Raw genomic sequence first — 57671 nt, forward strand, 5'->3', positions numbered from 1 at the left:
AGGCGGCAAGTCGAGCGTCGCGACCAAAACACACTCAGAAGAACAAAAATCAAACAGCAAAGGTCAACAGGCCCTAGCACATACGGTTGCTAATTTTATTGTTTTTAGGAACATCACGTGACATGATTGGATAATCTTGGTGGCTTTTTAGCCGCTAACAATGTTTAGGGATAAGGCATAAACCATGGTTACACCAATCATCATTATTCTGTTACTTTGCAGCCCGTTATTACTCGGTATTATCTATTCAAAGGTAAGAGGCGTACAGGTAGAGACAACAACGCTTGCTTGTTGGGGTCTCGGTATCGCATTTATGTTCTTTTTTATTGGCCATATCGTAAAAGCACAGGGAATGGTAGAAATGTTACCTAGTTGGGTGCCGTATAGGCTTCCTTTAGTGTACTTCACTGGTGTCATCGAACTCGTAGTAGCGATTCTGTTATTTATACCTAAATATCAATTGCCTACAGCGAAAGCGGCTATTGCCATTTTTATCCTGTTTTTTCCTGCAAATGTGTATGCCGCGCTCAACAGCGTTGGCCTGGGAGGACATCAGTGGGGGCCAGTTTACTTGCTAATTAGAGCACCACTGCAAATCATATTGATTGCTTGGGCATATTTTATGTGTGTAAAACCGCTATCAATGCCAGTGGCTGAAATTAAATAAAGCTCGGCTTAAATAGAACATATAAACAAAAAGAGGAGTGAAATTTCCTCATTTCTCTCTGTGTTTTGCGACTATTGGTCTTTTACTTTTTCATTCCCTAGGCAAGGTTTTCCAGCTAAATGATCAGCCAAAATTTGTGCTATTTTGTCTGTTAGCCAGCTCGGACCTTCGTCAGTCATGTCGTTGTGTTTTGCATTCGCTATCGTGACAACACAACCCTGATATTTTTGCTTTTCTGCACGACTTGGCAATACTCCTTTGTCCGCTGGAAAGTCACTTGCTCGTATCGACAATACCTTTACATCAAGGCTTCTCGGTAATGGCACTCTGCGATGATCTAGCGTGATGATTTGGTTTACAAATATAGCGCCGTGATTGATTAACCATGCTGAAATGTCACCGCCATTAGAATGGCCAATTAAAAGGGCATGCTCAAAATCAAAGGTGGTGAACTTTGGCTTAAAGTAATCGTGAATAAACACTAGCGTATCAGCGCCCCGTTGCCAGTTTTCTGCGCGTGTTTCATATAAGTTCCCTTCGACGGAAAGAGGAGGATCAGTTGCAAGCTCATGGCCTACAGTAATAACCAAATATCCTGCTTGGTTTAGCGTCTTGACTAAGAATTGATATTCGGTATGTGAGACTCCATAGCCAGCGCTTAGCAGTGCAACGGGACAACGCGCTGTAGTTGAGCAGTTACCGGTATTGGATGGTTGATGAATTTCTACAGGAATTGTTCTATCACGAGCGGGATCAATCACGGTTTCAGCGGCTAAGGTGAATGGCAGACATAGCAATAATAAAAATGAACGTAACATATTTATCCTAAAAAATAGTGGCGCCCAGCAAAAGCCAAAAGCGCCACAACTGGTTGGAGTCTTTTACAGATTATTCAAAAATTGGTTAACTGAAGCCAGCTCTCTTTGCTTTTGCATAATGCAGGTATTTGTTGCCAATTCCAGTTGTTTAAGTGATTTACTTAAGCCTTCTATCTCGGTTTGCATTGGCCCAAAAAACTGCTGCGCTTGTTTTAGCGCATCTGCGTCACAGTACGAAAATAGGTAAAAAGGTAGCTGTGGCTTGGCAAAAGGAGGGAAGCGTTCCTTTAAGCGCTCAAAGTGCTGATAAAACCACTTTTGATAAAGCGCTTTTCGCTCATCGCCTTTACCATTCCCGCTTAATATGTAATTAAAGTCTGAGGCTGTTACATGCTCGCTTAGGGCATAATCTAGTACTTGTTGTTGCAATTCTTGAGGACCAAAATAACCCATGGCAAGCAATAGATTAGTACGTTGAGTTGGGTTATTAGTAGTTTCAAATACCTTTTTGTACGACTTCAACAGCTCAGCATCACCGTAGTAAGCGGCAATTTGAAGGAAACTTCTCGCCAAGTAGGGGTCAACTTTATCAGGTGACGTTAAATATAAACTCGCTTGTTTTTTGGCATGCGTAATAATGGTTTGATGCTTTGTCTCGAAAGCCAGTGCTCTAACCAATGCTGCACGTATTTCAGATGTGGCAGCTGGTTCATTTGCATTTGCCTCAAGTCCATATCGAGAAAACGTAGGCTCAACATAAGTCGTAAAAAGCTTTTTCCAAAGTAGCTTATTTGAATCGTCTTCATACTGTTTATGTTGTGATAGTAATTGAGTAAGAGCGGCCTTTGCTACCTTGGGATGAGTATCGTTAATAAACTCACTGAGCGTTAACATCAACGCGTTGGCGTTTATTTTTCCAGACTCCATCAGCGCGTCAACATTGCTTAGTAAGTCTAATCTCTCCCGCTCGTTTAGCTTGTTTGGGGCATGTGATATTAGGCTTGCGAGTTGAGACTCAGAAAGATCCCAGCGGTAATAACCTGTCGCATTGTCGTTTGGTAAGATCCACTCTGGCTCAAAGTCTAATTTAATCTGTTGTTTCTTGGAGTCTAGAAGTATTGTCTTAGTGGCCGTTTTGTCACCTTTACCATAGCGCAGTGTGATGGGGATATGCCAAGTTTGTGCTGCCGCTTCTTGTCCTTTTATTACAAAGCGTTGTTGGGATACGGTGGCATTCTGACCATCTAACTTAATCGTCAAAAGTGGAAATGAAGCTTGTGATACAAATGAGTCTAGCACTGTCGCAACATCTTTATTAGACACTTTACCCAGCTCATTCCACAGATCTTTGGCTTCTGCATTCTTATAAGCAAATTTACGGATATAATTGCGCATGCCTTGCTTGAATACCGCTTCCCCAAGCCACTGCTCAACCATGTAAAGTACCGCGCTACCTTTGCTGTACGCAAGTCCCAAACCGTCTGTTACGTCAGACTCTGTAATAACCGGTTTGCGGATCGGTGAGGTGGTTGCCTGAGCGTCATAGGGCATGGCCCTGTGTTGAGATAAGGATAAATTTGTCTCTAGCTCAGGAAACAACTGTAATGTGATCTTTGCGGCCATCCAAGTGGCAAATGCTTCGTTTAACCACAGATCATTCCACCATTTCATCGTAACTAGATTACCATACCATTGGTGTGCAAGTTCATGAGCAATAACGTTTACATGCGAAGTTTGGGCTTGTCTTGTCGACGTTGCTGGATCGATAAGTAATATGTCTTCTCGGTAAGTCACAAGGCCTGCATTCTCCATTGCACCAAACGGAAATTCAGGGACTGCGACTTGGTCTAGTTTTTTATAGACATAGGGTAAGTCAAAATAGTCTTCAAGTGCTTTGAGTATCTTTGGCGTGTTTTTGATGGAATAAGCGGCAAGATTTGATTTCTTTTGTGGGGTAATAATGTTCCCTGGAACCGACATCCCCTTAACATCAAGTACTTCGAATGGACCAACGGACAAGGCAACTAAATAAGAAGGAAGGGGCGGCGTCTTGTCGAAATAGTGGGTGGTCATGCCATTTGACTTTTTGATCTCTAAAACAGGCGTGTTAGCGAATACTTTTTGATCGTCAGGGGCGGTAATAGTGAGTTGGAATGGAATTTTATACTCAGGTTCATCGAACGTTGGTATTGCTCTTCTTGCATCACTCATCTGAAACTGAGTAAATAAGTAAGGCACGCCATTGTCTATGGTTTTATAGAGACCGACACTGTTGCGATTGTAAGGGGCGGTATAGTCAATAGTAAGCGTGTAGCGACCCGGTTGCAGTGTTTTTTCGCAACTTAGTCTCACTTTACCGGTTTCGAGCATTTTATCTCTGAGCTCACACGACGCTTTTCCGACTAACTCAGCAGTGTTGATTGCATAGTCTAATCCGTTGAGCTCAATAAACTGAGTGGCTTTGAGCACCTCAAGTTTTATAGTCGTGTGTCCTGAAAAACGCTCCTTAGATGGATCTAAGTTAAATGTGACTGCTTGTTCTATCGGTTTAGCTACGGTGGCTAAACGATGAAGTTCAGCATTAGATTGGGCATCAACAGAAGCGCTAGTAGCTAGTAAAATAGCACTGCATATCAGAGATTTAGATAGCATAAAAATCCTTTGTCCATATTTGTTATTGTTGGTTTATATTGCTAATCAATGTGCTGTATGTTGTCACTAGGTGTGAACAAAACATAATGAGCGCAATGTTCCATTTACTTTAACAAAACTTGTTGCAAAAAGAGTGTGGATAAAGGTTTACTATCCGATCAATATTTAAAATGTTAATTAATATCAATGATTTGTAGCGGTGGGCTAGTCGACTTTTTGTGTAACAAAAATTGTAACAGGCTCCACCGTACTTAATTAACCTGAGGTTTGGATAAGGAATGTTCCAACTCATTGTTGCTAAAGCACAACTTAGTTTTTTCCTTGTCTAGCCAGAGAGTTTTAGGGAAAACAAGGCGAATTTACGCACCAATAGCTGGCTATTGGAAGTGAATTCAACGCAGTTAGCGCTAAAACTGGCTGCTAGAAAGGCATTAATTATCCGCAGCTCAGGTTAATTATGTTCCCACATATTGAAACTACTTATGTTTCACTGTGTGTTCTAACTTCAGATAGGCTCCGATTATATTTAACCAGTGTAATAACCGTGACTTTGGCTTTGGTTTGCAATAATTCATTGTTGCTCCTGTCGTCGTAGTGAGTAACCTGAGTTCAGGTTAAGTAATTTATGACTGTATCTTGGGTCAAAATATGGCAGGATACCAACGATAGTTAATTACAATTAATATAAGTTGAGCTTATGGATAAGAGGTTGAGGCACTTAAGTGCACTACGCTGTTTTGAGAGTGCAGCTCGGCTCCAAAGTTACACTCAAGCTGCACTCGAATTGAACATTACGCAAGCGGCAGTAAGTCAACAAATGCGGCAACTGGAAAATGCACTTGCAGTTAAGCTTTTTGTAAGAAAAGGCCGCAATATGCACTTAACTGAAGCCGGCGAAGTGTTGTTAATGTCTACTCAAAGTGCGTTTAAGCGCATTATTGGGGGATTAAATCAAATTCAAACGCAAGAATTGGCTGGTAGCTTGACCATAACGTCAACCCAGTCTTTTTGCTCTTTATGGCTAATGCCTAACTTATCTTCGTTTTACGAGTCTCATGACGACATCCAAATTCGTGTGCTTGGCTCTAATCGCTTTGAAGATATTCGTTTAAATCATATTGATATCGCGATCCGGTTTTCTACTAAGAAAGAGTTAGCGTGTCCCGCCGGACTTGAGCAGTTATATCTTGGGGAAGATAGTAACTACCCTGTTTGTTCACCAAGCTACAAAGAAGCGCTGCAAATTAAGTCTCCGAGTGATTTAGCAAGATGCAACCTTATTCACCACGACGATGACAAAGTAAGCTGGGAGCAGTGGTTTGAGTCTCAGAGGATATGCGGTTCAAGTATTTGTGCCAAAGGCCCACACACTCGAGTCTCTTCTAATGACATGGCACTGAGTGCGGCGCTTAAAGGCCAAGGTGTTGCAATCGTCTCCAAAGAGCTATTTTTAGACTTTCAACAAGCTGGACTTATTGTGCAGCTTTTTGATATCCCTCACCCTGTGGTATGGCAACGCTATGTGTTATTCGATCCCTATTCACCAAAAAGAGCTCGGATCCAAGTATTTATTGATTGGCTAATTAACCACTTGCCATAAGGTCTAGTTATGGCTCATTAATTGAGCTTCTTTCGTATTATTTCATGAATGCGGAAGTAAATGTGAACTTGAAATAAATATTAAACTAAAATTTAACATTGCCGAATTAGACTCCGTTCCCGCAAGGAAAACTAGCAAGGATGCCAACATTCAAATACCGAGGAAACGATGAAAACTTATACTCTCACGTCAGCCGTGTTGATGCTCATGAGCAGCGTCGCCAATGCAGAACCTGAAGTTCACTACGAGTCTTGTAAATCCACTTTTAACTATCTAGCCGCACAGTATCAAGGGACGACGGATAAAAATAATTCAGGTTCGCAGTGGTGCTATTTAAAACAAAGCACTGAAGGCGCAACATGGGGTCACGTCAGAACAGAAACCATTCCAGAATTCAAAACGGTAACTGGAAAAGCGTGTAAAACGCCATCGGAGTATCAGGGTGAAAAATTTTATGGCTGTACAACCCGAAATCACACCGCACCTTGGTGCTATGTTGAAGAAGGCGGCTGGGAAGAATGCCAGCCAGAAGCGCCGCCAGCGCTTTTAGCTCACACTCAACCCCTACAAAGTAAGCGATTAGATAGAGTTGCACTTGGCTCATGTTTCAAAACCAAAGGAGATATGCCCGAAGCGCTCGCTAAACTAATTGGTCAACAACCGGACCTATTTCTTTGGTTAGGGGACAATATCTACGCAGATACCACCGATATGGCAGTGATGCGCCAGAAGTACGATGATAAAAAGAACAATAGTGAATATCGCAAGTTTTTAGAGGCTAAGATCCCAGTGATGGCGACTTGGGATGACCACGATTTTGGTTGGAACAATGAAGGCAAACATTATCCACAGAGAGTAAACGCACAGAAAGAATACTTACGCCACTTTGATGTTGATAAGGCTGACCCAAGACTAAACGGTCAAGCTGGTATTTACGAAGCCAAAATGCTGGGTGGCTCGGGCGAAACCACACATGTGATCACATTGGATGCCCGTTACTTCCGCTCTCCAACCTTTTCAAGTTACGGTGCGTGTGAAGGTGAAAGTAGCACCATATTGGGAGAGGCGCAGTGGCAATGGCTTGAGCAAGAGTTACAAAAACCATCAGAAATCAAGCTCATTGCAAGCGGCATTCAAGTACTGCCTCCGCTGCATCAAGGCAGAAGTAAAACTAACTACTGTGCTTATGGAGACGGCAAAACATTTAATGCTGCCATCGCGTCATTAGAAGAAACAAATATGTCTGGTACTAGTTATGAGTCTTGGGCTGAAATGCCAGCGCAAAGAGAGCGTTTGCTTAGGTTGGTACAGAAATCAGTGAATGAAGGAAAGACTAAAGCCGTTGTGTTTTTGTCTGGCGATCAACATTGGGGAGAGCTTTTGCAAAAGACTATTCCCGCAAGTAGCACATATGGTCAAGCAGTTAACGTCTACGAAGTGACGGCATCAGGGTTTGGTCAAAACTGGCCTTATCATATCGAAAACCCATTAAGGTTACCGATTTACGCAGATGACAAAGGGGATGGCAATTTTGCCAAAGCATGTCAGTTACCGTTCAAATATGCAGGTGTAACCTACCAAGGTTGTATCACGCGAGACAACGATAAGCCTTGGTGTTATACCCAAGTGGATGATAACCAAAAAGGCATCGAAGGTGAGTGGGGCAACTGTGCGCCAGCAGGTGCCAGTATTCCAACCGGACGAGTTGGTGCAATAAGCAAAGACATCGCAAAGTTAACAACATCTAACCGCCATTTGATTAATAAATCGGGAAGTAACTACGGCTTGATAGATATAGATTGGCAAAATCGTGAACTGAAAATGTCTATTGAAACGGCAAACGAGGAAGCGGTTTCAACTATTATCAAGTTTTGATGTTTCGTTATTAGCTGAGCTTAGTGCTCAGCTAATAAGATAGTAACTCTTTGTAAACTATCGAAATAAAATGTATATTGCGTGCAATCTAGGAAGAAAGCAGGTAAACTGCACTTCGGATAGTACCTCAGGCAAATTAAAAGGACATTAATTTGAAATTTGTTATTTCACTTTTACCCGCACTTTTTTTGACTAAATTAGTTTTTTATCTTACTGATTTTGAATATTTTTTATTCGAAGATCCCTTTGACTTCGGTAAATTGCTTATCGATATCAGCGTTTTTGGATTCTTTTATTTTATCGCTATTTTAGCTTACGAGTACTTCTTTGGTGAAAAGTTAGAGCTCAAGCGCCAAGTCTCAAGCAAAAGAACGAAAGGTTCAACGTAAGTCTATTGAGAGCTCGAAGGTTTTTTATAAGGCTCTAGTAAGCGAAACACCAAAAACCCAACCGCGCTTAATACAATTGCGATTTCATATCGTTGGTATGCGCTTGAGATCCCTATTGCCCCGGTTAACCAAATACCTGCAGCGGTTGCTGTGCCATGTGTGGAATTATCATTTTTCACAATAGAGCCGCCACCAATAAAGCCAATTCCAGTAATAACACCGTACATTACTCTTGCTTGCGCCTCATGTGATTCAAAAAGTCCATACTTGTTAAAATAAAAGCACAACAGGAAATAGCGACTAATGGGAACGTTCTAAGCCCCGCGCTATCGGAACTACTTTCTCTATTAATAGCCAAAGGTAGAGTGGGTAACCTGGTCTCGGAATAACAACTTGTTCTCTAGCAGTTGTTTTTCCTTACTACTGCGTTAAATTTGTTTGCAATAGGCTGGCTATTGACGCACAAATTTGCCTTGGATTAAGAAAAAAACACCAAGCTAGAGTGGGAAGATGTTTTTTGAACTTATCGCTTTTAATAAGTTAACTAACTTCTTATCCCAAGCTCAGGTTAACTAAAAACGCAAAAATAATTTGGTAAAAGTGATACCAAATGAGTGCTAAATCAAGATTAATCCAATCTGGCATTTTTTATCTCCTATACTGTTATTGGGTTAACGCAAAAGGCATTCCTTTGAATTGGCATAACCCATGCAGAATGAAAGCGTCTATAACTTTTAGGAGAGAACAATGGATTTATTGAGGATCATCATTGCAATTCTGCTTCCACCACTTGGTGTATTCTTACAAGTCGGTCTTGGCGGGGCTTTTTGGTTAAATATTTTGCTTACATTGTTGGGTTATATACCAGGAATTGTGCATGCAGTGTGGGTGATTGCCCGTCGGTAAAAAGCGGACAATAAGTAACAATAACACGGTAATCTTTGCAGGGGATTATCCTGCAAAGATCTCTAACATGATTGGCATTACTGAAAGTACAAGTAATGTAGCCATCACAAAATTAAACCACCTACGACTTTGCTCATTTCTTAACACGTGCTTAAGTGACGAACCAAACACTAACCAGACCCCAACACAAGGAAATGACACCAACAGAAAGACAATGGTGATCATCAAATTTTGACTCATAAAGTCTGCGCCAGCGGAGGTATAAGTTGAGATAGCACCTATTGCCACAATCCATGCTTTTGCGTTTACCCACTGAAATAGCGCGCCTTTTAAAAACGAAAAAGGTTGAGGGTTTGAGTCTGCATCAGTTGTGGGTGAAGACATCGCGACAAGGTAAGCAAGATATAGAAGATAAATGACGCCAATGCACTTTAAAATAAAGTGCAAACTAGGAAATAGCTCAAATAGCCGCGCAAAACCTAAGCCGACCAGCAAAAGCATAACCGAAAAGCCAACACAAATACCGCTTAACAGCGGAATGCTCCTCTTTAAGCCAAAATTAACACCAGACGTCATTACCATAATATTGTTTGGCCCAGGCGTTACGGAAGATGCAATAGCAAATAAAGTGATAGCAACCAAATAGTCCATTAAGTAGTCCTTTTTATATAGCCGGAGTGTTACATCAAGGCATTTGTTATTTAACCTGAGGTTTGGATAAGGAATGTTCCAACTCATTGTTGCTAAAGCACAACTTAGTTTTTTCCTTGTCTAGCCAGCAAGTTTTAGGGAAAACACCGCTTCCGCGTCCTGCTCCCGCTAAGGTACCTACATCCTGTAGGCAAGGCGAATTTACGCACCAATAGCTGGCTATTGGAAGTGAATTCAACGCAGTTAGCGCTAAAACTGGCTGCTAGAAAGGCATTAATTATCCGCAGCTCAGGTTATTTAGAGTGTGTCTTTTGTCTGGTAATGCCAATTGGATTTCATACTTCACTATTGGGTTTGTGTGTAAAATAGTCAATAGGTTATTAGTCGAGGTGTTGTTTTTGGTTTTGTTATAAGATAACATATTTAAAGTTATGGTATAACATAAATAAAAATAGGATCTCTCTCATGGTATTAAAAGGTAAACTTTTGGCAGTTGCCATTTCTGCAATTCTTCTTTCTGCATGTGGTGGTACTGAACACACAATCGTAAAAGTAGACCCGCCAGCCCAAGATAATGGCAACGATGACGATGGTCATGATGATCACGATCATGGAGATACTATAGCAGACGCAAATGGTCGTCTGTTAGTTACTAGCGCTGAAAGTAACGTTGTGAATGTGTACTCAACGGCGGATAAATCACTTATCGACTCGATTGGCGTTACCCACTATCCAAAATATGTATATAGCTCTGAAAATCACCGCTTTGCTGTCTTGGTGCAACGTGACCAAGGTTTAGTAGAATTTATTGATGGCGGTTTATATGAAGAGGAGCATGGCGATCATCACCATACTCACGAAGAGTCGCCTGCACTTGCTTCGTTCCATTTAGAATCAGTGAAGCCAACACACGTTACAGTGGGCGAGTCTGGTATTGCTGTGTTCTCAGATGGCGACAAAGACAGCCAACAAAATGCCAGTGCCGCGATGTTTAGTGAAGCGCATATTAGCGGCGAGCAAAGCGAAGTCGCTGCATTACATTACGACACATACATGCACGGTGCAGCGCAAGCTCGAGGCGAATTTCTAATTAGCACGATCAGAGACCCTCAAACTGAAACTTCTCTACCCTCGCAAATTGGTTTGTATCATGCGCATGGTGACCATTTTCATCAAGAGCAGGTATTTAACGTAAGCTGTCCAGCACTTCACGGCAGCGCACAAAATGAAGAAGCAGTGGCATTTGGCTGTGGTGATGGTGTTGCGCTTATCACTCAGCAAGGTGACAGCTTTAGTGCAGTAAAACTAGCTAACCCAGATTACTTTGCTGACGGGCAGCGAATTGGCACCCTTAAAGGCCACCATGATGCAGAGCAATTTATCGCATCAGCAGGTAATGATGTGCTGATGGTTGACCCTGAGCATGGCCATATCGAGAAGCTTGAATGGCAAGTAAGTGATAACTATCGCATTGCTAGTTTTGGATTTAGCTTTGCGGGTGAGCATGTTGTGGTGATGGATACCTCAGGTAAACTCAGCATTTTTGCCGGTCATGAGCATGATGGCGAGCACCATTTTGAAGCCGCAGGTGAAGTACAAGTAAGTGATGCTGATTTAACTACGATGCCAGAAGGTCATGGCTTCCAAATTACATTTTCTCATTCAGAGCAAGCAGTATATGTGAGCGACCCAATTGCAAAACAAATTAAAAAGTTTGATTTAGAAGAAGCCAAACTGGTAGACACATTTGAGCTAGATTACGTACCAGAAAAACTAGTATGGCTTGGTATTGCAGCAGAGGAGTCTCACGACCATTAATACTTAACCTCTTGTAGTCCCTGACAATTTTTAACACTGTAGATAGTGGCTTTGCCACCTTAGTTAAGCTAAGGTGGCTTTTTTTAAGGAAAAAATATGATAATTAGACCAGCCACCATCAACGACTTAACTAACCTGAGGTTTGGATAAGGAATGTTCCAACTCATTGTTGCTAAAGCACAACTTAGTTTTTTCCTTGTCTAGCCAGAGAGTTTTAGGGAAAACAAGGCGAATTTACGCACCAATAGCTGGCTATTGGAAGTGAATTCAACGCAGTTAGCGCTAAAACTGGCTGCTAGAAAGGCATTAATTATCCGCAGCTCAGGTTAACTACACTTCTAGACCTAGAACAGCAAGTGATTGAAGCAGAGCGTCCGTATAACCCAACAATCAAATCACAAGATGCCAAATACTACGATCTTAAGAAATTACTCACTTGTTCAAATTCGTTAGTGATTGTTGGAGAAGTGTCAGAGCAAATAGTGGCAACAGGGTATGTGCAGATAAGGGCGTCTAAACAGCAGCTACAGCACACGCAGCATGGCTATCTTGGTTTTATGTATGTAGCACCTGAGCATCGTGGTAAAGGTTTGAATCAAGCGATCATGGAGCACTTAATCGCTTGGTGTAAAACCCAAAACGTCAACGATTTTTACCTTGATGTATACAGTAGTAATGCCGCTGCAATTCGTGCTTATGAAAAAGCGGGATTTACACCTTGCCTGCTGGAAATGAAGCTACACCTCTAGATTAACCAAAAATCATAGCCAACCTTTGTGTTTAAAGAATAAATAAGGCGCAAAACCAGAGAGCAGCATAATAGCAATGGCAAAAGGATAGCCCCATGCCCAATTTAGCTCTGGCATATTATTAAAATTCATCCCATACACACTGGCAACCACAGTGGGTGGCAAAAATACAACAGAGGCAATGGAGAAGGTTTTAATAATTTGGTTCTGTTCGATATTGATAAAACCCTGCGTAGAATCCATCAAAAAATTCACTTTATCGAAGAGAAAGGCGCAGTGCGACATTAGGGTTTCGATATCGCGTGTAACCTCCCGTAGCGTTTCTCGCTCCTCAGATTGCACCCCCACATGACGCATTAAAAACGAGATATTGCGCTGCGTATCCATCAAACACAAGCGCACTTTACCGTTAGCATCTTCTAGTCTTGAAATACGACTAACGGCTTCTTCTAGATCTGAGTCTTCTTCCTCAAGCACATAGGCACTGAGCTTTTCAAGCTGGTGGTGCATATCCTCAAGCATATCCGCATGGTTTTCGACTTTTTGGTCGAACAAAGTCACTAACAGCTGTTTTGGGTTATCGCACGCTACCTGCCCTTTACGCGCACGCAGTCGCAGCAACCTAAAATCCGCAAGCTCGTCATCACGAATGGTTAATAAGCAGTTTTTTTGTAATAAGCAGGCCACGGTCACCGTATTAAAACGCCCGTCATTGGGAGACATAAATAAAGCGTGTACATGCAGACCTTCGCTGTCGATAAAACAGCGCGAAGAGGCTTCAATTTCCTCTACATCATCCGCACCAGGAAGGGTAATATTTAGCGTGTTTGCCAGAGCAACTCGCTCCTCCTCAGTGGGATTAATAGTATCTATCCAATGGGCGTTTTTGATTGCTATTTCAATCGGGGTGTCGGCGCTTGGTTCCATTTCGGAAATTACACCGTGTTCAATCGAAAAAAACCTCAGCATCTCATTACTCTACACGACGACTCTTTGGCAAAGTATAAGAGTGAATGTATTAATCAACAATGACAATCCAAGGATTATCCGCAGATTATTCAGCTTGATAGGTGTAGATATTACGCGCCGCAACCGAGTTATTCATAATTGTTGTGTAATTAGCAACCAATTTAAAGCCATGGTGCTGAAATAAATGATTCACTGCTAAGGCATCTACTCGACAACGAGTGTGGATAGGTTGGCGAGTAGCGGCTAAGGTGTCTTGCAGTAATTGCTTGCCAATTCCTTTGCCGCGAATATTCGCATCAACCATAAAGTTCGAAATGTATAGGCCTGACGTAAGATCAAAGCGCGCCTTATCTTTAAAATGGGCGATTGGCACTAGCGACAAACTGCCTATAAGTTGCTTTGTTGAGTCATCAAAAATAACGCGTACTTCGCCTTCTTCGATTTCCTTTTCCATAAGCAAGCGAATAGCTGCTTGGTCTATTTCTTCATTGCGTGGCGGCGCTGAAAAGGTCGCGATGTATAGCTCAGTAAGCTGCTCAACAATATCAGGGTTTGGGGTAGAGATTATTTCAATCATGCAGATACGCTCCGTGTTTTTGGATCAGATTGGTAACTTTCAAGTAAGTGCTCAATATTACGTTTAAACAACTCGCTGGCATGTTCTGTTAGTACCGTATGTTTCGCTATCGCATGGCCTAGATACAAGTTGTATAGCTCGTACGCCGCGCACTGCGCATCAAGCTCAGGATGAAAAATACCACTTTCTATCCCTTGCACAATTTTATGCTTAATATAGCTAAATAATCGGTTATGTTGCTCGGTAACTTTGGTATGAATAGGACTGTCTGTATGGCAATTAAATTCAACCAACGCTTTGATAAACGGGCAAGTTGAATGTGGCTCATTAAATAATTCGCGAGTCCAGTCTGCCCAAATTGAAAAGAGCATTTTGAGTTGCACTAGGGGGTCTTGGTGTCGTGCCGGTGCGACGACATGCAGCATAAATTGATCTTCACAGTAATCGAGGATCGCCAACTGCATATCTTCTTTACTGTCAAAATGCGAGATAAGCCCGCTGCGAGACAAGCCACAAAGCTTTGCCATAGAACCAATCGTGACTTCTATTAAGCCATATTGGCTACTAAAGCGCATACCTTGCTCTAAAATGGTTTGTCTCGTTCTCTCGCCTTTATTCATCACTTATGCAGTTATTCTTTGAGTAATACGTTGAATAACGCCAGTATCGCCTAAAATGCGGCGATGTCCAAGGCCTGAGGTTTGGATTAAACGCTCAGGGGTGGCAGCGATTAGCGACTCTACGTGTTCAAATGGCGCAAATCGGTCCTCGGTATCGTGAATAAATGTCGGCTTAAACTTAAGTACACCGTCGTGGAATTTATCTCGGATCAGATGCCAATGCGTGCCATACCTTGTGGTGATAGCGCCTAACACTTGGTGCAGCATTTTTTCAGAAATGCCCGCTCGCGCAACGCGCTCAAACATCAGCTCAAAAAACTGCACGGGAGTTGCAACATTAATAACCACGCGATTTTCTAGGCGATAATCCGGTAAGTTCATCAGCGCCACAGCACCCATAGAATGCCCTACCAAAGCCACAATATCATGGCGGTCGGCTTCTAGCTTCTCAATCAGGGTATCCAGTGCTTCAACAAAAGCCAGCAAATGGGCTTGCTTGCCATGAGATTGTCCATGACCAACATGATCAATCGCCACAACGCAAAATCCTGCCGCAACGAGTTCAGGGATCAAATTATCAAAGCAACTACTGTTATCGGCCCAACCATGACTTAATACAACGGTCTTCGGGCCAAGGCCAAATACGTTTACATGAACGCGACCAAGCGAGGTAAGAATATTGAACTCACCATTGGGTTTTTTATTTTTAAACTGATATTGACGCTTACCATGCGGGCTCATCAGTAGTACCTGACCTAACCTCGAAGTAATAGGTGGCGCAAGCGTGCACATAAGCCCTGTGACACCCCGACTTATCTTGGTGATAAGCGACCCGTCTTTGTCGTTAAAGTAGCTGAATTTCATCCTGACCTCTAAAAAAGAACACTTGTACTTTTATTAAAATAGAACAACTGTACTTTTTTGTAAAGCATAACAATCACCTTTTAATATTGCAGCTGGTTTACCGAGCGATACATCCCCGCGTAGGAGCTGGTTTACTCTGCGATACACCTCCATGTAGGAGCTGGTTCACCCAGCGATACACCCCGCGTAGGAGCTGTTTACCCAGCGATACACCTCCGCGTAGGAGCTGGTTTACCCAGCGATCTTTATAAAGCACCAATCGCTGCACAAAGCACCTTATACGGACTCCACACCACCGCGTAGGAGCTGGTTTACCCAGCGATCTTTTTAAAACGCCGGCTGCGGATTACTCACGGCTATGAGGGGCATCCCCTCAATAAGGTTTGTCTTTAAAGAGCGGTTAAGCGTGAAAAACGATGAAAATATTTCAAATTACGTAAAGTTGGTGAAGTATTGAGTGTTTTATTGTTTTTTCATTGCAATTTATCGAGAGAAGCTTGTCTTTATATTTAACTAAATGTAATGTTTGGGTTAATTTCAAGGGAGCTAACGTAAAACAATGGTGGACAGATGCAAACGCCAGAGGAATATGAGGTAAGCCAGCGGATAGGCAGGTTAATACTTGGGTTAAAGCGTACCAGAGGTATGACCCGAGAAGATGTCTGTAAACGTTTAGGTATAGGCTCGCGCACGTTAGACAATTACTTAAACGGAGTGAGCTCATTTAAACTTGGGACATTGTTAAAGTTTGCGGATCTTTGCAAGGTAAAGCTGGCTGATATTTTGGATGATACCGAGGCGCTGAAGCGTTTGTATCCTGAGAATATTAAAGACAAAGGCAATATCTTTTTACTATTTATGAGTTCTATTGTCAGCGTTTTAGTATTTGAAGTTATCTTCATTGCACTACTGATCTTGTTATTTTTTTATGCGCGTAATGACAAGAATAGCCAAAGCATTGTTGCAATTTTTATATTTGCTTTTTCGTTAGAAATCGCCGTTGTTTACTGGCTTAAATTTGTATTGATCCCAGCTATTGAAAGCTATTACATTGAAAATATCTATGCTTTGCGACTCAACTTTTACTGAGTTTACTGCTGGCGTTCATGATCAAATACAGAATGTTTTTAGGTGCGTGGTTTACCAAAGGGAATTCAGCCAGCATTTTTGAGAAGAACCAAGTAGATGCACCGCTTTATGCACTCGCATGTATTTTAGCTATGATTGATTTTGCCGCATTGATGGAAAACTTTATCCGTAACCTAGAGCATTTAGGTATAGATGAAGAAGTTGCCAAACCATTTTGGGAGCTGACCTTTATGTTTGATTACTTTGCTTATATTAAGGCCGTGCCTTATCTGCTCTGTATGTTTGTTTTATACGCGGGAATAACAGCGCGCCGTAAGCAGGTTTTAAATAAAGCAAATGCTGCACCTACACAATAATGTGAAGATTTTCCCATAAAAATAGTGTTTTTAATTATTGATTTTAATGGTCTGCAAAATAACAAATAAGCAGGTTTAGCGAGGGTTACTTAAATCAATTGATACCAAAAATTCAAATTTAGTGATAAGTTTGTTTCTATTTTGGGTTGTTTTGCGAGTGTGCACCTAAAAATAGTACTGTCATCTACTTGTCTTTATATTTAACTAGATGTAAACTTTTGGTTAACTTGGTTGGGGTGATTGAGAGATATGGTGGGGCGATGCAGACGCCAGAAGAATACGAGGTAAGCCAACGTATCGGCCGACTGATACGGGGGCTAAAGCGCAAAAAAGGGATGACCCGAGAAGAGGTTAGCCGGCGTTTAGGTGTGGGTGACAGGACCCTTGATAACTATTTAAATGGCTCTAGCTCCTTTAAGCTTGGGACATTGCTTCGGTTTGCTGAAATCTGTAAAGTAAAGTTATCAGATATTTTAGAAGATACAGATAAGCTCTCTGGCCTGTATGGAGAAAAAAGTGAGGAAAAGAACAATGAAGGCTGCACAGAAAAAGCCAATAAAAATAGTCCTTAGTCGCTCTTTGTGCAAGCAAATTTATGGTTCTGGAGCATCAAAAGGTGGCGGGACGAAAGATCAACAAGTACAAGCGGAAGCAAATAACTCAAGTGGTTAGGATGATATAATATGAGAAGTCTATTTAGTTTATCGTTATTAACAAGTATGGTAGCTGTGGTGCTCGCTTATGTTGCTAAAGCTACTGTTATTGAGCCAATCGTTTGCGTATCCCTCTTTATATTAGTTTTTTCTTCCCGAAAAGACGAAAATAGTCTGCTGTTAACGCTTATTTTTGCATTCGTTTTTGTGCTAGAAGTTCTTGTCGCATTTGGGTTGAAGTATATGGTTTTTCCGGCTGTAGAAAGTTATTACTATGAAAATATCTACGCTTTTTCAATTCAACTCATTTTGAGTTTGCTCTTGTTGTTTTTGCTTAGGCATAGAATGACGATTTCAGTGATACTTACGCGAGGAAAATCAGCCTCAGTCTTCGAGAAAAATTACGCTGAGGGTCCGCTATACTTTTTAGTGATTATTTCGGCTCTAGTTGACTTTTTAGCTTTAATGGAAAACTTTATTCGTAATTTAGAACGTTTAGGAGTCAATGAGGAAACCGCGAAATTATTCTGGGAGTTTACATTCTTCTATGATTATTTTGAATACCTTAAAGCTGTCCCTATGTTATTGTGCGTACTTCTTTTATACGTAGGTTTGATCGTTAGGACAAAGAGGCAGCCAATCCAAAATTAGCTAAATCTTATGTAAACGCAGTAGCTTTCTAATACTGCGTTTCAATTTTATATTGCAAACACCTGCCACAGTTAGAAAGCATGAGCATTTTATTCTCCTAGTTATGTTTCAACCTCAATACCTATGCTGCTCTCATCTATTTAGAACATCTACTTGTCTTTATATTAAACAAAATGTAATGTTTGGGTTAATTTTGTGGTTTGGTTAAAGGGAAATGTGAGGCGATGCAAACGCCAGAAGAGTACGAAGTAAGTCAGCGCATAGGGTTGCTAATAAAAGGTCTAAAGCATAAACGCGGGATGTCTCGAGAAGATATATGTCGCCACCTCGGGATTGGCATGCGAACGCTAGACAACTACCTCAATGGTGTTAGCTCTTTTAAGCTTGGTACGTTAATGAAGTTTGCTGACCTCTGCAGAGTTAAACTCGCTGATATTTTGGATGATACCGAAGCGCTCTCACGACTGTACCCAGACAATATGAAGGACAAAGGGAGTATTCTTACACTGCTTTTTGGTTCTCTTGCAACGGCAATGCTTTTTGAATCAATCACTTTGTTTTTGTTAATTATATTGCTTTGCTATTCATACAAAGATAAAAACAATCAATGCATGGTCGCAATTTTTGTAGTGATCTATGCATTAAGTAATGCATTTGGTTACTGGCTTAAATACGTTGTTTTTCCCGTTGCTGCTAATAGCTTCATTCAAAATGTATACGCTTTTTCAATAAACTTGGCACTAAGTTTATTTTTGCTCTTTTTAATTAAATATAGAATGAAATTTGCGGTGCTTATCACGCGAGGAAGATCTTCCGAAGTATTTGAGAAGAGTCTTGTTGAAGCACCACTTTACTTCCTTGCCCTGATCCTAGCTGTTGTTGATTTTTGTGCGCTAATAGAGAACTTTATTCGCAATTTAGATCGATTAGGTATGGATGAAGAGAAGGTAAAAATATTCTGGGAGTTGACCTTCTTCTATGATTATTATGAATACCTTAAAGCCCCGCTGATGTTGCTTAGTATAGCACTCCTCTATGCAGGAATACTCGCGCGGAAAAGAAATACGCAGCAGCCCCAAAGCGCGTAGTAATAAGTCGATTAGTAAATTACGGGATAGGGAGGTGGCGGGCTGATGCAAACGCCAGAAGAGTACGAAGTAAGCCAGCGCATAGGGTTGCTAATAAAAGGTCTAAAGCATAAACGCGGGATGTCTCGAGAAGATATATGCCGCCACCTCGGGATTGGCATGCGAACGCTAGACAACTACCTTAATGGCGTTAGCTCCTTCAAGCTTGGTACGTTAATGAAGTTTGCCGATCTCTGCAGAGTTAAACTCGCTGATATTTTAGATGATACCGAAGCGCTCTCACGACTGTATCCAGACAATATGAAGGACAAAGGGAGTATTCTAGCCTTGCTAATGACTACGGTAGTAAGTGCTACAGTTTTTGAGCCGATCACCTGTATTTTACTTTTTGTCTTAGTTTATTTATGTAAAGAAGATCAAAATAGCTTATCGCTAACCTTGATTTTTGCTGTTGTGCTTTCACTAGATGCAGTAATGGTATTTTACTTAAAAAATATTGTTTTTCCGGTGGTTGAAAGCTATTACATCGAGAATATTTATGCCTACGGTGGTCAGTTAATCTCAAGCCTACTGCTGTTATTTCTGCTCAAGTATCGAATGTCACTTTCAGTTTTTTTCACACGTGGTAAATCAGCCTCGGTATTCGAGAAAAATTACGCGGAAGGGCCATTGTATTTCTTAGCTTTAACGTTAGTGCTTATAGACTTCTTTGCATTGATGGAAAACTTTCTTCGTAATTTAGAGCGCCTAGGTATGGATGAGGAAGCTGCTAAAATATTCTGGGAAGTTACGTTCTTTTTTGACCACTTTGCGTATCTAAAAGCTTTTCCGACACTATTGTGCATCACTCTGTTGTATATTGGATTGCTCGCACGTAAGAAGAGCCACCAGCAGCTATCACACTTTTAATAACAATAATTAATTATTAGATTCAGGAAATGGTAGGTCGATGCAAACGCCAGAAGAGTACGAAGTAAGCCAGCGTATAGGGCAGCTAATAATAGGCCTTAAGCATAAACGCGGGATGTCGCGAGAAGATATATGCCGCCACCTCGGGATTGGCATGCGAACGCTAGACAACTACCTTAATGGCGTTAGCTCCTTCAAGCTTGGTACGTTAATGAAGTTTGCTGACCTCTGCAGAGTTAAACTCGCTGATATTTTGGATGATACTGAAGCGCTCTCACGACTGTATCCAGACAATATTAAGGACAAAGGCAGTATTCTTACGCTAATATTGGGATCGGCTTTTGGCGTCATTATTTTTGAATCTACTTTATTTATCTTATTGTTAGTTTTGTTCTTTTACGCTTACAAAGACAAAAATAGTCAGCTGTTGACGCTTTGCTTTGTAGTAGTATTTTTGTGTTCAACGGTAGCTGTTTATGCGCTGGTAAATGTTATTTTCCCAATTCTTGATAGTGGATATCATAAGAATATCTGTGCGTTCACCATTCAATTTTCGCTCAGCCTTTTATTACTCTTTTTACTAAAACATCGGATGGCTTTTGCGGTGTTGCTAACCCGAGGAAAAAGTGCCTCAGTGTTTGAAAAAAACTATGCGGAGGGGCCATTACATTTCTTAGTTTTGACCTTAGCGTTAATAGATTTTTTAGCCTTAATGGAGAACTTTCTGCGCAATCTGGAGCATTTAGGTATAAACGAAGAAACCGCAAAGATGTTCTGGGAAGTAACCTTCTTTTATGACTATTTTGCTTACTTGAAATCAGTGCCTATGTTGCTGTGTGTCGCGGTACTTTATATCGGGTTTATAGCTAGAAGAAATGCTCCGCTACAAGTTGGGTATCTTGAGTCAGCACCAAAATAGGGCTGTTAACATATCGTGCTGTATGTGGATTAGCACTCGCTACAATTCAGGCATTAAACGTATGGGGTAAGCTATCTCGTCGCGAGTGTTAGGATGGTGTTTAGTGGATTTAAATTACCGTAATAGCCATCTATATTTGCTTGAACCCATTCATCTTTTGATATGTCTGGCCAATTGACAGAAAAGCCTAAGAAAAATAGTAGCTCCTCAAAGAAAAAACGTTGAGTTCTACCATTGCCCTCTCTAAAGGGATGAATAATATTTAATTCACAGTAGATATCCGCAAGCTGGGCTAAGATTTCTGGTTTAGCTGCGTTTATATCTAATGTTTCAATTTGCTGGAACTGCTTTTGTACTTCAACATTGATTCGTGAACAAGTACAAAACCGAGTTTCCCCTTTGGAAATGTCAACTGTTCTAATCTCACCAGCCCAATCAAATACATCTTGAAATAAATACCAGTGGAGATGTCGTAAATGATTTAAACTAAATTGGTGGAGGGATTTGATTGTAGAAGAGTATTTACTATATCTAAAGGCGGTAAACGCTAGCTCAGCTTCCGCTAACTCATTTGCATCTGTAATATTAAGCTTATTAACTAGTACGTCAGATTTTGGATAACAATAACTATCCTGAGCAACGCCGTATTTATCTCGCATATTTTGCTTTTAAATCAGCAATTGATTTGCTCACGCTCTCTTTTTTAAAGCTTAGACCTTCGTATTTAGCGCTTATTTCAAAGTTGCTCATTTTAGGTATAAATGTTTGAACATTTTTTGCTTTTTTCACCGAAGTAACAGCCATAAATACACCTCTTGTCTGACTTCTTAAGTATAACTTAGCACTATAGTTATGCCAATAGTTCAAAACAGCCCGCTTCTTTTACTTACACCATAGCTTGGCGTATATGAAGCACCATTCGACTTTGATAGTTTGATATGATATTTGACAATTTTATGATGACTCAGGCCCCTTGCAAAACTAGCTTCGTGTGTGGGTCACTTTGTCTATGTGCCTGAAAAACTCAGAGGACAACATGTGTAATAAAAGTCTTAGTGCTCGAATTCCTGCCTATAAAATGGTATTTGCAAGTGGCGAACTGCAGAGAACCTATAAGGATCTCGTCTCTATCGTTCAAAGTCTCAGAGCTGAATTCAGTAAGCAGTATAAAGGCCAGTTTACAGTCGCAAACGTGTTACACGGATATATTGACTTTACATACTTTTATCTACAAAACGATTACCTTAAAAAACATAAACTCAAATTGGCAGTGGTGTTGAACCATCAAGAGGTGCAATTCGAACTTTGGCTCCTTGGGCAAACAAAGGATGTTCAAATTGAATATTGGACAAAGTTACAGGGTATCAAATGGGTGAATCAAGAGGTTATGCCTGAGTGGTCAATCTTTGAAATTCTAATGCTTGCTGACCCTGATTTCGACAATGTAAAAGTGCTATCAGAGCGGATCCATGGTGTGTTTGCTGAACTGTCTGAGGAGATCTTTGCTACATTGAAGGCTTATCAGTAGCACACATAACATTCTGAGTTTTCGCAGGTTATCTGCGCCGTAAAGCTTAAGTTGCTAATTTCTTTTCAAACTTTAACTCTATTTCTAGCGAAAAAAAGAGTGCTAGTAGTAGCACTCTTGTCAATGCAAAACTCAACAGCAATAACCTTTAGTTGCTAGTCCATGCTTGGGGCACTGGAGTACACCAACTCAATTAGGTTATTCATCGTTCTTGATTTTTGCATATAAGCTTTTTCCATATGGGCAAGCTCTTGTAGTTCAAATAAGGTCGTTTCTACGAGTGCCAGCCATTTTTCTGTGGTGTCTGGTACCGCTTCACTTTGCTTTGTTGCTTTTTTTAGTGCGTCGTAATAAATAGTTAAGTCACGATATTGGCTTTGATAGTCCATTGTTGTTCCAACCCGTCTCTTTTAATTTACAGCAAAGTAACAGGAATTCTCAGCAGAAATCTGCGGAAAATAATTTTTTTACAACTTTTTAATTCGAAAGATAATTAATATTAGCAAAGGCGGAGATCACATCCTTTGCAAAGGCAATGCGAGGGTGTTTTAACGCGCCCTTTTTCCACACCAAATAGATATTGTTTTCAGGGCCTACGGGGCCAAGTTGGATCAGTTCACCTGCTTTTATGAGATCTCGGCAGAGATAATCGGGGAGGACGGAGTAACCTATTCCAGAGCGAATGATGTTAGCAATTGCTCTAATGTCTGGACAAATGGCGATCACATTAGAGTTGCAGCTCGCATTAAATACACGGTCAAAGTATTGTCTTACCAAAGGTAAGTCTTGATCGTACGTGACGACGTTATAGCTTGAGAGTAAGTCGGCGGTAATATCGCTGTCTTGAATTTCTCGGCCCTCTAAACGGTTCATCACTAGCCACAATTGCTCTTTGTCTAGAACTAAATAGTCAAAGCTTGTGGGATCTGGCGCAGAGGCGGCAATGGCGATGTCAGCGGTGTCGTTTATTAGTGCGTCGAAAATGTTAATTTTATTGCCAATATGAAGTACCACGTTAATGTTGCCCGCTTGCAATAAGTTGGCGATTTGTGGACCGGAGACAAAGCTTAAATACTCCGCGGGGCCAGCAATATTTAGTGTGCCAAACACCGCATTGGAGCGTGCCCGAATTGAGGTGATCTTCTGCTCTAAAATATCGATATGACCAGACACCTGCAGCGCTAAGTCATGTGCTGTTGGCGTTGGCTTCACCCCTCGTGCTTGGCGTTCAAACAGGGCTTTTCCTACTACCGCTTCCATGGTTTGAATATGTGCCGTGACAGCTGGCTGCGACATCCCCAAGTTGGCCGCTGCTTTGGTGATATTTTTGCAGCGGTATACTTCCACAAAGGTTTTTAGTTGGGTGAGATGAGACATAAAACACTCTAGCCATAAATATTCTGATTGCTCCTACCAATTTATCCGAATTCTCCTGTATCCGCAAATCGCCTAAACTCATCGATATTGAACTGGTATGAGGAGCCGGGATGAAAAAGGGTATAGTGAATACGTTGGTGTGGGTGTCATCGTTATTGGGTGCAGCACTTACGCTTAGCGCTCATGCAAGTGAAGGTGAGGTATTAGTGTTACTTTCGAGCGAAACCTCGATGGAACTTGCCAGTGGTGAGACAATAGAAACAGGTTATTATCTCAATGAGTTTGGGATCCCAGCAAAGGCGTTGGTGGATGCTGGATATAAACTGGTCTTAGCAACACCAAAAGGCAATGCCCCTGCTGTAGATCAAAAGTCAGTGACGGTTGACTATTTTGGCGGTGATGAGACTAAATTACAAAGCATCAAAAAATTTATTGCTAACCTGCCAGATATTAATGATACCGCAAGTTTTAGCGAGATCCTTGCTACGGGGTTAGACGAATTTGATGCGGTATTTATTCCAGGCGGACACGCACCATTAATTGATTTGGCGAACAATCCGCAGGTGGGTGAAATTTTGCGCCATTTTAACCGCGAGAATAAACCTACAGCCGCGATTTGCCACGGCCCAATTACGTTGCTGTCGGCGCAAAGTGAACCAAAAGCGTATTATCAGAGTTTAACAACACAATCACCTGTTCAAGCGAAAAACTGGATTTATGACGGATATCAAATGACGATATTTTCGAACCCAGAAGAACAAGTATTTGAAAGTACTTTAAATGGTGAAAAACTCAACTTTTACCCAGCAGCAGCGATGTCTCAGGCTGGAGGAAAGATGCAGTTTGCAAATGCATGGCAGCCAAAAGTGGTTGTTGATAGAGAGCTAATTACGGGGCAAAACCCGTTTTCAGACAAATTACTAGCAGAAAAGCTGCTAGAAATGTTAGCGAAAGAATCGAATATTAAACAGTAAGGAATTGAGCATGCTTAATTTTGTATTTAAAAATCAAACCGAAATTCTTTTTGGTAAAGGTCAAATGAGTGAAATCACCTCACGATTACCTGAGGCTGCAAAGGTGCTGCTACTGTACGGCGGCGGCTCGATTAAAAACAATGGTGTATACGACCAAGCGATGAGCGCATTGACAGGTGTTGAGGTTGTGGAATTTGGTGGCGTGGAGCCAAACCCAACATACGAAACGCTAATGCAAGCGGTCGCGACAGCAAAGCAAAACGATGTGAACTTTATTCTTGCGGTTGGCGGCGGCAGTGTTATTGACGGCGCAAAGTTTGTGGCGGCAGCTGTGAATTTTGACGGTGAGCCTTGGGACATTTTGGTAAAAGGCGCAAGCTTTAGCAATCCATTGCCGATTGGTGCTGTGCTTACTTTACCTGCGACTGGCTCTGAGAGTAACGGTAACTCAGTGGTTACTAAAAAGGCAACCTCGCAAAAGCGTGCGTTTTCGTCACCAACAGTGCAGCCGCAGTTTGCGGTACTTGACCCAGAATACACCTATTCACTACCGCCTCGCCAAGTGAGTAATGGGGTGGTGGATGCGTTTGTTCACGTGATTGAGCAGTATTTAACGTATCCAGTAAATGCGCCACTGCAAGACAGATTCGCAGAAGGTATTTTACAAACGCTTATCAGCGAAGGGCCAAAGGCGTTAAGCGAGCCTAACAATTATGATGTAAGGGCAAACGTGATGTGGTCTGCAACTATGGCGCTAAATGGCCTTATTGGTCAAGGCGTACCACAGGATTGGTCAACGCATATGATTGGTCACGAGCTAACGGCATTGTATAACCTTGACCACGCGCAAACGCTTGCGATTGTATTACCTGCGGTGATGTATGTGCAACGAGACAAAAAAGCCGAGAAAATCAAGCAACTTGGTGAGCGTGTATTTGGTATTACAGCGGCGGATGAAGCACAGCAAATTGACCAAACGATAAAAGCAGTTCAGGACTTTTTTGAGTCGATGGCGGTGCAAACGCGTTTAGCTGATTACCAATTAGACGAAAAAGCAGTACAGGAAGTTATCGCTAACCTAGAAAAGAACGGCATGACGGCATTAGGTGAGCACGGCGATATTGATTTAGCGAAGGCGAAAGAGATTTTAATGCTGGCGTTGTAAGCTTATTAAAATCACAAGAGCAGGCGGATCAGCGTCTGCTCTTGTTTTAGCCCAGATAACATACGCAAAAATTGCGTGATTGATATCGCTTTAAACACAAAACTTTTATCTATTATTGAAATTAGTTGCGTGAAATACTTGGTTTACCTTGCCTATCTTCAGTGCTAATCTACGGCAGTATTCAAAAAAGTTTAAGGAGAATTTGATGATTGTTTTATTGAGCCACCCGGTAAAAGTTGTAGCTAGGTGTGATTAGTAGACGCTAACTTTCGTCTCTTCTAAATTTTTACTCCTTTTACCCGGTGTGATGCCTAACAGGCTTCTCCGGGGTCAATGATATTCATTAACCCTGCTTGATTTTTGCCGTCTTTCTGCATTTTTGAGATTTTATAATGAATACATCTTATTCGCCAACACAGCTTGGTTGGCAAGCATTTTTTCAACAGCAACTGACACTAACAGAATTGGAATCATCAAATCTTGGCCGCGTGATAGCGCACCACAGAAGTAATTATTTAATCCAGTTGCAATCACGGCAAATTTCTTTATCTACTCATGTATCACTGCCTAGTATGACGGTTGGTGATTGGGTTTTGTTAGATGAAAATTATCAATTTATTAGGCTATTATCCCGCAAATCGGTTATTTCAAGGAAAGCTGCGGGCAGTAAAGTCGCGGAGCAATTGATAACCGCAAATATCGATAGCCTGTTTATTGTTTGCTCGCTAAATCAGGATTTTAATCTAAACCGGATCGAACGTTACCTAGCACTGGCTAATGAAGCGCAAGTGGAGCCAATTGTTGTTTTGACTAAGAAGGATTTGATTGACGGTTGGCAACAGCAAGTACAACTCGTTCAGGAGTTGGACCCATTTTTGACAGTCGAAGCGATTAATGCGTTGGATCCGAGCTCCGTTGAGTGCCTAAAAGCTTGGTGTAGCACGGGAAAAACGTTGTCATTTGTAGGTTCATCAGGTGTGGGTAAGTCCAGCTTGGTGAACACGCTGTTAGGGTGTAAAGAACAGCTCACCGGTTCAATCCGTGAAGATGATGCAAAAGGGCGGCACACAACAACTGCTCGCTCGTTACATTTTATGGACAATGGCTCAGTGTTGCTCGATACGCCAGGAATGAGAGAGATCCAACTAGCCGACTGCCAACAAGGGATCAGTAAAACGTTTGCAGAAATTGAAGCGTTAGAAAGCGCCTGCCGTTTCAGTGATTGCTCGCATCAAAATGAGCCCGGATGTGCTGTTCAGCAAGCGATAGAGAGTGGAGAACTTGAAGTTAGGCGCTTCAACAACTTCATAAAACTAAGAAGTGAACATCAAAGAAACAACGTCAGCCTAAAAGATAAGAGAGACAAGGAAAGAGCACTTGCAAAGAAGTATCGTTTTGTACAAAGCGATACTAGAAGACTAAAAAAGGGCTACTGAGCAGTACTAGCTAGTTCTGTTTTATCTTAAACCAAAGTGGACTCGCTCCACTTTGGTTTCGTTTTTCTATGCTAAAGTACGGCTAAAGCGAAAGCGGCTAAAAAGACACCCATTTAAATTTAGAAGAAACAGGGTGAGGCATTTAACGCTGTGACTACTCAAAAGCTATGTAAACTAAAAAGTAAACTCTAGATCTTTAATAACCCTTGATTGGATACCCCTAATTAAACTATTGTCTTTAAGTGCACCAGAAAAGCTGCCTGTTCTAACTCTCTGAACTTCCATATCAAATTCACATGGTTTTGAAGTTTTAATCTGGTCTAGATCTATGAGGCTAGCGCTTTTTGCATTGAATGTATTGCTTGTCGAGTTTCCAAACTGTGTTGAGAAAGAGCCTGTCACTAACCCGCCCGTATTATTCGGGCATGCATAGTTAACGATAAGAGATGTCTCACTCGCTAAGTCTATTCCATCAATATGAATTTCAATATCTTCATCATATCGAAAAGTTTTCTCTGCTTCGGGGGTAAGTATCAGGAAGCCTAAGGGAAGCTCAACTGACGCTGAAGCATTTTCTTCCTTCTTCCGATTTAACTGGATAGTATATAGGCTGTTACCAGTTACAACAGAGGATCTGCCCTCGTAATCAATATCTAGAATGTCAGTATCTTTAATCAATTGGATCGTCTGACCATTTACGATCGCTCTTAGTGTATCGCCTTCGCTTAAATTTACATTAGAGCCGAACGAGTCCCCAACATTTAACTCGGCCACAATTCGGGCTCTTTCTCCATTTGAATTTATTGATATATCTGCACTAATTGCGTTTGTTTTCAACAGATCAGATTCTGTTTCAGATGTGCAGGCCGTGAGAAATGTGCTGATACTGGCTACTGTTATAGGTAGTAGATAAAGTTTGGATGGTTTCATTTTTTACCCGTGATTCATTTAAAAACAAATTCTCCAATTTAGAAACATAGATTGCAAGTTAAAAAATGTAATGGGATTGTACGGTATAAGGAAACAGTCAGTGTTAATAGCTGGAGTTATTTAACAACTTTTCAGTGCATTAATGCTATTCCTGTTTATGATTCACGGCTTTTGCCGTAGCTGCTCAAAACTTGGGTGTGTGCTTATCCAACTATGTTGCTCATCGCTTCTCGGAGAGAGAATGTTAAAAAGACACCCATTTTTAAACGGTGACGCTAAAGTGGGTGTCTGCATATGCCAACAATACAGGTGATAGAGTTAGCTTGATGTTTGAAACTTAATTGTCGTCAAAGCAAACTTTTTAAGGCCTCAATACGACAATAATATTTTAGCGTTTGAATATTAAGGCTGATATATGAGAGTCATGAAAATCACACTGGTGGCAGCTCTGGTTACTGTGGTGAGTTGTGCAGAACAAAAGTTGAAAGCTGTAGCACCAGATTATGTAAATAAACAACGAGTGTTCGAGCAGAGTATTCGCGAAATTAATGATGGCGGAGTGAGTAGTGAAACAGCGAGTACACTTCAATCCAGAATGAGCACATACCGCGTCCCTGCGGTTAGCATTACAGTTTTTGATAATAATCATATTCTTTGGTCGAAAGGTTACGGCGTTACAGATAAGTACTCAAAAGTGAATGTAACGCCGGATACGCTGTTTCAGGCTGCTTCTATTTCTAAAGCTGTAACGAGCTTTGGTGCTTTTAAGATGATAGAGCTAGGTCGTTTTGGACTACATGAAGATGTAAACAGTAAGCTTACACGCTGGCAGATCCCCAATAATAAATTTACTAAAGAAAATAAAGTGACACCCAGTCGAATTATGAGTCACACTTCAGGGCTCAATGTACAAGGGTTCGCTGGTTATGGCAGAAACCAAAAAACTCCTTCGCTCGTACAGGTTTTACAAGGGAGTGAGTTGAGTAATTCCCCATCAGTTAGAGTGTTTCAAACACCAGGGAAGTCTGAGTTTTATTCAGGTGGTGGCATGACAGTTTTGCAACTGTTGATGGAAGATAGTAGTGGGCTGCCATTCTCTGAGTTATTGGAAAAGCAGGTATTAAAGCCCCTAAACATGAATAACAGCTCTTTTAAGCTAGCGTCGCTGAATCTGCCTCAATATAGAGTTGCTAAAGGTCATGATTTACAAGCAAATATGATCGCTGGAGGTTATCGGCTATATCCTGAAAAGGCAGCTGCGGGGTTATGGAGTACTCCTTCTGATTTAGCATTATTTATGATTGCTCTAGGTAAGTCCTATCGTGGTGATGACGAAAGCTTATTATCTCCACATCTTGCGAAAGTCATGCTTACTAGAGTTCCCGGTGCTGGTGGCACAGGAATAGGACTCGATGGAGAAGGTAACGCTTATAGATTTAGACATAGTGGTGGGAATGCTGGGTATACTTGTTATGCCGTGTCTTTTGCTAGTGTTGGCCGAGGTTTTGTCGTTATGACAAACTCAGACAATGGCTTTCAATTAATCCATGAAATCTCTAGAGCCATTTCTGAAGTTTATGATTGGCCTGCATTATGGATGCATGAATAAGCAAACTATATTGCTTCTCGCTAAGGCGCAATTGGTCTAGGTTCTCAATTATCAATTGATTTGATGATTAACCAAAAAGTACTACGCAATTGGATATATTTGAACGCCGTTGAATTGAGAGTGAATCACAATATTTTTGCTTTGCTGCTGAGTTACCAGCAGCTCCATGGATCACAGTACTAAATTGTGTTGTCAGGGTTATCCAGTTCTTAGAAGTTAGATTTAACCTGTCTAAAATCGGTTGTTTGTTTTTAATGTAACCTATTTTGTCACTTCTTATGCAACGCCCTGTGAGTTCGACCAGTTCGATATATGATGACAGCTCAAGCGGTATACCTTTAGGCATATGCTTTCTCGGATTGCCTGCAAATCGGAATAGTGAGCGAGGTTGCTTTCCTTGTTTGGCTAATTCAATACGCTTTTTTATACTCGTGTATTTAGATTCTTCAGGTAGCTTAGCTAGGTTAGCGCGAATGGGATTTAGATCAACATAAGCCATGCACGCAACAAGTGCAGCTTCATCAAGTAGTGCTTGTGATTTGAAGCGCCCCTCCCAAAACCGACCTGTACATTGGTCCTCTTGATTTGCTCGTCGTGCAATATACTCATTAAGTGTTCTCATAAACCAGCTGATACAGGTAATGCGTGATCGATATATATTGATAGTATTATCAAGTATTGACCTTTCCGCATCTGATAATGGCTCATTACGAATAAACTTATGTGTGAGCCAATTGCCTTTAAACTGCTTGTGCCAGCGAATGATAATAGCTTTGTCAGTTAGACGTTTGGCTTTTTGAATATCAACATGTAGAACTATATGGGTGTGGTTATTCATAACCGCATATGCACAGACATCAATGCAAAACGTTTTTTTAAGGGCGAGTAGCTTTTCTTCGACCCAATCTCTGCGATGTTCGTAAGAGCGCCCAGTGGCTATGTCCTGACCGCAAAGGTAGGCTTGCCTAACGCAGCGAGAAATACAGTGATAATATTTGGTTTCTGATAGACAAATTTGTCGGCAGCGTGCAGTGGCCATATTAGATACCTTCAATCCTTTGAATGTATGTTAAGAGTAGATTGCCTTAGTCAATTTAACAAATGAAATACTAAATGGTAAATGGGTGGGTGTCTTTTTAAAAGTTGTTTTAAAAGCTTGTACTGAGCAGAGTTTAACAACGGAATTTAACAAGACACCCACTTTAACCTGTAAGGATCATGGCTTTTGTCGCAGCTGCTCAATGCGTTGCTCAAAGCTTGGGTGTGTGCTTAACCAACTATGCTGTTCATCGCTTTCCTTGGCGAGCTTTTCGAATATAGAGATCATTGCGTTACTATTACCATACAGCGTCATTAGCTTGTTGTGCGCGTACAAATCAGCCTCGAGTTCAGCGTGCTGAGAGTAATTTTGGTTGATGCCTAACATTGCGCCCTGCATCATAAGATCTGAGAGCGCAGAGATGTCACCCAATACGACACTCAAACTGACAAATACGATAGACGAGCTCACAAGAGATTCCATTACGTGATTATGCTCGACATGACCAATCTCGTGGAGTAACACTGCGCTAAGCTCTTGCTGAGTCGATGCTAGTTCGACCATGTTATCGGTGATCACAATGGTACCATTGGCCAATGCCATGGCGTTGGCTTTATCTTTCCACTGCCTAAATTCAAGTTTAAATTCACGTTCACTCGATGCATTGGCGCCAAGCAATGAGACAAATAAAGCGCGAGTCTCTTGCTGTTTGATTTCACTTAATTTTGATTCAGAAAATTCCGAGTTATCTAGCTCGTTTAGGCTTCCTTCGTCGATGATTTGGTAGATTTGTTTGGGCAATGAGGCCGAGATCTCTTTAGCGAAGTAAGGCACGCCTTTGGTATAAAACTGATAACCACTAAATAAAACGACCACAACCGTGGCCGCTATAATCCAAAGCCACTGCGTTTCTTTAGATTGCTTGATTCTGTTGTGTATCTTTGAGCTCATCTAGTACTTCTCGCATTACATCGATGTTGTATTTTCTCACTATTTTTTGGCTGTTAAATAACTGAGGTAGCTCAATTAAACACACTAAAATTAGCAGAACCCAGCCATAAAAGAGAATAAATACAAGCCCTAAGAGCATCAAGGTGAGGTTAATTACACCTCGTGCTGTTTTACCCAGATAAAAGTGATGTAAACCTGCGGCAAAGAAGTAATTGAGTACGGCGTAAGTATCAGGATCTTTTACTAGCTGTTCTTCTAGTTGGTAGTACTGCTTGCGCGCTTCAGGACTTAGCTGAGCAACTTGGTTCCTCAACGCTTCTTCTTGTTCTCTTAATGCTATTTCGTCCATGCAAACTCCTAGGATTAGGTTACGGTAGGGGGTCTGACTTTATTTCAATACAATCTGGGTCATTGCAGCGCTTGATACGGCAAAAGCCGATACGCACGCCTTTAAAGAAGCCGTATTTTTCGATTGCTTGATAGGTATATTCAGAACATGACGGCGTAAAATTACAACTTATATTGAAGTGGGCTTTTGCTCCACCATTCGCTTGATAGCGGCGAATGGCAGACAGAGCAAAGCGTTTAAGCACGTTTACGACCAAGTGTTAAGATCACGGCTTCGCGGCTCCAAAACAGCATAAAACGTTTGTTTTCGATAACTTGGAAAACAAGCTGCCAGCCATCTTGCGCTTCCATATTTAAAGTTGCTTCAAGCTTTTTTAACGGTAATCCACTTGAGCCAAGTAATAGTGTGCCGCAGCCACCTTCAACTACATGGATAACTTTATATTCGTCGTATTGGGTCATAATACATCCCTGATTTAATTAGGGCCTGTTGACCTTTCAAGTTTGTTTTTGCAGCAGTTTGATTGGTATTTATACAAGGCAGAGCCTGCGTAGCATAGTTATTCTATGTAAGTTAGGCGACAACACAGTAGAAATGCCAATCAAGCGCTGCCCTTTGGGTTCCCCTGAGTGCGCTTTGTTCATTGTTGCTCAACTTTTGCCTAGATTACTAGGCGACAAGTCGAGCGTCGCGATCAAAACACACTCAGGAGAACAAAAATCAAACAGCAAAGGTCAACAGGCCCTAGAGTAAGTGAGATTTTATTCTATAGGAGCCAAGTAATCGCGACAATAGCGATTTCGTTGTTATTTTTTTAATTACAACAAAGTTTGATATTACTCATAAATAAAGCAAGACGTTACCCCAAGTGACCACTCTACAACGGCTTCAGCATGAAGCTTGGTAGTGTCGTAAAGAGGAACTTGAGTATGCACTTGTTGAACGAGCAAACCTATTTCTGTGCAACCTAAAATTACCCCTTCAGCCCCTTGTTGATAGAGTACGTCGATGATGTCTAGATAAGTTTGCCTTGAGCTTGCGTTGACTTCACCGCAACATAATTCGTCATAAATTATGTCGTGAACCAAAGCTTGCTGGTCCCCATCAGGTGTTATGACCTCAATGCCGTGAAGGTCTTGCAATCGTGCTTTATAAAAGTCTTGCTGCATCGTAAACCTCGTACCTAATAGTGCGATGCGTATTACGCCGTCGTCTTTAAGTCGCTTCGCGGTTGCGTCGGCAATATGCAGTACCGGTAATCCTGACGCTGCGCTAATTTCATCTGAAATTTTATGCATGGTGTTGGTACAGATCACAATGGCATCTGAGCCTGCAAGCTTCAACGACGTAGCAGCGCCTGCCAAAATGGTGGTCATTTTCTGCCAATCACCAGCGGCTTGAAGCTTTGCAATTTCGGCAAAGTCGACGCTATACAAGCAAAGCTTTGCACTGTGTAGCCCGCCAAGCTTTGCTTTAACGGTTTGATTGATAAGCTGGTAGTAGCTTTGTGTTGACTCCCAACTCATACCGCCAATTAGCCCAAGTTGTTTCATAGTGATTGCTCGTTATTTGCAGATAATAACGACAATAACGGATCTGGATTGAAACTTGAACCGTCAGCTTAAGGCGAGTTGACGGTTTTTCTTACTCTTGAGTTTTTTACGCTTTCTTTGCCACCATAAATATAACCCAGTAAAACCAAGCAATACGGGGGCGAGTCCCATAATGCACCAAATTATTTTACTGCTAAGCCCTGCAAAGTGGCCAAAGTGGAGTTTTCTAAAGCTGTCGATTACCCGGTCTAAAGTAGACGCTGTTCGAATATCGTAGGCAAAAGTTTGTTTACCAGATTGCGCGTCAAAGCTAACCGTTGCTGCATAGTTACTAATGAACGGGTTGGCATCGGCTACGCTGCCAAAAATGGTAATGCTGGTTTGCTCTGGTTCAAATGGAAATAGCCAGTAGGTTGGTTTAAGTCCGTCAACTGCACGATGGCTTTGGGTCATCATGGCATCAAAATCTAATGAGTGATTAAACATTGCGTGGTTGACAATATGGTGCTCATCTTCTTGATGCTCAAAAGCCTCGTGATAATACTCCACTGCATTAAAATAAACGCCAGTAATGCCGAGCGCGAGTAATACCGGCGCACTCCAAATACCAATTACCTTATGCAGGTCGCTCATCATGACGAGCCGAGGAGCTTGTCGCCTAAAGCTAAAGAATCGCCGCCAAAAGCGCCGGTATATCACTAAGCCGGAAACACCAAGCAAGGTAAAAAGTATAGCCACAGCTAAACCGATAACGACACCCATGTGTGGAAAGGTTTTACTCACATCATCGAGTAGTAAGGTGTAATGTAGGTGAAGAATAAAATCGGTAAAGTCGCTGTGAATACCCACAGGCTCGCTTAGCATTTTGCCTGCGTACGGATCCAGATACGTTTTAAACCACGTGTCTGTGCCATGCTTTAATAAATAGACTCTATCAGCTTCGTAGCTGTCATCGAATATTTCCCAGCTACCAATTTCATAATTTGGATGGGTGTCTGCGACATAGTTAACGAGCGCATTCATGGGCTGACGTTGGACGTTTTGGTCCTGATAAGTCAATGTCGCTTGCTTTGGAAGTAATAGGCTATCTATCTCGAATTTAAACACCAACATGCTACCTGTGACAGACATAACGGCGAGCGGCAGTATCGCGATTAATGCCATTGCACTGTGCCATTTAAATAGTGTTTTACGCATTGTTTTCCTTTGAGTTAAAGCTAAATGAGAATGAATAAAGGGATGAATTAACAAGTGAATTAACAAGGACACCCACCTTAATGCTTGCAGGCGCGTTAAGGTGGGTATCCGTTTAAATCTTTTATTTAAATCTCTTTAAATCCCGTCCGTTTATATCCTTTCGTAAGCTCTCTTAGGTGAGAGATTAAAAGCGGTAATGGAGACCAACATCGGCTTTGCGCTCAGCACCCATCCAGCAGTTACTTTCGTCATAGCATGCGCCAATGTATCGCTTGTCACTGAGGTTACTAATACTAAAAGTGATCCTAGCTTGCTCGCTGAGTTCATAGTGAATTAACAAGGACACCCACCTTAATGCTTGCAGGCGCGTTAAGGTGGGTATCCGTTTAAATCTCTTTAAATCCCGTCCGTTTATATCCTTTCGTAAGCTCTCTTAGGTGAGAGATTAAAAGCGGTAATGGAGACCAACATCGGCTTTACGCTCAGCACCCATCCAGCAATTGCTTTCGTCATAGCATGCACCAACGTATCGCTTGTCACTGAGGTTACTAATGCTAAAGGTGATCCTGGCTTGCTCGCTGAGTTCATAATCCAAGGCGATGTCGAATAAGGTATAGGATGGCACGGTATCTGAGTTGTATTTGCCAACATAACTCTCGCCAACATACCGAGTACCAACACTCACTTTTAGTGCGTCTAGCAGGCTTGGGTAATAGTTTAACCATAGCGAAGCAGTGTTATCTGCAACCCACACTAAGCGTTTCCCCACCAAATCTTGGTCTAATTCATTTTTAGTGACTTTCTGATCTAGATGCGTGGCATTGAACTGCACGTCGAGTTGTTCGTTAACGGTGTGAGAAGCCTCAAGCTCAATACCTTTAGACTGGACTTCACCGGCTTGGGTTTTCGTGACAAAGTCTTTGCTGTTAATGATTTCGTTCTGCTTAGTGAGATCAAATAGCGCAAATGTTAGCTGCGTATTGCGAGATTGATATTTAACGCCAAGTTCCCATTGTTCTGCTTCAGTTGGCTTGAAGGCTTGTTGAGTTACGCTATCTTCTCCTGCAACGGGCTCAAATGACTGACTATAGCTTACGTAAGGTCGCCAACCAGAATCCAGCTGATAAAGTGCGGCAATTCTTCCGGTGAGTTGGGTGTCATCAATATTTGATTCCGTTTGCCACTCGGTGCCAGCGTAGTTTTTATCAGCAGTAACATCACTGGTGAAACTGTCGTATCTAAGACCTGCCAAGAGGGTCAACGCTGATATTGTCACTTCGTCTTGGATGTAAAACGCACGGTTACTTTGTTCAATATCGTGCGCTTCGGTATAGAAGTTAAGTGGCAAAGCGCTGACATCAAACGCTGCATAGTTGGGCGCTGCAAGATTAATACTTGGTGTGCCTGTCCCAAGTGTATCCCAATACCCTACGGTTGAGCTTAAGGTTTTGTATTCAAAACCCAAGAGCAAGTGATGTGATGAGTCGCCAACCGTAAAGTAAGTAGACAATTGGTTGTCTAAAACATAGCCATGTTGCGTTTCATCGGTTTTATAGGCTGCACGGGCAAGTATGGTGTCGCTATCTGCTATTAAGTTTTGGTTGTAGGTATTTTGCTGTAGGCCTTCTGCATCGGTGTAACGCCAGTTGGCAAACAAAGACCAATCGTCAGACAAACTGTGCTCCAGCTTTAGCCCTGCCATTAGCGTTGTTCTATCAAAATTAGACCAATTGATATCGCCTGCAAATGCATCGGTATCTAGATAACCGTAACTTGCACGCGTGAGTGTACCAACACTATGTAAGGGAGTGGACGGTATGGCTTTGGGATCGTCTTGGTAATAAAGCTGTGCAGTTAACGCCGTATCTTGGTTCGGTTGCCAGCGCAGTGAAGGTGCAAATACAGTGCGTTCTTCTTCCGTTGTTTTTTGCTGGCCATCACTTGTTCTTGATAGCGCAATGGCTCGATAGCTTAGTTCATCGGTGATCACACCTCCATGATCAACGCCGATTTCTTTGAGCGCTCTGCTACCGAGTCTTAGGCGAACCTGGGTTTGCTCAGTGCCATTGGCAAGCTTTGCGATTTGGTTAACCATGCCACCTGGCGGTGCTGAGCCATAAAGTACTGACGCTGGACCTTTTAGCACCTCAATGGTGTCGGTGGCAAAGGCATCAACTTGAGGATATAAATTCCAAAGATTATTGGATTGCAGTTCTAGGCCATCGTAGTAGTTTCGATATGATTCAAAACCGCGAATAGTGTATTGATCAAAAATGGTGACCGTACTGCGGCTTTCTGGTGTGATACCAGAAACATAGCGCAACGCAGCATTGACCGAGTCAGCTTGGCGTAGCTGCAATGTGTCTTGATCTATATGAGAAATAGAAAAGGGCGCGTTGATTGGTGCTAAAGACGACTTTGTTCCGGTACTTTTATATTGGCTGCCCTGAACTTCTATTCTTTCTAACTCATCTTTTTGGCTTTCATTGGCGCTGGTGGTTTGAGAAAGCAGTGAGAGGCATACTGCAGCATAGAGCGTGTTAATTTTCATTGTTCTACTACTATGGATAATGAGAGTGATTCTTATTATATATATTTGCACGGTTCAGTTTTGTCTAAGAGTGCACTCGTTGTGAAATTTGCTTGGGTGAAAGAGAAAATAATTGCTTAAAACGACGGCTGAAGTGCGCCTGATTTTTAAATCCACTATCAATAGCAATTTGATTTAATGATGCAGAGCTATTGAGTAACTCAAAATAAGCGTGAGTGAGTCTGGTGCGGATCAGGTATTCACTGGCACTCAGATCAGATGCGGCAAAGAGTTTGTGAATATAACGTTTTGACCAGCCAGAATGCTCACATAGCATGTCGATACAAAATGCTTCATCACTTGCATGTGTAGAGATGAGCCGTTTTAACTCCGCCAGCGGCGACCTTGGTAATTGGGTCGGCTGGCAAGCGCTTAGATGCAGTACAATTTCATCTTCAAGCCATTTTGCCGCTGTTAAATTTAGCGTTGTGGCGGTTAAGGCGCTTTTGAATAATGTTGATAGACCAGAGGGAATTGTCAGTGCTTGTCCATGCAAAAGCCGCTTGCCGGTTCGAGATACGAGCCAATTGATTGGAAAGTTGAAGCTAACGGCGTGGTATTGTGTAGGAAGGTGAAAAACATGTTTTTGATTTGCTTCAAGATAGATTAACTGCGTTAGATCCGCACGCTGCAAGGATTGCTCAGTCAGCCACCAACCATTTCCTTCAGAGATAAGGATCAAACTACCATAGTTTTCAGGCATCATCGCCGCAGTTTGCGCAGTGCGATGGTAAATAATGCCATCGAGCTTTACTTGCGAGATACTACTACAGATGAGCGGCACTTCGGTGTGTAGTTCACCGTCAGACACATGGTCATAAAACCCTTGATGTAATAATTGGCTGTAGAGATCTAATACAATACTCATTAAAAACAAAAATGGCGGCTCAAACGAGCCACCACTGTACTTGTTTTTTCAATAAACCCCAAACGAAATGAGATTTATTTGTAATAAAGCCAATTAGTAGCTTGCAACAAGCGTTACGCCAGAGAAGCTAGAGTAGCCACGTAACTTGATGTAATAGGTTGCACCTTGACCTGAACTTAAACTACAAGATTCATTATTACCATTTAAGAATGGACGACAGTCATAGGTTGATGTCGTAGGTGCCGCACCTTTACGAACATACAAGTCTGCATCGCCAGAACCACCAGAGCTTGCTACTGTTAATGTTACATTTGCTGGAACATCAATGGTGTATTGCAACTCTTGGCCAGATGCACCAGCTAGACCACTTACTGGGATGCCGTTTTCTAGGCAATTACTACCACAGCCACCTGGATCAGATGAGTAAGTACCTGTGAGGGTCGCATTTGCATACGCAGCGTAACCATTTAGCATCACATACCAATCACCTGCAGTCGGATTGGTGAAATCGCATGATTCATTATTACCATCCAGATAGGGGCGGCAAGCGTAACTATTCAGCGTTGGTTGAGAGCCTTGCTGTACATACAGGTCGGCATCGCCAGTACCACCAGCAAGTGAGAAGTTCAGTGCGCTAGCGCCTGCTGGAACAACCAACTTATAGAAGGTTTGCTGACCAGATGCACCTGATGCACTGACGCCTTGGCCATTAACTAGCTCTGTGATTGGATCTGGATCTGGGTCCGGATCAGTGCCATCAGCTAGTGTATAAAGTAGCTCGTTAGGTGAACCGCTTTGTGGGTTAGAGACTTTACCTTTTGATGAGCGTTGGCTCAGCAAGCTATCAATTTGTGACGGGCTTAGACTTGGGTTTTCATCCAAATATAACGCAACAGCACCCGCAACGTGTGGTGCGGCCATCGAAGTACCGCTGATGGTATTGGTTGATGTATCTGAGTTATACCAAGCAGAAGTAATACTTGAACCCGGTGCATAAATGTCTAGACAGTTACCATAGTTTGAGAAACTAGAACGGGCATCGCTGCTTGTGGTTGAACCCACAGTGATTGCATTGGCTGCACGTGCTGGTGAGTAATTACAGGCATTGCTATTGTCATTACCCGCCGCAACAACAAAGCTAACGCCTGAGGCAACTGCGTTATTTACTGCGTCATCAACCGCTTGAGAAACGCCACCACCCAAACTCATGTTAGCAACGGATGGGCCTGATGCATTGTTTTTAACCCAATCGATACCAGAGATAACGCCTGAATATGAACCCGAGCCGTTACAACCCAATACTCTTACGCCAACGATATTGACGTTTTTCGCTACCCCATATTCACCGCCACCAATTGTGCCTGCAACATGGGTACCATGACCGTTACAGTCTGTTGCATCATTGTCATTATCAACAAAGTCATAACCATGTGATGCACGGTTACCAAATTCATTGTGACTAATGCGAACACCCGTATCGATAACATAGGCCGTTACGCCAGTACCATCAAAATCATAATGGTAGTTTGAGTTTAGCGGTAGATTACGTTGATCGACGCGATCTAGACCCCAAGTTGGATTAGCTTGGTCGCCACTTGCTGTGATAGCTGGGGTCACTGTAACCACTTGGTCTTGTTCGATATAGTCAATATTTGGGTTATTAAGCAGACCTTTTAGTTGCTTTGCCGATGCATTAATCACCACACCGTTTAGCACGCCACCAAACTCTTTTGTAATGCTTACGTTATGTTTATTCTGTAACGCTTTAGCTTGCTTATTAGCGAAGGCTGCAACCGCTTTACTGTCTTTGACATTTAAAACAGAAGGTGTTGTGAACACCACAATATACTGATCATCGATTGCTTTGTTTGACTCTACGCTAAGTATTTTAGCGGCTTGTGCGTTGACTGAAGTCAAACCCGCTAATACTGCAAAACTAATAGCACTTAATTTACGCATTTTGTTGTTCCTTGCATGTTGTTTTGTTTAATTGTGTTTACCAATCTCAAGGTTATGAACTTATCTAGCTGCTGTAGACGCGTTATTCACCAAAGTTCAACGCTTGATTGCGTTTGTTTTGAGATAATGAACAACGCCAGCTAAATAAAAATTGCACATAATTTCGACTGGTTACACTAGGATAGAAGTAAAGTTTAAAAAATAAACAAAAAATATAAAAAAAATTTACAATGTGTTTTTTAATGCATAGATTAGCTGACCAAATAAGCGAGAGATTTATGCTTGTTCTTTATATATTGTAAATAAATACAATTAGTTAATTTTGATTTTAGGGAGGGGTAACGCGACAGGGTAAGAGGAATAAATAGGCTAGAAAAATTCCAAATAAGTATAGGGTATGTGATTTTTTGTTAATTTATCTTTACATTTAAGCTTGGTTTTTGACTTTTGAATTGTTAACAAGGACAATGCCAATCAAGGTGAAAACCATGCTTATTATTAAACTTGGTTGATACAGCTTTAACTTCTCTTTGATCCTCATTTTCCATGCCGCTTTGTTGAATATCGCGGTTATATAACCTGAGGTTTGGATAAGGAATGTTCCAACTCATTGTTTCTAAAGAATAACTTAGTTTTTTCCTTGTCTAGCCAGAGAGTTTTAGGGAAAACAAGGCGAATTTACGCACCAATAGCTGGCTATTGGAAGTGAATTCAACGCAGTTAGCGCTAAAACTGGCTGCTAGAAAGGCATTAATTATCCGCAGCTCAGGTTATATAGCAACTTTAAAGCCACTAAACCATCCCAAATTAAGCCCTTTTTGCAGTAACTGCATCACCATTGCTGTGCCTTGTGCTAAATCATCACTTTGCTCAGCTGCGTATTCACAGACAAAACTAAACGGCAGCGCGTTCTTCATGCTTTGTAGACAAGCAAATTCGGCTGCCGTTAACGAGTGATACCCAGTGCGCATATCGCGCTCTCTGGCGAGTATCCAGTAGTTTGGTTTTGTCGACACTTCAGGGACCGGTGTACTGTTCTTTAACGCTTGCCAGCTGTCGACCGCATTATGTGTAAATCCCAATAAGTGAACGCTGGGGTGAAAAGTAAACTGCAAGTTTGGAAAGTGTGCTGCTGCAATTTTTTGTAGGTGCACAAGTCCTAATTGAGGCGCATCTTCTGCGTCAAATGCACTGAGTAATGTACGTTCAAATTGTGCGATTTCAGTGAGAATAGGGTAGAGCTTAAATGGCTCAAATTGACTTAAATATTCAGGAAGCGCGTCGCCAAACTGGCGCAATGAGGTCGAACGCGAAGGAAAGTGCTCTAGATAGCCCGAGAACATCTCATCAAACAGGGCATCACCCAAATAAAAGCCAAGAATTTCATGATCTTGTTCTAACACTTTTTTTAATCTGATGTGGTAAGCGTTAGTGTATATTTGCGCACGTTGTGCGACATTTAGGCCGCTTTGATATTCAATTTCAGCTATTAATTGGCTGTCATCGCCTTTTAGCATTGCAATAAAGGCGTGTTGCAGCGCGGCGAGATCAGCCATATGTTCTCAAACTGCTAGGGGCTATTCCTTTGGCTAAGTTCAGCTCTTGTAATAATCCCGCGAGTTCAGGAAAGTTATCATCACGTTCAATCATGGTGTTAATAGGGGATCTGTTTTGAGTGTATTGGCGATACAAACTCCACACCTCTTCGCAAATAGGTTGGTCGTGCGTATCAACAATATGTGTACCAAAATCGCTGTGGCCAGCCAAGTGAATTTGTGCGACCGCTTGTGTTGGTATGGCGTTAAGGTAAGTCATTGGGTCGAATTGATGATTGCGTGAGCTTACATATACGTTGTTGATGTCGAGCAATAACTGGCATCCGGTACGCTGGTGCAATTCGCTCAAAAACGCCCACTCTGTCAGTTCAGATTGTTTGTAGTTTAAATAACTTGAGACATTTTCAAAGATCATTGGACGCTCAAGGTAATCTTGTACTTGATTGATTCTTGCGGTGAGATGTATCAGCGCTTCTTCAGTGTAGGGAAGTGGCAATAAATCATGGCTATTAAACTCGCCTAAGCTGCTAAAGCAGAGGTGATCTGACACCCATTCGGGTTCAACCCGTGCGATGGTGCGTTTAAGTTGCGCAAGGTAATTCATATCTAGGGGCGAAGTACTGCCTATCGACATCGATACTCCGTGCATCACAATGGGGTAGTGCTCTTTAATCTGCGAGAGGTAATACCAAGGCTTGCCGCCGTCGACAAAGTAATTTTCAGAGATAATCTCAAACCAATCTACTTGGGGTCGGGTGTCGATAATAGCGTCAAAATAACACGTGCGTAGGCCAAGACCAAAGCCCAGAAAGGGTACTGACATAATTGCGCTCTTTTAATGCATTGTGCGTGTTTATCTATTGCAATAATAATCATGATAGATAAACACGCGCCGAGGTTAAAGCTTATTAGCTTTCCGCTTTACCACCAATGTCAGCACAGGCCTTTGCTGGCATGCTGACAAATCCAGTCCCTTTGCAAGAAGCGTGTCCCGCACAAGCATTACTTGCGGTTTTACAATCGTTATGGCCTCCGCAAACGTTGACATCGTGGCAGTGCACAAGGTCGGCCTTTGCGACACTACCAACCCATGCGTCTTTTTGATTGCCACCGACATCACTGCACGCTTTACTCGGCATGGCAACAAAGCCAGTGCCTTTGCAAGAAGCTTGTCCTGAGCAGGCATTACTCGCGGTTTTACAATCGTTATGCCCGCCGCAAGTATTGACGTCATAACAATGCACTAAATCTGTTTCAGCTGTCGCAGCTTGTGCGTTTGTGGAATTGTTTTCTGTGCTATTACAACCCACTAAACCCGCTACCATCATCGCCATTGCAGCGCCCGTTAATGCTTTCATTTTTTTAATCCTCTTTGTTATCTATTAACGTGCTTAGCTTCGGCCAAGGGGCTGCTTATCTTTCAAGTTTGTTTTTGCAACAGTTTGATTGCCATTTATACAAGGCAGAGCCAGCGTAGCATAGTTGTTCTATGTAAGTCTGGCGATAACACAGTAGAAATGCCAATCAAGCGCTGCCCTTCGGGTTCACCTGAGTGTGCTTCGTTCTTTGTTGCTCAACTTTAGCTTAGCCCACTATGCGGCAAGTCGAGCGCCGCGATCAAAACTCACTCAGGAGAACGAAAATCAAACAGCAAAGGTAAGCAGCCCCTGGGATTATCGAAACGCAGTCACGTTATAAAAGACCTAGTAACCGCAAGATCCATTTCAGTGTAGAAGAAAAAATGGGGGATAAAGTTAAATCTTACGAAAATAGGAAGGTGTTAATCCCGTCCAGCGCTTAAATGCACGGCGAAAATTAGTAATGTCGCTAAACTGTAAAGCGGTTGCAATTTGTTCATTGGAATAGCCTTGCTCAGTCACGTAAAACATGGCTTGTTGACGATGCAGTCTGTCTTTTTCGTTAATAAAAGTAGTCTGATGTAGCTTGAGTTTACGTTTGAAAGTTGCAGCGCTCATGCCCATCATTTCGGCGATTTGCTCACTATGATATTTAGGATATTTTAATTGTAAGCGATGCAGTTGGGCGAGAAATCCACGCTGTGGTGAGGGCAAGGCCTTTAGCTGCCGAGCCACTAAATAAGGAAAAGTGCCAATTTGTTGCTGCGCTAAAACTTGGTTACTCATTACAACCGCAAAATCACTGTGATCAAAGCTGTAAGCTAGGTGTATATGGCTCAGGTATTGCGCGACTTGTTTTGGCTTTGTATACGGAAACTGCAATGTTAATGTGGTTTCTGGGCTACGCCACTTAAGGTAGCCACAACAAAGGCTTGCCATTGCTTCGCATAAAAATCGAGTGACCGCAGGCTTACCTTCTGCAATGGCGGGTGAAAACAGTAAATGGCAGCTTGTTTCCGTCTGGAGTTTTCTAACGTGGTAAAAAGGTAATATATCCAACCCTTTAAGCAGAAGTACTTTGAGTAATTGCTGTATGTTGTGGCAATTAAATAGCAGCTCGGCATGGTGACTGATCAGCGTATTAAGTAGGTATTGGCCGTAAATAAAACTGACTTCCTGACAGCTCGCTTGACTGACAAGGTTGCTTACAATTGTTTCAAACTGCTCATAACTAATGCAGGTTGGATTAGCGTGCAGATCGGTATAAAACAACTTACTGCCTTTCAAAATGATGTCTGCATGTACACCGCGCTGGGAAGCCAACTCCACCAAGGGGAGTGCAAAGTAGCGACTCGCAAGTTGTTTTGTTTGGCACTCAAAATAGAACATTAAGCCGCAGCTACCTTGGCCTGATTCAGCTCGCTCACAAGCGCTGCTATCAGAGGTTCAAATTCACAGTGTTTGTCATTAACTTCGATACAGCTCCATCTCACTGCACTATATTGTGGCTGGTTTTCACCATCATCATAGTTGGCATGGCGGGCGATAAATTCGGCCGCACGGTTAGCAAAAGCTTGGGCTTGAATATGGTTGCTTTGCGGGTGAACGACCACAAATTTATCTGCCGCAAAACGACATAGCAGATCACTCTCTCGCATGCTCAAAGAGAGCATATCGGCAATATCGCGCAGTAACTGATTACTTTTTTGCATACCATGCTGGCGAGAATAAGCGGCAAAGTCACATATATCGAATAGCGTTAAGCAAAATGGGCTATTGCCATTGGCAAGGCGGGATTGTTCGTGGCGAACTTGATTTTGCATATACTCTACGCTGTAAAGGCCGGTGACAAAGTCGGTCATGCTGTGGTCACGATAAAAACGCTCTTTTTTCATTAAGGTTTGATTGAATATGCTTTGTTCTTTATACCAGTAATAGGCTGAAATACTCATCAGCACCATGCCAAAGCAAGCAGGGATCGCTTCAAAACTGGTTAAATAATGGGGCGTGAATACCACCATCTCATCCAAAAAATCCCACAGCATAGAAACATACATGGCACTCAACCCTGCAAACAGTAGGTTAGTGACGAGCCCTTTTGGTCGAGTGAGCAAGGTCACCGCAATCCAAATCAGTGTCATCAGTGTGAGGCCGCCTTCACCAAGGCTATCGAGCCAATTGACGTCCGACAGTGGTCGCAATACTGAGGTATAGGCCGTGATGGTAATGGCAACCAGTGTGAGTAGCACTAGTAGCAACCACCGTGATTGATGAAGTAAAAAAGGCTGAAGTTTCATATTTGTTGTCTAGTCAAAATGTAGAGCGATATAGTAAAAATTTGCGCTTGGTGCTGATAGGGTCAATTTAGCTCAGTAAAGGCGATGTTTTTATGACAAAAACCGCAACACTTTTGCATAACAGCAGCTAGCAAAGCGATTGTTATTCAGAGTTCAGGTTAAATATCGTTGCCAAAGTCCTATGGGCTGGGGGTCATATCGGCTCAAATTCACGAGTTCGGCTGGCATAAACGCTCTGTTAAAGGCTGCAGCGCACTCAAGTGAAATAAAAGCGTCACGTTTTCGCACTAGGGTAGCCGCGACGTTTTAGCGGGGCGCTAAAATCCTACTCAACCTGTGCGAGCAAATAATGAAAAAAAATCTACCGACAAGCTTTACGCTTTCTGCTGTTGCGATGATCTGTGCTGGACTGACGTTAAGCTCAGCTGCAAATGCTAACACCCTAACAGGGCAAGTTAGTTCCGCATCGCAAAAGAGCCACTTTCAAGGGGCAAAAGTGGTGATCAAAGAATTAGACCGAACTCTTATCTCTGAGCGAGATGGCCGCTTTACGGCAACCAATCTCCCGGCGGGTAATTATACGCTTGAGATAAGTTATCTTGGCGCTGAAACAGTGACAAAAAGCATCACAATTACTGATAACCAAGTCACCGATGTTCAAGTACAGCTTGGTTCTCAATCAGGCCAAATGGACGATATTATTGTTGTAGGGCAAAGAGCCGGACAAGCAGGTGCACTAAACCGACAAAAAAATGCCCTCTCACTTAAGTCGATCGTCAGCGCGGATTCCATCGGTCAGTTGCCGGATCAAAACGCAGCAGAAGCACTGCAACGTCTGCCTGGACTTTCTATTCAACGAGATCAAGGTGAAGGCCGTTTTGTGGCAATTCGTGGGATCGACCCAAACCTCAACAACGTGACCATCAATGGTGCCAACGTGCCTTCTCCTGAAGCGGGCGTGCGCTCGGTGGCGATGGATGTCATCCCAAGTGAATTGGTGCAAAGCCTAGAGGTGAGCAAAACGGTCACACCGGATATGGACGCATCAGCTGTGGGCGGTAGCATCGAAGTAAAAAGCCTCAGTGCTTTTGACCGAGAAGGGCAGAGCTACAGTGTAACTCTACAAGCGTCACACAATGAACAGGTGAGCGAGACCAGCCCAAAAGCGTCGTTTAGCTTCACCGACATTTATGCCGCAGGCAAAGAGTTGGAAGTTGGGGTTGCAACGGCGGTATCTTGGTTTGAGCGTGAATTTGGTTCTCATAATATGGAAACCGACGGCGGCTGGATGGAACTAGAAATGGATGATGTGAACTCAGGAGAAGAAGTGAGCTTCTTTGGTGCTGAGGAAATGGAGCAGCGCCACTATCGTATTACGCGAGAGCGTTTAGGGGCGGCACTGAATCTTGATGTGCATCACAAAGGGTTTAACAAATACTACTTACGCACGCTCTACAGCAAGTTTTCTGACGATGAGTTTCGTCAACGCAATGAGTACAAGTTTGACAAAGGCGATGTATTTGCCGATGAGCTAAGCCAAAATGCGGCTTATTTCTCAGGTGCAGAAATGGATAGAGATACCAAAGACAGATATGAAGAGCAAAGCATTTTATCTGTGGTTTTGGGCGGTGAAAACTTAGTGCAGGATTGGTTTATTGAATACAGCATTGGCTACTCTAAATCAGATGAAAGCGAGCCAAATCGCTTGGATACCTCATTTGCTGGAGAAGATTTTGCGTTAGGGTATGTACTGGATGATAAGACACCCACGCTTGCAGCGGATGAAGCTTCTCAGCAGCTTAGCAATTTTGAAATCGATGAAATTGTCTGGGAGAACAACCTAAGTGAAGATGAAAATACTAGCTTTAGACTGGACTTAACTAAAGACTTCACTTTACTTGGTCACAATGCGCAAATTAAATTTGGTGGTAAATATGCCGACCGTGAAAAGTTTAACCGCGTTGACGCCAAGCTATATGACGGCGGCTTTGATGACCTAACGGCGAAAGACTTTGCCGCCAACGAACCTGAGTATGATCTTGGGGCCTTTGGTCCGGGTTTAAGTCGCGGCCAGATCCGCGACTACTTCTACAGTAATCGCAGTGCCCTTGAGCTAAACCAGCTTGAAACTGACATTGAAACACAAGGCCGCTCATACACCAGTGAAGAAACCGTCACCGCGCTCTACGCCATGCTGACGGTCGACATTGATAAACTCAATGTTATTGCAGGCTTTAGATACGAAGACACAGATTATGCAACGAGTGGTAATCGTGTTGAACTCATTAATGATGAAGTGAATGACGTTGAGCGCGTCGAGATCAACCAATGGCAAGTTGAAGATAGCTACGACCATTTATTACCAAATTTAACATTACGCTATGAAATCAGCGATAAGCTGATCACCCGTTTTGCCTATACACAAACTCTTGCGCGTCCAAGCTTTGAAGATGCAGCAGCATTTCAAATCATAGAAACAGAGACCACAGAAGATGATGGCGAAATTGAAATTGAGCGTAAAGCCGAAGTCGGAAACCCAGACTTAGACCCATACAAGTCAACAAACTATGACTTCTCGGTAGAATATTACCCCGGTGCGATTGGCGTGTTATCTGCGGGCGTTTTTCACAAAAACATCGATAATTTTATTGCCAAAGCTGAGGTGCAAGATAACGGTCAGTGGCAAGGCTATAAAGAAGTTATTCAAAGCGTTAATGGCGGCGCCGCTGAACTTACAGGGGTGGAGCTTGCGTACACGAAGAACTTTCAAAACGGTTTGATGCTCTCAGCTAATGGTACATTTATTGACGCTGATGACAATCTACCAAATCAATCCGACACCGTGGGCAACCTGATGTTTGGTTATGAAAATAGCCAAATAAGCGCAAGGTTAAGTGCGTCGTACAAGAGCAAAAGCTTTTTGTTTGAAGAGAACAAGCAGCGCGTTTTCCAAGACGACCATCTGCAACTCGATTTAAGCATGAAATACTTTTATACCGAGCAAACTCAGCTTTATTTCAACGCGATCAATTTAACCGACGAGCCGATGAGCATTTATCAAGGCGACACTCGTTACAACTACCAATACGAAACCTATGGTCGTTCATTTGAGCTTGGAGTAACGGTAACGTCCTTCTAAGAGAGCAGTAAAGGTGGGTGTCCTAGTAAAAGCATTTCTTATATTTATTTAAAAGGTGTATTAAAAGGACACTCATCATATCGAGCTAGAGTCTTAGGTATAGGATGTATTAAAAGGACACCCACCTTATTCAGGGTATTAGCAGGACACCCACTTATTTATATGCAGGAGGATGCAGTGGTAACAATGAAAATAACATCAATAGCATTACTATTCGCGCTTAGTAGCACAGCGCAGGCCGCGGAAAATATTAACTTTCTGGCTTTTGGTGATGGCGGCTATCACCCAGATTATCCAAAAACAAAGCACATTAAATCGCCTAAAAATAAGGCTGAATTTATTGCTGCTGAAAAGGCGGATTGGTTAGAAGAACATCGCCCGCTCGAAGAGTTTAATCATGCGCCTATCTATATTTATCCGGGAACCGAAACCGCAACGGAGGAAACCGGTGCGTTGGTGGTTGGACAGGCAATGGCCTCTTTGTGTGAGAAAAAGCCATGCGACTTTGCTATTCAGCTTGGTGATAATATCTATCCTGATGGTGCGGCGGCTAACGATGGCAAAGACGACCAAAAGCGTATGGATGACTTGATTTTAGGGCCGCTAAAGCCACTACTTATTCAAAACCCAGAGTTGGTTGTGTACTCAGCATTAGGCAACCACGATTGGAAGACGTCTCGTCGCGGTGTGAAATTACAGACCGAATGGATGGCTAAGCAAGCTAATTTTCACATGGATGGCAAAGGTTATTACAGCTACACCTTTGGTGAGACAGGCAATAATGTCGAGTTTTTTGTACTTGATACCAATATGCTACTCTCAGGTCAGCATTATTACGAAATTCCACTAAAACCGGACGGTAGCGAGCAGGGATTGGCGAGTGCACTGGCAAGCGGACAAGCTGAAGTAGAAGACATTGAGAAGCACGAGCAACCTGTCAACGGGGAAGATCACAGGCAATTGGCTTGGCTTGCAAATGGGCTTAAAAACTCAACCGCAAAATGGAAAATTGTATATGGACACCATGTACTTTGGTCTATTGGTGGCACCAAGTACGATGAAGCACATGTATTACGCCGCTTAATCTTACCCGAACTATGTGAGTATGCAGATGCATATATCGCAGGCCATGAGCATGATTTGGAACTGTTAACGGACGACTGCTCACGTGTACTCCCCGGAAACACAAAGCCTAAGTTACCACTTATTATCAGCGGCGCCGCATCAAAAATGCGCGGCACGCATACACCGCTTGCCAACTATCAAGAAAAGCGTTACCCAGAGTACGACCTAGTCTGGAATAAAGCTTTTACTTGGGGTTTTGCGCATATCGAATTAGACAACCAAAAAGACATGCTCAATGTATCGTTTTACTCAACGCCAAACGATTTAAGCGGTCAGCTGGTGCCAGAGCAAAGCTTTAGCTTCGCTCACCGCAGTAAGTAACGGATCAGCAGGCGATAAACATGCGGTTTTAAGCAATTAAAAAGGGTGAAATACAGATTAAATGTAATACTGTGTAATTGGTAACTGCCGTTTTGATGAACTAGATTTAACAGGAGTTTTACATCTTAAGGAAAGCATCATGCTACCGTCATCAATTACACGCACTAAACTCCAATTACTTGGAATGTCATTATTGCTTGCTACAAGTACACTGGCTGTGCCAAGTGCGCTTGCTTACTCGAACGATACTTCTTGTAAACCGAATAACGATTGGTTTGGCAGCCCTGTGCCAAACCCTCCTGAAGGTGCAAATAGTCCCTTTGCATTTAAAGACGGTAAAGATCTCTCGACAAACTGCGATTTTCATCGGTGGTCGTGGAATAAGTTTCTTTATTTAACGCAGCCTGACAAGCGTGCTCCTGGTGGCTTGTTGATGTTTGGTTCTGGGTTTTGGCAGGTTGATAATGCGCTAAAACCTTATTTTGCCCCTTGGAATGATTTATTAAATCCAACCGGACTTCGCCCCGCAAATGTGTTGATCCTTGAAGATATAAATCAAGCTGGATCAGATGGCGTTATTTACAGCAAGTTTGGTGGGACGCCCGTACATTATTCGATCCACGTTAACGACACTTATATGAAGTCAGCAACCTCCCACCCTAAAGCAGATAGCAAAGCTGAATTTGCTGTGGGGTCGGTTGAGTTAAAGGTTGCTTGGATGGATGTCAAAGCGCTGCAGCAAGTCTATCCAAAGCTTGATTTAGCTGAGCATTTTTATATTCGTAAAGCGGTTTACCAAAAAGACAATAAATATAGCGGTACGGGAGAAGTAGCGCTCGTTGGCATGCATGTTGTCGGTGTGGTTGAAAATCACCCAGAGTTTATTTGGGCGACGTTCGAGCATAAATTGAGTGCACCAGATTACTACAGCTCTGAGGGAAAGTTTAAGAAAAGCACGGCTTACTTACAGCAAGATAAAGTAGTGAGTAATAGTCACGATCTGCTATTTTATCGGGGCGGAACTGAGGTGCAAAATGCACATTTAACGTATCCAGCTTCTGAAACTACGACCAACACGTTTCGTTTATACCAATACGGCGTGCCAAACGGCAATCCATATATAGCGGGCAATAACCCTGAGCTGGTGGGGAGTCAGACACAACAAGCTCAAGATGAAACTAACTTCAATAATATTACTGAACTAAATAGCTTAGTGAATGTAAAACTGGAACAAAAGAATCCAGTTTGGAGTAACTACTTTTACGCCGGATCAATCTGGCTGAGCACGCAAGATTACGATTTTGCAAATGGCATTAGTGGCAATATTGTGGGTAAGGGAGCCAACGAGGCGTTACGCGGCTCATTGGCGGTTGCCAATATCACTATGGAAACTTATACCCAAACTTTCAGCGATGTCACTGGCAGCGAGCCACAAATTAAACCAGCTAACTGTTTCAGCTGCCATGGTATAAGTGCAGGTAAATCAACGATGCAAGTAAGCCATATTTACAACAACTATTTAAAGTTAATGCAAAAGAGTCAGTAAATCAGGGTTCCTGAATGCGCACAGGCTCAAAATAGTAAGCCACCGATTTTAGCGGTGGCTTATTACTTCAAGGAGTTTAATCAATTTGCTTTGTGGGTTGCTTTATCTTTTGCATTAGAAAGAACAAAAGTCCTATAAAAATGATATTGATGAAAGCCATGATAAGGGCTACTTGATCCTCTGAGTGCCCGCGAAAGTCAGACAGCAAATCAGCAAAGATAAATAGGCTATAAAACGTACCTGCTATATTTAAGCCCCATCCTACAAAACGGGATGTCTTTACAAGCTGAGTGTAATCGCTAAGCTTTGCCATAATAAAGTGATACCCATACATCACACCAACGGCTGCCATCATTAAGCCGACTGCTGCATTGTCGCCTCGTTTATTTAAATAATATGCATCAAAACATAAAGCACCAACTGCAAATATGCCTATCAAAATAACAATGGCCTTAATCAAAAATTCAGCGACTGGGTTGGGCTCTCGCTTTGTTGAAACTTGAGATCTTGTCATCGTAACTTGCTGACCATTTCGTATTACTTGTTGCGGCTGTTGTTGATAAGCTTGACCATATTTGGGTTGTTGATTTTGCACACTCACATCAGTGATTGCACGAGTAGGCGTTCCTTCATCTAGAATATGCTCAACGCATTTCTTAATTAACTTTTTTATTGTCACAAAAACTCCTTGTTATAGAGATTAATTCGAGTATTACCAAAACACTTTATCTAACGGACGGTTATTTTTTAAGTCATAAAAGGGGGCTTGTTTTACTAAATCTTCGCCTAATATTTGAATATGGTCTTGGTGGTCAAGATAGGGGCTCTCTATCGTTTCTTGCCAACCCTTATAAAACGAACTTGGTATGGGCTGAGTGGTATCCATAAAACGGTGGATTTCACTCCACAGCTGCACGCTGCTATCCATGTCCTTTGGCTCCCAATCGGTGGAATAAAGCGTTTGGCGCTTAAGTGTTTTTGGGTATCGCTGTGGGGCTAAAAACGCCAAGTTATGCATCACACCTTTACCCGAGGAGACCTTTACAATATACAGTTCAACTTCATCAAGTGTTAACGAGAAGCTCCCTTCGTTATTGCCAATGGGAAAAGTGACAAGGCCTGTATTTCGGAAGAAGTCGACCCTTAGCACTTCAGAAGTATAGTGTTTAATTCTATGAACTCTATAAAAAACGAAGCTCGCAAACGCCACTAACCCAATCATAAGGTAAAGGATATGAGGCTCAGACTCTTTCAAGTATACGGGGAGACAAACAAGCGCAAATATTGAGGCCATATAAGCAAAAACGATATTCGCTAGTTTCCCAGCTCGCGCAAAGTCAGCTCCGCCTAATGCGATACGTTGGTTCGATGAGAGCACGTTATTATCTTGCAAGACAAAGTCTGCTTTACTATTTACAGCCACTTTTTGCATGCCTTTACTAATTTTAAAGTCTCGTGGTATCGAGTCTTCTATTTTTAGCAGCGGTGTTTCTATTATCGGCCGATCATGCACTACCTTATCTACAGGCGCCGGAGGAGCTAACGTTTGTGTCTCCTTTTTACCCTCAGTTTCCATCACCTTTTCAACAATTTTCTTTACCAAAATTGCTATAAAAGCAAGAACTGATTGATTAGATTTTAACTTGTCTCTCATGGGTAGCCTTTCGTTAATTTAGGATTCGCTGCAACACGCCCGCAGGGCTCATGCCATAATCTTCGATTTCGACGTTAATAACTTGCTCAGCCCAAAGGTCTGACTTTTCTATATTTCCTTCTTCGTCTCTTTCTGATGCAGGTAACCTTAACTCTTGAGATGAACCAGAGTATATTGTTGCTCCTTTGCCTTTAGGATATTTTCGACACCGCATTCTGATTTGAATTTTAGAATGATTGAATTTATCAAAATAGGGATAAAGTGCACTTTCTTCAAATTCAATAATTAAACCCGTTAAACTAGGATTAACGATGATATTGGTATTTTGCCAAAAGTAATCTAATGCGGTTTGAGCTTGTCCCGTGGGTGCAACAGCAATTAACGAGCTCCAAGGTTTTCCAGCTAATAGTGGGCGAATGTCTAGCTGAATGTCTAAGTAACCAAGCTCTGATTCTGGAATATGACCTGGAATTTGCACATTAAACTTTGCAACTTGGAACTTGCCTTTGGAGGTTACCTTGTCATATATCCGAGAGGGAGTGTGTAATTGTACAACAGATACGTCACTAAATATTTTTGGAGAAAATAACTGATCATAGAGACTATGAAGTGCATATTCGGGGTTTGTCTTCCAGCAGTAATAGGGGTTGTCACCAAACCAATCACGCTCGCCACCACCATATGCGTCACTGCCCCACGGGCAAGCTTTAATCCAAGCTTCTAGTGGTTCATCGCGTAATAGATAATAAATACCGTATCCAAGTACTACCAGAATGAGTCCTACATAGCCCAGTTTACTCATGGGATTTAAAATAACGCCTCTGGTAATCGTGGCAAGTATGGTTGGCGCCGTTTCAACTGCTAGCGCGACAAAGCCTGCTGTTGCAATACTCAGGCCTGCAGCGCCACCAGAGTCACCGCGTTTAAACGCGTAATAGGCATCAAAGCCTGACAACCCAGCACTATATGCAGATGCTAGGAGGTTTAATCTAGCTGTCCATGTAATGATGTTTGCTTTTTTTGCAAACTCAGGACCAAACTTACGAACGGCGCTGAGATTTCCTTTCGCCATTTTGTACTGTTGAAATTCTTGATATTGGCGCAGGCTAGGTAACCCAACTTTCATCTCTGTGACCATTGAGAGAGTAGAGAAATGAATCGCCGCTAGATCAGCAATACTACCCATGAAGTCAACGAGTTTTCTATCTCCACTAATATCCCAATTCAAAAAGGCTTGTCTAAAGTTAGCGACTTCAAAGATATATACAATACCGAGTATACCCGCCATTCCCCCCTTTAATGACTGCCCAGATACAGATTCTGTAACGGCCGCATTTTGCCATTTTTGTAAATTTGCGAGCCTATCAGACAACTTTTTAAGTGTTGCATGTTGATTATCTAGCTCTGTTGCATACTGTTTTGCCTCTTCTACAGCCGTATCATAAATTGCTTGGGCTGTTGATTCTGCTGACTTGGCTGAGACATCAGCACCAGTAATTTTTATCAAATATGCAATGGTTTTGTTTTTGCTTTCTATCGTTGTGATGGTTTCCGCTTGATTGAGAGACTGGGTTAGAAATTCAAGTCGTTTGTTTAAATTTAGTACGTCTTCTAACGATAGTTTGAGCTTAGAACCTCTATATCCAACGTCTATTTTGCGTTTATTACTGCCGCGAATAATTTGGTTGAGTTCTTTAATTTGCTTTTCTGCAGCCAATTTTCGAGACTGAGGATCAAGTGGCATATACCCTTCAGGAAAATTCCCGTTGAGGTAATCTTGCACTCTCATTTCCACTTCAACTAAGTACCCAGGTGCTGATATATCGACCAAGCGCATCAAAGGTTGCAACACGTCCGCTTTTGCATCAATGAGCTTTGCAAACGGATACTTCTTCCAAGCATTGTTTACCTTCACAAAAGAGTTGACCTGTTTTCTAGAACGACTGACTGCAACTTTTGCTTTAGCAAATTTAGCCTCTAACTCTCGTAGACGCGCACGTTCCAGTTCTAATTGTTGATCAAGCTGCGCTCTGCTCATTCCGTGTTCTTGCTCTGTTAAGTTTTCAAGCACACTCTTCTTATACTCATACTCAGCACGCTTTTCTTGTAACTCTTTAAATGCTTTTGCTTTTTCTCTTTCAGCGTTGATAAGGGCTTGTTCTGACTGCGCTATCTCATGTTGTGTTGCATCCATTGCCTCACGAGTTTGGGCCTTTTGTTCCCCAAGCGTTCCCGTATGTGTAGAGAGGTTATAAGCGGCCTCTGGAATTTCGAATAAACTGCCAGCTAAACCCATAATCACTTGGGAGAGGCGGCGCCCCATTTGCTCACTCTCTTCTTGTGGCAAGACGGCTTCTTGATCATGGATCTTTTGTATTTTGGCGCTAGTTAAAGGCAATGCAAAGCGATCATATTCCGCCTTTTCGTAGTCATGTAGTTTGTCGCCTGTGGGCTTTGGAAACAAAAATTGGGTGATTTGCTTAGCTGGTTTTGTTGGGTGTTGACCCAGACATTGCAGGATAAAATCTTGCCCCTGATAGCCTGAACTTAACTCATGCCAAAACTCTTTGTCTGTATTAAGGTGTGCAAGCGGTGCGGCTGGGTGAGGCTTTAACGCGAGAAATACATCGGTGACCAAGTCGTATGCTTCAAAGAACCTCAGATCTGATTGGTAGGCATAGTCTTTGAAGCATTCAGTAAAACCTGCACTAAGAGATTCTTGGTTTAAGAACTCGACTAGTTCGTCAGAGATTTCTGCAATGCGGCGAGCAAGTTTTTGGAAGGTCTTTTCTTCCAAAAACTTAAAGAATTTATCTTCCTCTAAATGAGAAGTGCGCCAGTCTTTTAATTTATTGGCAAAGTCGACTGCGTCTTCATCTGACTCTACAAGCTTCTCTCCACTGCTTTGAATTTCAATGTCTTTATCTAAAATCGAATCGGCTTGGTGGTAAAAAACCTGCGCCATAAAGCTGGCGAGCTCATACTTAGCTTGTTGTTGCAGATCAATTTTACCGGTTGCACTATCTAACCCTGATAACTTGTTGAGTAAGTGCTGAATATCCGTGGTGAGATCTTGAATTTGTGACATGAAATATCGAGCCACATGGATCCCGTCAAAAATCGGCACTTGGGCGATTTTATCGCGCTCTGGAAGGTGCAGTTTTTGATGAAGTGTCGGGGTGTTAACAACTTTGCCTTGGTCGTTATAGCCTGTGGCAAATTGCCCTAAGTTATCCAGCTTAGTCATGCGCTGTGCTCTGAGCGCTGCTGCACCTTCAGGGGCAGGGCAATGTCTTTCTTCGTCAGCGAGTGGCGTGCCGGTATTTAAACGCGGATCCTGCTCATTAAACCCGCCAAACAACAAGACTTGCTCCCATGACCACTGTACTTCAGACCATGCGATTTCTACGCTTACTTCGTTGCCATTTAGTTTATGCGGGACGAGAATGCTGCTGGTTGGCTTACAAGTTGCTGCACGCGTGCCTTGCGGTCGTGAGTTTGGCTTACTGGCCGACTTTTTCCAACTTAAAAAACCTTTTTGCCAATACAAATTCACATCTGAGAATAGCGCCGGAGCGTCAAAGTCTTCAGGTTCGATAACTTGTAGCTCACGCCATAAATAGCCATCGACATAAATATAGATAAATCCGCTGGTTACTGGAGAGGCTGATTGTAGTTGCTGCTCTGGCGTGTCGTATAAAAATGGATAAATGTGTACCAGCTCAATGTCGGCATCGCTGCTTTGTTGGTCTACCGTGTTTGAAGTGTAGAGGGGAACCTTATAATAGCCTTCTTTTGTGCCATCAACCGAGGTGTCTTTGAGCATCAAAGACACCACTTCTTTGTCGCTTGCATAGCCCTCAAAAACAAGTTCTCTAAAATTACTGTTAGTATTGGTTTTGGTTGGTAAAGTGTGGCTCATCCTATCTTCACCTCTTCATCGCTAGGTTTGCTACTACCCGACACTTTTATATTGATCTTATTCGTACCGTCTTGGTTTAATGGCTCAGCGCCAAGCACTACATCAAGGCCTGCAGGAGTCGCACCGCCGGGCTGGCTCAATGGTGCGGGGGGCGTGTTTTTATTATTAGATACCATTAAATCTCCCTGCCTAACCGCCGGTTTTCCCTCGATGTAAACATCAAAGCTGCCTTGCAGAAACTCTGCTTTTTTACCCAATGTTCGGCTAGCGATACCTTTTTTATTACCAGGTTGATCTCCCGTACTTTTTGAAAAGTTAGACTTGATATTGGCCGCACCGTTACCTTGAATTTTTACTGAGCTGGCAACGCTTGCGGCGTCTGATGAGCGGGCGATGTTGCCATAAGGA

Annotated in this window: 53 protein-coding genes and 2 pseudogenes (1 of these 55 running past the window's edge); 22 read left to right on the plus strand and 33 right to left on the minus strand. The window is 42.3% G+C overall.

Going from position 1 to position 57671, the window contains the following annotated elements; genetic code table 11:
* Positions 1–184 precede the first annotated feature (184 nt).
* A complete protein-coding gene (locus NO992_RS19165; RefSeq protein ID WP_010369905.1) occupies positions 185–667 on the plus strand; it encodes a hypothetical protein in 483 nt (160 codons plus the stop codon).
* Positions 668–738: 71 nt separating this feature from the next.
* Here NO992_RS19165 and NO992_RS19170 read toward each other — a convergent pair whose 3' ends face one another.
* Together NO992_RS19170 and NO992_RS19175 are read right to left on the minus strand one after the other, a co-directional pair.
* On the minus strand, positions 739–1485 hold the full coding sequence (locus NO992_RS19170; protein WP_371379906.1) for an alpha/beta hydrolase: 747 nt from the start codon (positions 1483–1485) through the stop codon (positions 739–741).
* A gap of 63 nt (positions 1486–1548) precedes the next feature.
* The gene (locus NO992_RS19175; protein WP_371379908.1) at positions 1549–4137 is read right to left on the minus strand and encodes a M1 family metallopeptidase; all 2589 of its coding nucleotides are present in this window, start codon (positions 4135–4137) and stop codon (positions 1549–1551) included.
* Positions 4138–4834: 697 nt separating this feature from the next.
* Here NO992_RS19175 and NO992_RS19180 point away from each other — a divergent pair.
* The 3 genes from NO992_RS19180 to NO992_RS19190 all read left to right on the plus strand — a co-directional run bounded on the left by NO992_RS19180 (position 4835) and on the right by NO992_RS19190 (position 8001).
* The gene (locus NO992_RS19180; protein ID WP_371379910.1) at positions 4835–5737 is read left to right on the plus strand and encodes a LysR substrate-binding domain-containing protein; all 903 of its coding nucleotides are present in this window, start codon (positions 4835–4837) and stop codon (positions 5735–5737) included.
* Positions 5738–5905: 168 nt separating this feature from the next.
* Positions 5906–7612, plus strand: a complete 1707-nt coding sequence (locus NO992_RS19185; RefSeq protein ID WP_371379912.1) for an alkaline phosphatase D family protein — start codon at positions 5906–5908, stop codon at positions 7610–7612.
* Between the two features lie 152 nt (positions 7613–7764).
* Entirely contained in the window at positions 7765–8001 is a 237-nt protein-coding gene (locus NO992_RS19190) for a hypothetical protein (RefSeq protein ID WP_010369889.1), read from the plus strand.
* A gap of 2 nt (positions 8002–8003) precedes the next feature.
* On the opposite strand, the gene NO992_RS19195 is transcribed toward NO992_RS19190, so the two are convergent.
* Positions 8004–8228: an MgtC/SapB family protein gene (locus NO992_RS19195; RefSeq protein ID WP_371379915.1), complete on the minus strand. Its 225-nt coding sequence runs from the start codon at positions 8226–8228 to the stop codon at positions 8004–8006.
* A 520-nt stretch (positions 8229–8748) separates the two neighbouring features.
* Here NO992_RS19195 and NO992_RS19200 point away from each other — a divergent pair.
* Complete coding sequence (locus NO992_RS19200) at positions 8749–8907, plus strand: YqaE/Pmp3 family membrane protein (RefSeq protein ID WP_010369885.1); 159 nt, start codon at positions 8749–8751, stop codon at positions 8905–8907.
* 45 nt (positions 8908–8952) lie between these two features.
* On the opposite strand, the gene NO992_RS19205 is transcribed toward NO992_RS19200, so the two are convergent.
* Positions 8953–9558, minus strand: coding sequence for a LysE family translocator (locus NO992_RS19205; protein ID WP_371379917.1), 606 nt, complete (start codon positions 9556–9558; stop codon positions 8953–8955).
* Positions 9559–10044: 486 nt separating this feature from the next.
* Between NO992_RS19205 and NO992_RS19210 the strand changes: the two genes are divergently transcribed.
* Together NO992_RS19210 and NO992_RS19215 are read left to right on the plus strand one after the other, a co-directional pair.
* On the plus strand, positions 10045–11376 hold the full coding sequence (locus NO992_RS19210; RefSeq protein ID WP_371379919.1) for a hypothetical protein: 1332 nt from the start codon (positions 10045–10047) through the stop codon (positions 11374–11376).
* A 356-nt stretch (positions 11377–11732) separates the two neighbouring features.
* On the plus strand, positions 11733–12125 hold the full coding sequence (locus NO992_RS19215) for a GNAT family N-acetyltransferase (RefSeq protein WP_371379921.1): 393 nt from the start codon (positions 11733–11735) through the stop codon (positions 12123–12125).
* Between the two features lie 12 nt (positions 12126–12137).
* On the opposite strand, the gene corA is transcribed toward NO992_RS19215, so the two are convergent.
* From corA to NO992_RS19235, 4 genes are all read right to left on the minus strand, one after another.
* The gene (corA, locus tag NO992_RS19220; protein WP_010603700.1) at positions 12138–13094 is read right to left on the minus strand and encodes a magnesium/cobalt transporter CorA; all 957 of its coding nucleotides are present in this window, start codon (positions 13092–13094) and stop codon (positions 12138–12140) included.
* Between the two features lie 85 nt (positions 13095–13179).
* Positions 13180–13671 (minus strand): GNAT family N-acetyltransferase, encoded by a 492-nt coding sequence (locus NO992_RS19225; RefSeq protein WP_371379924.1) that lies wholly within the window; start codon positions 13669–13671, stop codon positions 13180–13182.
* On the minus strand, positions 13668–14291 hold the full coding sequence (locus NO992_RS19230; protein WP_371379926.1) for a TetR/AcrR family transcriptional regulator: 624 nt from the start codon (positions 14289–14291) through the stop codon (positions 13668–13670). The genes NO992_RS19225 and NO992_RS19230 overlap by 4 nt, the downstream gene beginning before the upstream one ends.
* A gap of 3 nt (positions 14292–14294) precedes the next feature.
* Positions 14295–15155 carry an alpha/beta fold hydrolase gene (locus NO992_RS19235; RefSeq protein ID WP_371379928.1) on the minus strand — a complete coding sequence of 287 codons (861 nt, stop codon included), beginning with the start codon at positions 15153–15155 and terminating at the stop codon, positions 14295–14297.
* A gap of 570 nt (positions 15156–15725) precedes the next feature.
* On the opposite strand from NO992_RS19235, the gene NO992_RS19240 reads away from it, so the two are divergent.
* The 6 genes and pseudogenes from NO992_RS19240 (at position 15726) to NO992_RS19265 (ending at position 20820) form a co-directional block, all read left to right on the plus strand.
* The gene (locus NO992_RS19240; protein WP_371379930.1) at positions 15726–16244 is read left to right on the plus strand and encodes a helix-turn-helix domain-containing protein; all 519 of its coding nucleotides are present in this window, start codon (positions 15726–15728) and stop codon (positions 16242–16244) included.
* 17 nt (positions 16245–16261) lie between these two features.
* A complete protein-coding gene (locus NO992_RS19245) occupies positions 16262–16600 on the plus strand; it encodes a hypothetical protein (protein WP_371379932.1) in 339 nt (112 codons plus the stop codon).
* Between the two features lie 260 nt (positions 16601–16860).
* A pseudogene (locus NO992_RS19250) lies at positions 16861–17904 on the plus strand (helix-turn-helix domain-containing protein).
* A gap of 224 nt (positions 17905–18128) precedes the next feature.
* Positions 18129–18992 carry a helix-turn-helix transcriptional regulator gene (locus tag NO992_RS19255; protein WP_349196281.1) on the plus strand — a complete coding sequence of 288 codons (864 nt, stop codon included), beginning with the start codon at positions 18129–18131 and terminating at the stop codon, positions 18990–18992.
* A gap of 45 nt (positions 18993–19037) precedes the next feature.
* Positions 19038–19901 (plus strand): helix-turn-helix domain-containing protein, encoded by an 864-nt coding sequence (locus NO992_RS19260; RefSeq protein WP_371379934.1) that lies wholly within the window; start codon positions 19038–19040, stop codon positions 19899–19901.
* A gap of 40 nt (positions 19902–19941) precedes the next feature.
* A complete protein-coding gene (locus NO992_RS19265; protein WP_371379936.1) occupies positions 19942–20820 on the plus strand; it encodes a helix-turn-helix domain-containing protein in 879 nt (292 codons plus the stop codon).
* A 71-nt stretch (positions 20821–20891) separates the two neighbouring features.
* Here NO992_RS19265 and NO992_RS19270 read toward each other — a convergent pair whose 3' ends face one another.
* Together NO992_RS19270 and NO992_RS19275 are read right to left on the minus strand one after the other, a co-directional pair.
* Positions 20892–21479 carry a Fic/DOC family protein gene (locus NO992_RS19270; protein WP_371379938.1) on the minus strand — a complete coding sequence of 196 codons (588 nt, stop codon included), beginning with the start codon at positions 21477–21479 and terminating at the stop codon, positions 20892–20894.
* Positions 21469–21624 carry a hypothetical protein gene (locus tag NO992_RS19275; RefSeq protein WP_017217632.1) on the minus strand — a complete coding sequence of 52 codons (156 nt, stop codon included), beginning with the start codon at positions 21622–21624 and terminating at the stop codon, positions 21469–21471. The genes NO992_RS19270 and NO992_RS19275 overlap by 11 nt, the downstream gene beginning before the upstream one ends.
* Positions 21625–21856: 232 nt before the next feature.
* Here NO992_RS19275 and NO992_RS19280 point away from each other — a divergent pair, with 232 nt between their 5' ends.
* Positions 21857–22348, plus strand: a complete 492-nt coding sequence (locus NO992_RS19280; protein WP_017217631.1) for a hypothetical protein — start codon at positions 21857–21859, stop codon at positions 22346–22348.
* Between the two features lie 155 nt (positions 22349–22503).
* Here NO992_RS19280 and NO992_RS19285 read toward each other — a convergent pair whose 3' ends face one another.
* Complete coding sequence (locus NO992_RS19285) at positions 22504–22737, minus strand: hypothetical protein (RefSeq protein ID WP_010369844.1); 234 nt, start codon at positions 22735–22737, stop codon at positions 22504–22506.
* 88 nt (positions 22738–22825) lie between these two features.
* Positions 22826–23725, minus strand: a complete 900-nt coding sequence (locus NO992_RS19290; protein WP_211865084.1) for a LysR family transcriptional regulator — start codon at positions 23723–23725, stop codon at positions 22826–22828.
* Between the two features lie 110 nt (positions 23726–23835).
* On the opposite strand from NO992_RS19290, the gene NO992_RS19295 reads away from it, so the two are divergent.
* The 3 genes from NO992_RS19295 (at position 23836) to rsgA (ending at position 27300) form a co-directional block, all read left to right on the plus strand.
* Positions 23836–24699, plus strand: coding sequence for a type 1 glutamine amidotransferase domain-containing protein (locus NO992_RS19295; RefSeq protein ID WP_371379941.1), 864 nt, complete (start codon positions 23836–23838; stop codon positions 24697–24699).
* A 10-nt stretch (positions 24700–24709) separates the two neighbouring features.
* The gene (locus NO992_RS19300) at positions 24710–25864 is read left to right on the plus strand and encodes an iron-containing alcohol dehydrogenase (RefSeq protein WP_138581889.1); all 1155 of its coding nucleotides are present in this window, start codon (positions 24710–24712) and stop codon (positions 25862–25864) included.
* Positions 25865–26256: 392 nt separating this feature from the next.
* Positions 26257–27300 carry a ribosome small subunit-dependent GTPase A gene (gene rsgA, locus NO992_RS19305; protein ID WP_371379943.1) on the plus strand — a complete coding sequence of 348 codons (1044 nt, stop codon included), beginning with the start codon at positions 26257–26259 and terminating at the stop codon, positions 27298–27300.
* A gap of 174 nt (positions 27301–27474) precedes the next feature.
* Here the strand turns inward: rsgA and NO992_RS19310 are convergent, their stop codons facing one another.
* Entirely contained in the window at positions 27475–28230 is a 756-nt protein-coding gene (locus NO992_RS19310; RefSeq protein WP_371379945.1) for a hypothetical protein, read from the minus strand.
* 415 nt (positions 28231–28645) lie between these two features.
* On the opposite strand from NO992_RS19310, the gene NO992_RS19315 reads away from it, so the two are divergent.
* A complete protein-coding gene (locus NO992_RS19315) occupies positions 28646–29839 on the plus strand; it encodes a serine hydrolase domain-containing protein (protein WP_371379947.1) in 1194 nt (397 codons plus the stop codon).
* 67 nt (positions 29840–29906) lie between these two features.
* Here the strand turns inward: NO992_RS19315 and NO992_RS19320 are convergent, their stop codons facing one another.
* The 14 genes from NO992_RS19320 to NO992_RS19385 all read right to left on the minus strand — a co-directional run bounded on the left by NO992_RS19320 (position 29907) and on the right by NO992_RS19385 (position 43259).
* Positions 29907–30878 carry a transposase gene (locus NO992_RS19320; protein WP_371379950.1) on the minus strand — a complete coding sequence of 324 codons (972 nt, stop codon included), beginning with the start codon at positions 30876–30878 and terminating at the stop codon, positions 29907–29909.
* A 177-nt stretch (positions 30879–31055) separates the two neighbouring features.
* Positions 31056–31829, minus strand: coding sequence for a M48 family metallopeptidase (locus tag NO992_RS19325; protein ID WP_371379952.1), 774 nt, complete (start codon positions 31827–31829; stop codon positions 31056–31058).
* Positions 31792–32178 carry a membrane protein gene (locus NO992_RS19330; protein ID WP_010369828.1) on the minus strand — a complete coding sequence of 129 codons (387 nt, stop codon included), beginning with the start codon at positions 32176–32178 and terminating at the stop codon, positions 31792–31794. Before NO992_RS19330 ends, NO992_RS19325 begins: the two co-directional genes overlap by 38 nt.
* A gap of 19 nt (positions 32179–32197) precedes the next feature.
* Positions 32198–32422 (minus strand): membrane protein insertion efficiency factor YidD, encoded by a 225-nt coding sequence (yidD, locus tag NO992_RS19335; protein ID WP_010369825.1) that lies wholly within the window; start codon positions 32420–32422, stop codon positions 32198–32200.
* A complete protein-coding gene (locus NO992_RS19340; protein WP_010369821.1) occupies positions 32415–32639 on the minus strand; it encodes a DUF4177 domain-containing protein in 225 nt (74 codons plus the stop codon). Before NO992_RS19340 ends, yidD begins: the two co-directional genes overlap by 8 nt.
* Before the next feature lie 375 nt (positions 32640–33014).
* Positions 33015–33731, minus strand: a complete 717-nt coding sequence (locus tag NO992_RS19345) for an aspartate/glutamate racemase family protein (protein WP_371379955.1) — start codon at positions 33729–33731, stop codon at positions 33015–33017.
* Positions 33732–33794: 63 nt separating this feature from the next.
* The gene (locus NO992_RS19350) at positions 33795–34928 is read right to left on the minus strand and encodes a PepSY-associated TM helix domain-containing protein (protein ID WP_371379957.1); all 1134 of its coding nucleotides are present in this window, start codon (positions 34926–34928) and stop codon (positions 33795–33797) included.
* Between the two features lie 184 nt (positions 34929–35112).
* On the minus strand, positions 35113–35268 hold the full coding sequence (locus NO992_RS19355; protein WP_371379959.1) for a hypothetical protein: 156 nt from the start codon (positions 35266–35268) through the stop codon (positions 35113–35115).
* 105 nt (positions 35269–35373) lie between these two features.
* Positions 35374–37479 (minus strand): TonB-dependent siderophore receptor, encoded by a 2106-nt coding sequence (locus NO992_RS19360; RefSeq protein WP_371379961.1) that lies wholly within the window; start codon positions 37477–37479, stop codon positions 35374–35376.
* Positions 37480–37543: 64 nt separating this feature from the next.
* Positions 37544–38386: a response regulator transcription factor gene (locus tag NO992_RS19365; protein ID WP_010369810.1), complete on the minus strand. Its 843-nt coding sequence runs from the start codon at positions 38384–38386 to the stop codon at positions 37544–37546.
* 93 nt (positions 38387–38479) lie between these two features.
* Positions 38480–40345, minus strand: a complete 1866-nt coding sequence (locus NO992_RS19370) for a S8 family serine peptidase (RefSeq protein ID WP_017217619.1) — start codon at positions 40343–40345, stop codon at positions 38480–38482.
* Positions 40346–41115: 770 nt separating this feature from the next.
* On the minus strand, positions 41116–41901 hold the full coding sequence (locus NO992_RS19375; RefSeq protein WP_371379963.1) for a DNA-binding domain-containing protein: 786 nt from the start codon (positions 41899–41901) through the stop codon (positions 41116–41118).
* Complete coding sequence (locus NO992_RS19380; RefSeq protein WP_371379965.1) at positions 41894–42724, minus strand: DUF692 domain-containing protein; 831 nt, start codon at positions 42722–42724, stop codon at positions 41894–41896. The genes NO992_RS19375 and NO992_RS19380 overlap by 8 nt, the downstream gene beginning before the upstream one ends.
* A gap of 85 nt (positions 42725–42809) precedes the next feature.
* Positions 42810–43259 carry a hypothetical protein gene (locus NO992_RS19385; RefSeq protein WP_371379967.1) on the minus strand — a complete coding sequence of 150 codons (450 nt, stop codon included), beginning with the start codon at positions 43257–43259 and terminating at the stop codon, positions 42810–42812.
* Between the two features lie 159 nt (positions 43260–43418).
* On the opposite strand from NO992_RS19385, the pseudogene NO992_RS19390 reads away from it, so the two are divergent.
* A pseudogene (locus NO992_RS19390) lies at positions 43419–43634 on the plus strand (hypothetical protein).
* A 21-nt stretch (positions 43635–43655) separates the two neighbouring features.
* Here the strand turns inward: NO992_RS19390 and NO992_RS19395 are convergent.
* Positions 43656–44648: a helix-turn-helix domain-containing protein gene (locus NO992_RS19395; protein ID WP_371379969.1), complete on the minus strand. Its 993-nt coding sequence runs from the start codon at positions 44646–44648 to the stop codon at positions 43656–43658.
* Positions 44648–45556 carry a GGDEF domain-containing protein gene (locus NO992_RS19400; protein ID WP_371379971.1) on the minus strand — a complete coding sequence of 303 codons (909 nt, stop codon included), beginning with the start codon at positions 45554–45556 and terminating at the stop codon, positions 44648–44650. Before NO992_RS19400 ends, NO992_RS19395 begins: the two co-directional genes overlap by 1 nt.
* A gap of 349 nt (positions 45557–45905) precedes the next feature.
* On the opposite strand from NO992_RS19400, the gene NO992_RS19405 reads away from it, so the two are divergent.
* The 3 genes from NO992_RS19405 (at position 45906) to NO992_RS19415 (ending at position 51687) form a co-directional block, all read left to right on the plus strand.
* Entirely contained in the window at positions 45906–48695 is a 2790-nt protein-coding gene (locus tag NO992_RS19405; RefSeq protein WP_371379973.1) for a TonB-dependent receptor, read from the plus strand.
* A 186-nt stretch (positions 48696–48881) separates the two neighbouring features.
* Positions 48882–50141 (plus strand): metallophosphoesterase, encoded by a 1260-nt coding sequence (locus tag NO992_RS19410; protein WP_371379975.1) that lies wholly within the window; start codon positions 48882–48884, stop codon positions 50139–50141.
* Between the two features lie 139 nt (positions 50142–50280).
* Complete coding sequence (locus tag NO992_RS19415; protein WP_371379977.1) at positions 50281–51687, plus strand: hypothetical protein; 1407 nt, start codon at positions 50281–50283, stop codon at positions 51685–51687.
* A gap of 76 nt (positions 51688–51763) precedes the next feature.
* Here the strand turns inward: NO992_RS19415 and NO992_RS19420 are convergent, their stop codons facing one another.
* The 4 genes in view from NO992_RS19420 to NO992_RS19435 are tightly spaced (at most 33 nt apart) and all read right to left on the minus strand, a layout consistent with a single transcriptional unit that may run on beyond the window.
* Positions 51764–52366 (minus strand): hypothetical protein, encoded by a 603-nt coding sequence (locus tag NO992_RS19420; RefSeq protein WP_371379979.1) that lies wholly within the window; start codon positions 52364–52366, stop codon positions 51764–51766.
* A gap of 33 nt (positions 52367–52399) precedes the next feature.
* Positions 52400–53341 carry a hypothetical protein gene (locus NO992_RS19425; RefSeq protein WP_253107238.1) on the minus strand — a complete coding sequence of 314 codons (942 nt, stop codon included), beginning with the start codon at positions 53339–53341 and terminating at the stop codon, positions 52400–52402.
* 13 nt (positions 53342–53354) lie between these two features.
* Positions 53355–57263 (minus strand): hypothetical protein, encoded by a 3909-nt coding sequence (locus NO992_RS19430; RefSeq protein ID WP_253107240.1) that lies wholly within the window; start codon positions 57261–57263, stop codon positions 53355–53357.
* Positions 57260–57671, minus strand: partial view of a DUF4150 domain-containing protein gene (locus NO992_RS19435; RefSeq protein WP_371379982.1) — the final stretch only. It continues 614 nt past the right edge of the window; the window shows 412 of its 1026 coding nt (coding positions 615–1026); its start codon lies off the right edge, out of view — the gene reads right to left on this strand; the stop codon is at positions 57260–57262. Before NO992_RS19435 ends, NO992_RS19430 begins: the two co-directional genes overlap by 4 nt.

This window comes from Pseudoalteromonas sp. DY56-GL79 (assembly GCF_041414765.1).
GTDB classification, from domain to species: Bacteria; Pseudomonadota; Gammaproteobacteria; order Enterobacterales; family Alteromonadaceae; genus Pseudoalteromonas; species Pseudoalteromonas piscicida.

Coding starts and splice junctions, on each gene's coding strand:
- rsgA (WP_371379943.1), top strand. CDS start 26,257: ATGAATACATCTTATTCGCCAACACAGCTTGGTTGGCAAGCATTTTTT.
- NO992_RS19290 (WP_211865084.1), bottom strand. CDS start 23,725: ATGTCTCATCTCACCCAACTAAAAACCTTTGTGGAAGTATACCGCTGC.
- NO992_RS19235 (WP_371379928.1), bottom strand. CDS start 15,155: ATGAAATTCAGCTACTTTAACGACAAAGACGGGTCGCTTATCACCAAG.
- NO992_RS19300 (WP_138581889.1), top strand. CDS start 24,710: ATGCTTAATTTTGTATTTAAAAATCAAACCGAAATTCTTTTTGGTAAA.
- NO992_RS19205 (WP_371379917.1), bottom strand. CDS start 9,558: ATGGACTATTTGGTTGCTATCACTTTATTTGCTATTGCATCTTCCGTA.
- NO992_RS19345 (WP_371379955.1), bottom strand. CDS start 33,731: ATGAAACAACTTGGGCTAATTGGCGGTATGAGTTGGGAGTCAACACAA.
- corA (WP_010603700.1), bottom strand. CDS start 13,094: ATGCTGAGGTTTTTTTCGATTGAACACGGTGTAATTTCCGAAATGGAA.
- NO992_RS19410 (WP_371379975.1), top strand. CDS start 48,882: ATGAAAATAACATCAATAGCATTACTATTCGCGCTTAGTAGCACAGCG.
- NO992_RS19175 (WP_371379908.1), bottom strand. CDS start 4,137: ATGCTATCTAAATCTCTGATATGCAGTGCTATTTTACTAGCTACTAGC.
- NO992_RS19225 (WP_371379924.1), bottom strand. CDS start 13,671: ATGATTGAAATAATCTCTACCCCAAACCCTGATATTGTTGAGCAGCTT.
- NO992_RS19315 (WP_371379947.1), top strand. CDS start 28,646: ATGAGAGTCATGAAAATCACACTGGTGGCAGCTCTGGTTACTGTGGTG.
- NO992_RS19165 (WP_010369905.1), top strand. CDS start 185: ATGGTTACACCAATCATCATTATTCTGTTACTTTGCAGCCCGTTATTA.
- NO992_RS19280 (WP_017217631.1), top strand. CDS start 21,857: ATGTGTAATAAAAGTCTTAGTGCTCGAATTCCTGCCTATAAAATGGTA.
- NO992_RS19325 (WP_371379952.1), bottom strand. CDS start 31,829: ATGAGCTCAAAGATACACAACAGAATCAAGCAATCTAAAGAAACGCAG.
- NO992_RS19380 (WP_371379965.1), bottom strand. CDS start 42,724: ATGTCAGTACCCTTTCTGGGCTTTGGTCTTGGCCTACGCACGTGTTAT.
- NO992_RS19265 (WP_371379936.1), top strand. CDS start 19,942: ATGCAAACGCCAGAAGAGTACGAAGTAAGCCAGCGTATAGGGCAGCTA.
- NO992_RS19350 (WP_371379957.1), bottom strand. CDS start 34,928: ATGCGTAAAACACTATTTAAATGGCACAGTGCAATGGCATTAATCGCG.
- NO992_RS19170 (WP_371379906.1), bottom strand. CDS start 1,485: ATGTTACGTTCATTTTTATTATTGCTATGTCTGCCATTCACCTTAGCC.
- NO992_RS19260 (WP_371379934.1), top strand. CDS start 19,038: ATGCAAACGCCAGAAGAGTACGAAGTAAGCCAGCGCATAGGGTTGCTA.
- NO992_RS19365 (WP_010369810.1), bottom strand. CDS start 38,386: ATGAGTATTGTATTAGATCTCTACAGCCAATTATTACATCAAGGGTTT.
- NO992_RS19285 (WP_010369844.1), bottom strand. CDS start 22,737: ATGGACTATCAAAGCCAATATCGTGACTTAACTATTTATTACGACGCA.
- NO992_RS19405 (WP_371379973.1), top strand. CDS start 45,906: ATGAAAAAAAATCTACCGACAAGCTTTACGCTTTCTGCTGTTGCGATG.
- NO992_RS19245 (WP_371379932.1), top strand. CDS start 16,262: ATGATCAAATACAGAATGTTTTTAGGTGCGTGGTTTACCAAAGGGAAT.
- NO992_RS19240 (WP_371379930.1), top strand. CDS start 15,726: ATGCAAACGCCAGAGGAATATGAGGTAAGCCAGCGGATAGGCAGGTTA.
- NO992_RS19310 (WP_371379945.1), bottom strand. CDS start 28,230: ATGAAACCATCCAAACTTTATCTACTACCTATAACAGTAGCCAGTATC.
- NO992_RS19295 (WP_371379941.1), top strand. CDS start 23,836: ATGAAAAAGGGTATAGTGAATACGTTGGTGTGGGTGTCATCGTTATTG.
- NO992_RS19200 (WP_010369885.1), top strand. CDS start 8,749: ATGGATTTATTGAGGATCATCATTGCAATTCTGCTTCCACCACTTGGT.
- NO992_RS19185 (WP_371379912.1), top strand. CDS start 5,906: ATGAAAACTTATACTCTCACGTCAGCCGTGTTGATGCTCATGAGCAGC.
- NO992_RS19275 (WP_017217632.1), bottom strand. CDS start 21,624: ATGGCTGTTACTTCGGTGAAAAAAGCAAAAAATGTTCAAACATTTATA.
- NO992_RS19255 (WP_349196281.1), top strand. CDS start 18,129: ATGCAAACGCCAGAAGAGTACGAAGTAAGTCAGCGCATAGGGTTGCTA.
- NO992_RS19415 (WP_371379977.1), top strand. CDS start 50,281: ATGCTACCGTCATCAATTACACGCACTAAACTCCAATTACTTGGAATG.
- NO992_RS19180 (WP_371379910.1), top strand. CDS start 4,835: ATGGATAAGAGGTTGAGGCACTTAAGTGCACTACGCTGTTTTGAGAGT.
- NO992_RS19320 (WP_371379950.1), bottom strand. CDS start 30,878: ATGGCCACTGCACGCTGCCGACAAATTTGTCTATCAGAAACCAAATAT.
- NO992_RS19425 (WP_253107238.1), bottom strand. CDS start 53,341: ATGAGAGACAAGTTAAAATCTAATCAATCAGTTCTTGCTTTTATAGCA.
- NO992_RS19340 (WP_010369821.1), bottom strand. CDS start 32,639: ATGACCCAATACGACGAATATAAAGTTATCCATGTAGTTGAAGGTGGC.
- NO992_RS19370 (WP_017217619.1), bottom strand. CDS start 40,345: ATGCGTAAATTAAGTGCTATTAGTTTTGCAGTATTAGCGGGTTTGACT.
- NO992_RS19385 (WP_371379967.1), bottom strand. CDS start 43,259: ATGAAAGCATTAACGGGCGCTGCAATGGCGATGATGGTAGCGGGTTTA.
- NO992_RS19230 (WP_371379926.1), bottom strand. CDS start 14,291: ATGAATAAAGGCGAGAGAACGAGACAAACCATTTTAGAGCAAGGTATG.
- NO992_RS19270 (WP_371379938.1), bottom strand. CDS start 21,479: ATGCGAGATAAATACGGCGTTGCTCAGGATAGTTATTGTTATCCAAAA.
- NO992_RS19195 (WP_371379915.1), bottom strand. CDS start 8,228: ATGTACGGTGTTATTACTGGAATTGGCTTTATTGGTGGCGGCTCTATT.
- NO992_RS19330 (WP_010369828.1), bottom strand. CDS start 32,178: ATGGACGAAATAGCATTAAGAGAACAAGAAGAAGCGTTGAGGAACCAA.
- NO992_RS19400 (WP_371379971.1), bottom strand. CDS start 45,556: ATGAAACTTCAGCCTTTTTTACTTCATCAATCACGGTGGTTGCTACTA.
- NO992_RS19430 (WP_253107240.1), bottom strand. CDS start 57,263: ATGAGCCACACTTTACCAACCAAAACCAATACTAACAGTAATTTTAGA.
- NO992_RS19395 (WP_371379969.1), bottom strand. CDS start 44,648: ATGTTCTATTTTGAGTGCCAAACAAAACAACTTGCGAGTCGCTACTTT.
- NO992_RS19375 (WP_371379963.1), bottom strand. CDS start 41,901: ATGGCTGATCTCGCCGCGCTGCAACACGCCTTTATTGCAATGCTAAAA.
- NO992_RS19360 (WP_371379961.1), bottom strand. CDS start 37,479: ATGAAAATTAACACGCTCTATGCTGCAGTATGCCTCTCACTGCTTTCT.